The sequence below is a fragment of the Paramesorhizobium leguminum genome, assembly GCF_003217235.1.
Taxonomy (GTDB): Bacteria; Pseudomonadota; Alphaproteobacteria; order Rhizobiales; family Rhizobiaceae; genus Paramesorhizobium; species Paramesorhizobium leguminum.
Genome location: NZ_QJTF01000003.1, coordinates 1 through 57,671 on the forward strand (window position 1 = coordinate 1; position 57,671 = coordinate 57,671).

Annotated in this window: 53 protein-coding genes and 1 tRNA gene (1 of these 54 running past the window's edge); 27 read left to right on the forward strand and 27 right to left on the reverse strand. The window is 60.0% G+C overall.

The genetic code is table 11. The annotated features are described in order from the left end of the window. Nucleotides 1–150 precede the first annotated feature (150 nt). From C7477_RS03000 to C7477_RS03010, 3 genes are all read right to left on the reverse strand, one after another. Nucleotides 151–462, reverse strand: a complete 312-nt coding sequence (locus C7477_RS03000; RefSeq protein ID WP_110748870.1) for a TFIIB-type zinc ribbon-containing protein — start codon at nt 460–462, stop codon at nt 151–153. A 104-nt stretch (nt 463–566) separates the two neighbouring features. Further along, entirely contained in the window at nt 567–1,022 is a 456-nt protein-coding gene (locus tag C7477_RS03005) for an RbsD/FucU family protein (RefSeq protein ID WP_110748872.1), read from the reverse strand. Between the two features lie 117 nt (nt 1,023–1,139). Beyond that, entirely contained in the window at nt 1,140–1,643 is a 504-nt protein-coding gene (locus C7477_RS03010; RefSeq protein WP_110748874.1) for a YciE/YciF ferroxidase family protein, read from the reverse strand. Between the two features lie 225 nt (nt 1,644–1,868). Here C7477_RS03010 and C7477_RS03015 point away from each other — a divergent pair, with 225 nt between their 5' ends. Continuing rightward, a complete protein-coding gene (locus C7477_RS03015) occupies nt 1,869–2,663 on the forward strand; it encodes a GGDEF domain-containing protein (RefSeq protein ID WP_110748876.1) in 795 nt (264 codons plus the stop codon). Between the two features lie 156 nt (nt 2,664–2,819). Here the strand turns inward: C7477_RS03015 and C7477_RS03020 are convergent, their stop codons facing one another. The 9 genes from C7477_RS03020 to ade form a co-directional block, all read right to left on the reverse strand. Then, on the reverse strand, nt 2,820–3,350 hold the full coding sequence (locus C7477_RS03020) for a GNAT family N-acetyltransferase (protein WP_110748878.1): 531 nt from the start codon (nt 3,348–3,350) through the stop codon (nt 2,820–2,822). 1 nt (nt 3,351) lies between these two features. Further along, nucleotides 3,352–4,206 carry a 3-mercaptopyruvate sulfurtransferase gene (gene sseA, locus C7477_RS03025; RefSeq protein ID WP_181418323.1) on the reverse strand — a complete coding sequence of 285 codons (855 nt, stop codon included), beginning with the start codon at nt 4,204–4,206 and terminating at the stop codon, nt 3,352–3,354. A gap of 113 nt (nt 4,207–4,319) precedes the next feature. Next, on the reverse strand, nt 4,320–5,063 hold the full coding sequence (locus C7477_RS03030; protein WP_110749340.1) for an alanyl-tRNA editing protein: 744 nt from the start codon (nt 5,061–5,063) through the stop codon (nt 4,320–4,322). Continuing rightward, nucleotides 5,063–6,094, reverse strand: a complete 1,032-nt coding sequence (locus C7477_RS03035; protein ID WP_110749338.1) for a cysteine synthase A — start codon at nt 6,092–6,094, stop codon at nt 5,063–5,065. Before C7477_RS03035 ends, C7477_RS03030 begins: the two co-directional genes overlap by 1 nt. Before the next feature lie 149 nt (nt 6,095–6,243). Further along, nucleotides 6,244–7,719 (reverse strand): DEAD/DEAH box helicase, encoded by a 1,476-nt coding sequence (locus C7477_RS03040; protein ID WP_245411700.1) that lies wholly within the window; start codon nt 7,717–7,719, stop codon nt 6,244–6,246. A 300-nt stretch (nt 7,720–8,019) separates the two neighbouring features. Continuing rightward, the gene (locus tag C7477_RS03045; protein WP_110749344.1) at nt 8,020–8,304 is read right to left on the reverse strand and encodes a HigA family addiction module antitoxin; all 285 of its coding nucleotides are present in this window, start codon (nt 8,302–8,304) and stop codon (nt 8,020–8,022) included. A 12-nt stretch (nt 8,305–8,316) separates the two neighbouring features. Continuing rightward, on the reverse strand, nt 8,317–8,595 hold the full coding sequence (locus C7477_RS03050; protein WP_110749346.1) for a type II toxin-antitoxin system RelE/ParE family toxin: 279 nt from the start codon (nt 8,593–8,595) through the stop codon (nt 8,317–8,319). Between the two features lie 61 nt (nt 8,596–8,656). After that, on the reverse strand, nt 8,657–9,913 hold the full coding sequence (ilvA, locus tag C7477_RS03055) for a threonine ammonia-lyase IlvA (RefSeq protein WP_110748882.1): 1,257 nt from the start codon (nt 9,911–9,913) through the stop codon (nt 8,657–8,659). Further along, nucleotides 9,910–11,649, reverse strand: coding sequence for an adenine deaminase (ade, locus tag C7477_RS03060; RefSeq protein WP_110749348.1), 1,740 nt, complete (start codon nt 11,647–11,649; stop codon nt 9,910–9,912). The genes ilvA and ade overlap by 4 nt, the downstream gene beginning before the upstream one ends. 348 nt (nt 11,650–11,997) lie before the next feature. Here ade and C7477_RS03065 point away from each other — a divergent pair, with 348 nt between their 5' ends. The 4 genes from C7477_RS03065 to C7477_RS03080 all read left to right on the forward strand — a co-directional run bounded on the left by C7477_RS03065 (nt 11,998) and on the right by C7477_RS03080 (nt 15,451). Then, a complete protein-coding gene (locus tag C7477_RS03065; RefSeq protein ID WP_110749350.1) occupies nt 11,998–12,975 on the forward strand; it encodes a tripartite tricarboxylate transporter substrate-binding protein in 978 nt (325 codons plus the stop codon). A gap of 232 nt (nt 12,976–13,207) precedes the next feature. Continuing rightward, on the forward strand, nt 13,208–13,669 hold the full coding sequence (locus tag C7477_RS03070) for a tripartite tricarboxylate transporter TctB family protein (protein ID WP_110748884.1): 462 nt from the start codon (nt 13,208–13,210) through the stop codon (nt 13,667–13,669). Nucleotides 13,670–13,763: 94 nt separating this feature from the next. Next, entirely contained in the window at nt 13,764–15,266 is a 1,503-nt protein-coding gene (locus C7477_RS03075; RefSeq protein ID WP_110748886.1) for a tripartite tricarboxylate transporter permease, read from the forward strand. Nucleotides 15,267–15,366: 100 nt separating this feature from the next. Then, nucleotides 15,367–15,451: transfer RNA gene (locus C7477_RS03080), tRNA-Leu, on the forward strand. Between the two features lie 352 nt (nt 15,452–15,803). On the opposite strand, the gene C7477_RS03085 is transcribed toward C7477_RS03080, so the two are convergent. Together C7477_RS03085 and wrbA are read right to left on the reverse strand one after the other, a co-directional pair. Next, a complete protein-coding gene (locus C7477_RS03085; protein ID WP_110748888.1) occupies nt 15,804–16,334 on the reverse strand; it encodes a DoxX family protein in 531 nt (176 codons plus the stop codon). Between the two features lie 171 nt (nt 16,335–16,505). Further along, nucleotides 16,506–17,105, reverse strand: coding sequence for an NAD(P)H:quinone oxidoreductase (gene wrbA / locus C7477_RS03090; protein ID WP_110748891.1), 600 nt, complete (start codon nt 17,103–17,105; stop codon nt 16,506–16,508). Between the two features lie 192 nt (nt 17,106–17,297). Here wrbA and C7477_RS03095 point away from each other — a divergent pair, with 192 nt between their 5' ends. From C7477_RS03095 to C7477_RS03130, 8 genes are all read left to right on the forward strand, one after another. After that, nucleotides 17,298–18,050 carry a competence/damage-inducible protein A gene (locus C7477_RS03095; RefSeq protein ID WP_245411711.1) on the forward strand — a complete coding sequence of 251 codons (753 nt, stop codon included), beginning with the start codon at nt 17,298–17,300 and terminating at the stop codon, nt 18,048–18,050. A 138-nt stretch (nt 18,051–18,188) separates the two neighbouring features. Further along, nucleotides 18,189–19,034 carry a universal stress protein gene (locus tag C7477_RS03100; RefSeq protein WP_110748893.1) on the forward strand — a complete coding sequence of 282 codons (846 nt, stop codon included), beginning with the start codon at nt 18,189–18,191 and terminating at the stop codon, nt 19,032–19,034. Between the two features lie 87 nt (nt 19,035–19,121). Further along, nucleotides 19,122–19,619 carry a xanthine phosphoribosyltransferase gene (gene gpt, locus C7477_RS03105; RefSeq protein ID WP_110748895.1) on the forward strand — a complete coding sequence of 166 codons (498 nt, stop codon included), beginning with the start codon at nt 19,122–19,124 and terminating at the stop codon, nt 19,617–19,619. A gap of 231 nt (nt 19,620–19,850) precedes the next feature. After that, nucleotides 19,851–20,336 (forward strand): NUDIX hydrolase, encoded by a 486-nt coding sequence (locus C7477_RS03110; protein ID WP_110749354.1) that lies wholly within the window; start codon nt 19,851–19,853, stop codon nt 20,334–20,336. 554 nt (nt 20,337–20,890) lie between these two features. Then, nucleotides 20,891–24,715 carry a vitamin B12-dependent ribonucleotide reductase gene (locus C7477_RS03115; protein ID WP_110748897.1) on the forward strand — a complete coding sequence of 1,275 codons (3,825 nt, stop codon included), beginning with the start codon at nt 20,891–20,893 and terminating at the stop codon, nt 24,713–24,715. Between the two features lie 147 nt (nt 24,716–24,862). After that, on the forward strand, nt 24,863–25,153 hold the full coding sequence (locus C7477_RS03120; RefSeq protein WP_245411701.1) for a hypothetical protein: 291 nt from the start codon (nt 24,863–24,865) through the stop codon (nt 25,151–25,153). Nucleotides 25,154–25,155: 2 nt separating this feature from the next. Then, a complete protein-coding gene (locus tag C7477_RS03125; protein ID WP_110748899.1) occupies nt 25,156–25,731 on the forward strand; it encodes a type II toxin-antitoxin system VapC family toxin in 576 nt (191 codons plus the stop codon). Between the two features lie 76 nt (nt 25,732–25,807). Then, nucleotides 25,808–26,554: a sulfite exporter TauE/SafE family protein gene (locus C7477_RS03130; RefSeq protein ID WP_210206131.1), complete on the forward strand. Its 747-nt coding sequence runs from the start codon at nt 25,808–25,810 to the stop codon at nt 26,552–26,554. A 127-nt stretch (nt 26,555–26,681) separates the two neighbouring features. Here C7477_RS03130 and C7477_RS03135 read toward each other — a convergent pair whose 3' ends face one another. Genes C7477_RS03135 through C7477_RS03145 form a run of 3 tightly spaced genes read right to left on the reverse strand, consistent with a single transcriptional unit; the run spans nt 26,682 to nt 30,010 of the window. Further along, the gene (locus tag C7477_RS03135; protein ID WP_110748901.1) at nt 26,682–27,797 is read right to left on the reverse strand and encodes a TRAP transporter substrate-binding protein; all 1,116 of its coding nucleotides are present in this window, start codon (nt 27,795–27,797) and stop codon (nt 26,682–26,684) included. Nucleotides 27,798–27,855: 58 nt separating this feature from the next. Then, nucleotides 27,856–29,442 carry a TRAP transporter large permease gene (locus C7477_RS03140; RefSeq protein WP_181418340.1) on the reverse strand — a complete coding sequence of 529 codons (1,587 nt, stop codon included), beginning with the start codon at nt 29,440–29,442 and terminating at the stop codon, nt 27,856–27,858. A gap of 19 nt (nt 29,443–29,461) precedes the next feature. Further along, a complete protein-coding gene (locus tag C7477_RS03145) occupies nt 29,462–30,010 on the reverse strand; it encodes a TRAP transporter small permease subunit (protein ID WP_110748903.1) in 549 nt (182 codons plus the stop codon). Nucleotides 30,011–30,248: 238 nt separating this feature from the next. Here C7477_RS03145 and C7477_RS03150 point away from each other — a divergent pair, with 238 nt between their 5' ends. The 3 genes from C7477_RS03150 to C7477_RS18875 all read left to right on the forward strand — a co-directional run bounded on the left by C7477_RS03150 (nt 30,249) and on the right by C7477_RS18875 (nt 33,751). Next, the gene (locus C7477_RS03150) at nt 30,249–32,603 is read left to right on the forward strand and encodes a heavy metal translocating P-type ATPase (protein ID WP_110748905.1); all 2,355 of its coding nucleotides are present in this window, start codon (nt 30,249–30,251) and stop codon (nt 32,601–32,603) included. 8 nt (nt 32,604–32,611) lie between these two features. Continuing rightward, on the forward strand, nt 32,612–33,499 hold the full coding sequence (locus C7477_RS03155) for an aminoglycoside phosphotransferase family protein (RefSeq protein ID WP_425373506.1): 888 nt from the start codon (nt 32,612–32,614) through the stop codon (nt 33,497–33,499). 81 nt (nt 33,500–33,580) lie between these two features. After that, entirely contained in the window at nt 33,581–33,751 is a 171-nt protein-coding gene (locus C7477_RS18875; protein ID WP_181418324.1) for a hypothetical protein, read from the forward strand. Between the two features lie 234 nt (nt 33,752–33,985). Here the strand turns inward: C7477_RS18875 and C7477_RS03160 are convergent, their stop codons facing one another. Then, on the reverse strand, nt 33,986–34,885 hold the full coding sequence (locus C7477_RS03160; RefSeq protein ID WP_110748907.1) for a dihydrodipicolinate synthase family protein: 900 nt from the start codon (nt 34,883–34,885) through the stop codon (nt 33,986–33,988). Nucleotides 34,886–35,044: 159 nt separating this feature from the next. On the opposite strand from C7477_RS03160, the gene C7477_RS03165 reads away from it, so the two are divergent. The 10 genes from C7477_RS03165 (at nt 35,045) to C7477_RS03210 (ending at nt 48,450) form a co-directional block, all read left to right on the forward strand. Next, nucleotides 35,045–36,817 carry an SLC13 family permease gene (locus C7477_RS03165; protein ID WP_110748909.1) on the forward strand — a complete coding sequence of 591 codons (1,773 nt, stop codon included), beginning with the start codon at nt 35,045–35,047 and terminating at the stop codon, nt 36,815–36,817. Between the two features lie 205 nt (nt 36,818–37,022). Then, a complete protein-coding gene (locus C7477_RS03170) occupies nt 37,023–37,664 on the forward strand; it encodes an outer membrane protein (protein ID WP_110748911.1) in 642 nt (213 codons plus the stop codon). Nucleotides 37,665–37,937: 273 nt separating this feature from the next. After that, a complete protein-coding gene (locus tag C7477_RS03175; RefSeq protein ID WP_110748913.1) occupies nt 37,938–39,035 on the forward strand; it encodes a hypothetical protein in 1,098 nt (365 codons plus the stop codon). Nucleotides 39,036–39,757: 722 nt separating this feature from the next. Beyond that, entirely contained in the window at nt 39,758–40,813 is a 1,056-nt protein-coding gene (locus C7477_RS03180; protein ID WP_110748915.1) for a dipeptidase, read from the forward strand. Between the two features lie 51 nt (nt 40,814–40,864). Then, complete coding sequence (locus tag C7477_RS03185) at nt 40,865–42,472, forward strand: ABC transporter substrate-binding protein (RefSeq protein ID WP_110749365.1); 1,608 nt, start codon at nt 40,865–40,867, stop codon at nt 42,470–42,472. Nucleotides 42,473–42,801: 329 nt separating this feature from the next. Continuing rightward, entirely contained in the window at nt 42,802–43,812 is a 1,011-nt protein-coding gene (locus tag C7477_RS03190) for an ABC transporter permease (protein WP_245411712.1), read from the forward strand. After that, nucleotides 43,809–44,735: a nickel transporter permease gene (gene nikC, locus C7477_RS03195; protein ID WP_110748919.1), complete on the forward strand. Its 927-nt coding sequence runs from the start codon at nt 43,809–43,811 to the stop codon at nt 44,733–44,735. Before C7477_RS03190 ends, nikC begins: the two co-directional genes overlap by 4 nt. After that, a complete protein-coding gene (locus C7477_RS03200) occupies nt 44,732–45,565 on the forward strand; it encodes an ABC transporter ATP-binding protein (RefSeq protein ID WP_110748921.1) in 834 nt (277 codons plus the stop codon). The genes nikC and C7477_RS03200 overlap by 4 nt, the downstream gene beginning before the upstream one ends. Beyond that, on the forward strand, nt 45,562–46,311 hold the full coding sequence (locus C7477_RS03205) for an ABC transporter ATP-binding protein (RefSeq protein WP_110748924.1): 750 nt from the start codon (nt 45,562–45,564) through the stop codon (nt 46,309–46,311). The genes C7477_RS03200 and C7477_RS03205 overlap by 4 nt, the downstream gene beginning before the upstream one ends. 396 nt (nt 46,312–46,707) lie before the next feature. Beyond that, nucleotides 46,708–48,450 carry a Na/Pi cotransporter family protein gene (locus C7477_RS03210; RefSeq protein WP_110748926.1) on the forward strand — a complete coding sequence of 581 codons (1,743 nt, stop codon included), beginning with the start codon at nt 46,708–46,710 and terminating at the stop codon, nt 48,448–48,450. Between the two features lie 266 nt (nt 48,451–48,716). Here C7477_RS03210 and C7477_RS03220 read toward each other — a convergent pair whose 3' ends face one another. Continuing rightward, the gene (locus tag C7477_RS03220) at nt 48,717–50,441 is read right to left on the reverse strand and encodes an ABC transporter ATP-binding protein (protein WP_110748928.1); all 1,725 of its coding nucleotides are present in this window, start codon (nt 50,439–50,441) and stop codon (nt 48,717–48,719) included. 42 nt (nt 50,442–50,483) lie between these two features. After that, entirely contained in the window at nt 50,484–51,584 is a 1,101-nt protein-coding gene (locus C7477_RS03225) for a siderophore-interacting protein (RefSeq protein ID WP_110748930.1), read from the reverse strand. Between the two features lie 409 nt (nt 51,585–51,993). Between C7477_RS03225 and C7477_RS18880 the strand changes: the two genes are divergently transcribed. Beyond that, nucleotides 51,994–52,200: a hypothetical protein gene (locus tag C7477_RS18880; RefSeq protein ID WP_181418325.1), complete on the forward strand. Its 207-nt coding sequence runs from the start codon at nt 51,994–51,996 to the stop codon at nt 52,198–52,200. An 11-nt stretch (nt 52,201–52,211) separates the two neighbouring features. Here the strand turns inward: C7477_RS18880 and C7477_RS03230 are convergent, their stop codons facing one another. From C7477_RS03230 to glpX, 7 genes are all read right to left on the reverse strand, one after another. After that, on the reverse strand, nt 52,212–52,442 hold the full coding sequence (locus tag C7477_RS03230; protein ID WP_110748932.1) for a hypothetical protein: 231 nt from the start codon (nt 52,440–52,442) through the stop codon (nt 52,212–52,214). A gap of 31 nt (nt 52,443–52,473) precedes the next feature. After that, on the reverse strand, nt 52,474–53,688 hold the full coding sequence (gene cbiE / locus C7477_RS03235) for a precorrin-6y C5,15-methyltransferase (decarboxylating) subunit CbiE (RefSeq protein WP_110748934.1): 1,215 nt from the start codon (nt 53,686–53,688) through the stop codon (nt 52,474–52,476). A gap of 39 nt (nt 53,689–53,727) precedes the next feature. Then, nucleotides 53,728–54,750, reverse strand: coding sequence for a nicotinate-nucleotide--dimethylbenzimidazole phosphoribosyltransferase (gene cobT, locus C7477_RS03240; RefSeq protein ID WP_110748936.1), 1,023 nt, complete (start codon nt 54,748–54,750; stop codon nt 53,728–53,730). 247 nt (nt 54,751–54,997) lie between these two features. Then, nucleotides 54,998–56,791: a single-stranded-DNA-specific exonuclease RecJ gene (gene recJ, locus C7477_RS03245; protein WP_181418341.1), complete on the reverse strand. Its 1,794-nt coding sequence runs from the start codon at nt 56,789–56,791 to the stop codon at nt 54,998–55,000. 89 nt (nt 56,792–56,880) lie between these two features. Continuing rightward, the gene (locus C7477_RS03250; RefSeq protein ID WP_110748938.1) at nt 56,881–57,288 is read right to left on the reverse strand and encodes a type II toxin-antitoxin system VapC family toxin; all 408 of its coding nucleotides are present in this window, start codon (nt 57,286–57,288) and stop codon (nt 56,881–56,883) included. Beyond that, the gene (locus C7477_RS03255; protein WP_110748940.1) at nt 57,285–57,518 is read right to left on the reverse strand and encodes an AbrB/MazE/SpoVT family DNA-binding domain-containing protein; all 234 of its coding nucleotides are present in this window, start codon (nt 57,516–57,518) and stop codon (nt 57,285–57,287) included. The genes C7477_RS03250 and C7477_RS03255 overlap by 4 nt, the downstream gene beginning before the upstream one ends. An 83-nt stretch (nt 57,519–57,601) precedes the next feature. Beyond that, nucleotides 57,602–57,671, reverse strand: the end of a protein-coding gene (glpX, locus tag C7477_RS03260; protein ID WP_110748942.1) for a class II fructose-bisphosphatase. Its footprint extends 917 nt past the window's final position; 70 of the gene's 987 nt are visible here — the last part of the coding sequence; the start codon falls outside the window, past its right edge; it ends in the stop codon at nt 57,602–57,604.

Genomic DNA, 57,671 nt, shown 5'->3' on the forward strand with positions numbered 1-57,671 from the left:
AAATGAAACTCAAAGGGCTGAGCCCTGTACAATACAGGACCCAGCCCTTAAATCGTCCCAGCCTTTAAACTGTCCAACTTTACGGGGTCAGTTCAGTTCCGGGCTTTTTGCTTTTTCGTCGACCGCTCATATTCGACCTTCATAGGCCCGTCAGTCGAACAGTTCCTCAAGCCATGATTTGCGCCGGCGGTGGCCTTTGTGGCCGCCATATCCTTCATCGTAATGGCCGCGCGGCGGATAAGGTTGTGCTTGCGGCGCGGGCTGCGGGGCGTATGCTTGCGGCTGGGCCGGACGGGCTTCTTCGCCAACGCTGCGCTCAAGGATCTTGTCGAGTTCGCCGCGATCCAGCCAGATGCCCCGGCATTTGGGACAATAGTCGATCTCGATGCCCTGGCGCTCACTCATAATCAGATCGACCCTGTCGATTGGACAAAGCAACCCGTGTCCTGCAACCTCTGCCATTACCATCTCCTTGTGTTTGTCTAGTTCAAGCCGGTCCCGCATGGCTTATCCAAAATGGGCTTATCCAAAAAGTCTGCGGCTTTTTGCTGACGCGGGGCAACATTTCACCCCGCTTGCGGCGGAATCACGCCCTTGGTGAACAGGAAGCAGCCGTAGAATCGCGTCTCGCCGGTGGTGATCACGCAATAGGCTTTCTTCGCTGCCTCATAGAAGGCGAAGCGCTCGATGCCGTACATTGGGGTCCCCTCGCCCTCGACGCGGTCAATTTCCGCCTGCACTTCCCGCTGCACGAGAGGAACCTCTTCCGGCGCGCCCATCACTTCCATGCGTCCGGCGGCGGGCTGCAACGGCGTGTCCAGCGGCAGAACCGACAAGATGGCTCTGATGGCGCGGGCGGCGGAAACATTATCGATGGAAAGAAGCTTGCCGAGGCGTGTCTGTCGCGCGATAGCGTCGGATGGAAAGTTCGTATCCGTGACGACGAGCGTATCCCCATGCCCCATGGAACGCAGCGCATGAAGCACATCCGCATTCAGCGCCGGGTCGATATTCTTCAACATCAAAAATGCCTCCTGGAGGGTCTATCCCTCCGGGAGCTTATATATCAAGCCAAGGGTTGCCAATGGGAAGGAGGCAACAGCCCATCGAGGGGGGGCTCGCCTCCATTCCTGGACTTCTCAAGCGGCCTGACGGTTGACTTTGCTTTCCGCCAGCGCGGTGAGCTTCTTGTCGGTCGCCTTTTCTTCCGCCAGGTTTGCTTCGAAAAGCGCGGCGCAATCCGCGCGCCCCAGTTCGTTCGCCCAGGCGATCAGCGTTCCGTAGCGTGTAATTTCATAGTGCTCGACAGCCTGCGCGGCAGCGATCAGCGCGGCGTCCATCACGTTCGCATCGTCGACCTCGCCGGTAATCTCATCGGTTTCCGCGATAATGCCGTCGATCGCGGGGCAATTGACACCCCTCGCCTCCACGCCATAGAGCGCGAATGCTTCTTCCAGGCGTTGCACATGATTCCTCGTTTGGCCCAAATGTTGTTCGAAACTCAGTTTCAAATCAGGACTGGTGGTCTTCTCCATCATTTGGGGAAGCGCCTTGGTGATCTGTTTTTCGGCGTAGTAGATATCGCGCATGGTATGCACGAAGAGGTCGTCCATCGAATGGATATCTTTCGAGAAAAAGCCCATGATCGGTTCCTTCCGTGGCCTGTGAACACGCCCTGCCAGAGAGCTGAGGGTGGAACGCCGGCCCGGCGGTTTGGTTCCCTTTCAAACCCTTGGGAACTATGCTGCAATATGGTGGCCAGGATGGTTGGAATGTATCTTGAACAAACTGTTTATTCCCCGTTCATGGAGGGTTCACCCACGCTCCCATATATGAACCGCGAGTGAGCTTCTGGGGGACGGACGAGCATGAAATCCGCTTTGCTGAAGGCGTTTTTGACGACTTTAGCTGTCATAGTTTTCTGTGAACTGGTCTGCTCCGCCGGGCTATGGTGGATGGGAAGCGAAATCACGCTTTTCCCGCTCATCATGACGGCTGTCCTTCCCGCCCTGACCGTCTTTCCGATTGCACTTTTCAGCTTTGTGCAGAATCACCGGCTGAAGGTGACGCTGCGCGAGTTGAAGCTGGCACACCAGCAATTGCAGGCCAAATCACGGATCGACGACATGACGGGGCTGCTCAATCGCGGTTCCTTTTTCGAGGCCATGAAGATCAGCCGCTCGCGGGTCGAAACAGGGGCGGCTCTTGCTATCGACGCCGACAGATTCAAAAGCATCAACGATACTTACGGTCATGCGATCGGCGACCGCGCCTTGAAGATCATCGCGTTCGCGTTGCAAAACGTGACCCGGAAGGGCGATATCGTCGGTAGAATCGGGGGGGAGGAATTCTGCATTTTCCTGCCCGGCGCATCGCGCGAAACCGCATTGCGCCTGGCCGAGCGGGTGCGCGCAGAAGTGGAAAACACACCGCTCTATACCGCGGCGAATCAGGTTCACCCCCTGACGATCAGCATCGGATGCGCCGTAGCATTCAAGCATGAATCGAACTCGCAGGTGTTGAGCCGGGCCGACAAATGCCTCTACCGCGCCAAGCAGCGCGGCCGCAATTGCGTCGTCTATGATGATGGCGATGAACCCACCGCCTACCACCTTCATCCTCGGCAGACGGAGGGGAATGAGAGGGATGCGCTCGGGAGTTAGTGATCAGAATCAGCTTGAGACAGCCTCTCCTCGCCGTCATTCTCGATCTTGTCCCGAGAACCTGCCATAAGCAAAAGAAAAAGCAATTGCGGTTCTAACAGATCAGCGGCAGTAGATTCTCGGGACAAGCCCCGAGAATGACGCCGGATTTATGCTCTAATCCCACGCCTCCACCTCTTCCTCCGACCAGCCGACGGGCTTGAAGCCCATTTTCTGATAGAGCTGAAGCGCGCGCGGATTATCGAGCGAATTGGTATGGATCGTCACTTTCTTCGGCCCGTGCCACCAAGCCTGCGCGATCATCTCGGCAAGAAAGAAGCTTCCGAGCCCCCGCCCTTGGAAATCCGGCACCAGCCCGAAATAGACGATTTCCACCTCTTCCGGCAGACGCGCGAGATCCATCTCGGCAAAGCCGGCCGGACAGCCATCGGCGTGGAGCACATGAATTTCAGTGGCTCTGGCATTGATTACGGCGGCAACCTGCCGGTCGCTCTGCTTGCGCCGCAGCATCCAGTGGTGCGGCTTCCCGACCTGCTCATAGAGATAACGGTAATAATGCACCGGCATGTTGCTCGCGCGCATGATTGCCAGTTTGGCGCCGATCGGCGTCGGCATGGAAACCGCGCTGCGTTCGGTCATCTCCAGATGGGTGATCCGTGCGGTCAGCGTTTTTGGCTCGTCCGCCATTCTATTTCGCCTCACCCGTTTCAACGGGCGTATCGGCGCGGCTACCCCACTCGCTCCACGATCCATCATAGAGCAGATTGTCCTTGTGGCCGAGCGATTCCAGCGCCAGCGTAATCACCGCAGCCGTCACGCCAGAACCGCAGCTCGTCACCACGGGCTTGGTGAGATCAATGCCCGCCTTGTCGAATATTTCCTCCAATTCCTCGAGATTTTTCAATTCGCCATCTTTCACGAGGCTGGCGACTGGCACGTTTCTCGCACCCGGCATATGGCCGGAACGCATTCCCGCGCGCGGCTCCGGCTCATCGCCGCTGAACCGGCCCGGAGCGCGAGCATCGGCGATCTGCACCGAGCCGGTCTCCACGATTTCCCGCATTTTCTCGAAACTCGCCACGCGGCTCATATCGCTGTGGGCAATGAACGCCGAAGGTGCGATCTTCGTTACTTTCGCCGTAACGGGCCGCCCTTCCCGCTTCCAGCGGTCGAACCCTCCATCGAGCACAAGCACATTTTTCGCCCCCATGGTGCGCAACAGCCACCAGACGCGCGGCGCGGTATACATTCCCGGACCATCGTAGACGATAATCGTATCCTCCACGGTCAATCCCATGGCGCTCATCTCGCGCTCAAAATCCGCCTCCGACGGGATGGTATGCGGGAGGCCGGAAGAGCGATCGGCAATTTTGTCCTGATCGTAAAATATCGCGCCCGGAATATGCGCGGCATCAAACTCGCCGCGCGGGTCGCGATTTTGCGCCGGCAGATACCAGGAGGCGTCAAGGATGGACAGGCCGGGCTCGTCCAGATGCTTTTCCAGCCAGTCGGCGGAAACGACGAAGGGGCTTTTCTTGGTCAATTTACTCTCCTTGAGCATGGTCCCGAAAAGTTGCAGAGTTCCAGGTAAGACCATGCGGCTAAAGTATGAGCATGATCCCGAAAAGTTGCAGACTTCCAGGTAAGATCATGCGGCTAAACCAACGGCAGAGAGCCGAAACGGATGCGGAACCGCCGGTTCTCCTTGCCCTTCTTCTCGATCTTGCCGATATGGATTTCGCCGACCTCCTGCGTCCCGGCCACATGCGTTCCACCGCAAGGCTGCGAATCGATCGTGCCGTCCTCCCCGATGACCACCAGCCGGATCTGGCCATTGCCGATGGGCGGACGAACATTCTTCGACTTTATCAGCCCCGGATTGGCTGACAATTCTTCATCCGTGATCCAGCGGGTCGAGACAGGTGCATTCGCCCGCACCATCTCCATCAGCCGTTCCGTCACGTTCTCGCGGGTATAGGACGGGTCGGGCAGGTCGAAATCGATCCGGCTTTCCTCCTCGCCCACTGCCGCGCCGGTGATCGGAAACGGGCAAACCACCGACAACAGATGACAGGCCGTGTGCATCCGCATCAGGCGAAAGCGGCGCGGCCAATCCACATGCAACGTCAGCTTCTCGCCGATTTCAGGGACGGCCTGTCCTTCCGCTGGAATATGGATGATCTCATTCTTCGTCTCACCCGTCACCGTCGCCGCGATCTCTATGCGCGAGCCGTCGGAGCGCTCGAAATAGCCGATATCGCCCGGCTGGCCGCCCGATGTGGCGTAGAAATTCGTGGCATCGAGAACAATACCGCCATGCTCGTTGATGGCGAGCACCACGCCCTCCGCCGTCGCTAAATAGGCATCGTCGCGGAAAAGCGCTTTCGTCTCGTAAGCCATCATTGAGCCTCGTAAGGGACGGAAATGTCAACCTTGGTTTCCAGCCAGCCCGGAACCGGCAAATCCCTGGCGCGCAGGAATTCCGGATTGAACATCTTCGACTGGTAGCGGTTGCCATAGTCGCACAGCACGGTGACGATTGTATGCCCGGGTCCCAGATCCCGCGCCAGCCGGATTGCGCCGGCAATATTGATGCCGGACGAACCGCCAAGGCAAAGCCCCTCCTCCGTTACCAGATCGAAAACGATGTCCAAGGCTTCGCTGTCCGGTATCCGGTAGGCGAAATCCGGCGTAAAGCCTTCCAGATTTGCCGTGATGCGCCCCTGCCCTATTCCCTCGGTGATCGAGCTTCCCTCGGATTTCAATTCGCCATCCGTGTACCATGAATAAAGCGCGGCGCCGTAAGGATCGGCAAGGCCGATCCTGATCTTGTCGCTCCTGGCCTTCAGCCCCATGCCGATGCCCGCCAGTGTGCCGCCCGAGCCGACGGCGCAAATGAACCCGTCCACCTTGCCATCCGTATCGCGCCATATTTCTTCCGCCGTTGTCTCGATATGCGCCTGCCGGTTCACCTGATTGTCGAACTGGTTGGCCCATATCGCGCCCGCGGGCTCGCTCTTCGCCAGTTCCTCAGCAAGACGGCCGGACAGGCGCACATAATTGTTCGGGTTCTTGTAGGGAACCGCCGGCACTTCGATCAGCTCCGCGCCAAGCAGACGCAGCGCTTCCTTCTTTTCCTGGGATTGGGTCTCGGGAATGACAATAACCGTGCGGTATCCAAGCGCCTTGGCGACCATGGTGAGCCCGATGCCGGTATTGCCCGCCGTCCCCTCGACAATGACACCGCCGGGCTTCAACAGCCCGTTGCGCTCCGCATCGCGAATAATATAGAGCGCGGCGCGGTCCTTGACCGATTGGCCAGGATTGAGAAACTCCGCCTTGCCGTAGATGTCGCAGCCGGTGATTTCGGACGCCTTTTTCAACTTTATCAGCGGCGTATTACCAATCGCGTCGATCACCGAACCCAGCATTCCGAACATCCTTTTTCACTTTCGATGCGAAACTATTGGCTGGCTTGATACCGTTCAAGCAAATGTTTTCCGGGAATACGCCAGGCAAAAGAAAAGCCCCGCCGCGATTTCGCGCAGCGGGGCTCGATAGTCATAGCTTTAGAAAAACCTCAGGCAGCTCTGCTGCCGCCGCCACGGCTCTTGCGGCGGAATGGCTTCTTGTTCTGCGGGGCGCTCTGGTTGTCGCGCCCGGCGCCGTCATTGGTCCAGATAGCCTCGCTGCGGCCCTCGCGGCGTTCGCCGCCAGACCGCTGCCCAAACTTCTGACCCGCTTTCTGGCCCGGCCTCTGGCCGGATTTCGACCTGTTGCGGTGATCGGAGCGATCGGACGAGCTTTCGGCGCGTTCCGTGCTCGGCCCGACCGGCACAGGGCCCATCGCGGCCGGTGCATCCTTCATCGGCAGCTTCATGCGGATCACCCGCTCCACTGCCTTGAGCTTGGCGTTCTCGGCGCCCGGATCGTAAAGCGTTATCGCCGCTCCGCTCGCGCCATTGCGCCCGGTACGGCCGATACGGTGCACATAGCTTTCCGGCTCATCCGGCAGGTCGTAATTGACGACATGGCTGATGCCGACAACGTCGATGCCACGTGCAGCGATATCCGTCGCCACCAGAATGCGCACTGAACCGTCCTTGAAGCCGTTGAGCGCGCGCTGGCGCGCGTTCTGCGACTTGTTGCCATGGATCGCGGCGACAACGAAACCGTCGCGCTCCAGATTGCGGGTCACGGCATCGGCGCCATGCTTGGTGCGGGTAAAGACGATGACCGAGGCCATCGACGGGTCCGTCAGCATTCCCGACAGGACGCGTTTCTTTTCCTTCGTCACGACAGGATGCACAACTTGCGTGATTTCGGCAGCGGCCGTGCCCTGCGGCGCCACTTCGACACGCACGGGGTCACGCAGCAGGCTTGTCGCGAGCGAAGCTATTTCCTGCGGCATGGTGGCCGAGAACAACGCCGTCTGACGGTCCTTGCGCGTCGCCTTGGCGATGCGCTTCACATCATTGATGAAGCCCATGTCGAGCATCCGGTCGGCCTCATCGAGCACCAGCCAGCGGGTGTCCGAGAGATCAACGCAGTTTTCACGCACCAGATCCGTCAGCCGGCCAGGCGTGGCGATGAGAACATCGACGCCCGGCTGCATCTTCTTGATCTGCGACAGACGCGATACGCCGCCCAGAATGAGCGCGGTGGAGACATGCGAGCCTTTCGACAGGGTGCGGATCGTCTCTTCGATCTGCACCGCGAGCTCGCGCGTCGGGGCCAAGATCAATGCTCGCGCAGTCTTGCCCTTGCGCTTGTCGCCAAGGCCGATGATCTTGGACAGGATCGGCAGGCTGAACGCCGCCGTCTTGCCGGATCCGGTCTGCGCGATGCCGAGAATGTCCCGGCCCTCGATCTGTGCGGGGATCGACTGCTGCTGGATCGGCTTCGGCTCGGTCATGCCGGCATTTTCCGTGGCTTTCAGAAGCACGCCGGTAATGCCCAATGCGGCAAAGCCGCTCGTTTCAATATTTTCCAATTCAATCTCTCTCAAGCGGACGCCGGTGTTTCCGGTCCGCGAAACGTCACACGGCAGGCGCAACCTGCCGGCAATTCAATTTCTGTAAACGACGAAGCGCTGGAACATGATGTTCCCACGCGACTTGCGCTGCCGTATTCTTGTCAGCCCACGGCTTATTCCGCGAGGACAAGTTAGACGCAACGTAGTCCGTGCCGCGCATGGTCCCGAAAAGTTGAAGGCTTCTCGGATAGGATCATGCGCATCAATATGGGAAAGCCGGAATGATCCGGCCCAAGCGCCTGCCCGTCATATGGAGGCATTCGCCTGAAATTGCAACTGATTTTATTGTGCGGTGCGAAATGCGCGCGCTCCCGTGGCCCTTCATGCCACTGATTTAAGCGGCTTCACATCTGGCAGCTTACGCTCAAGCGCCATGGAGAGCTCATAGTTCGTCTGCAACGCCATCCATGCCCTTGCCGTCCCTGCTCCTGCGCGCTCCAGCCGGATCGCAAGATCAGAGCTAATCCCTGATTTCCCATTGATAACACGAGAAAGCGTCGTGCGGGCGATACCGAGACGCTGCGCCGCTTCAGTTACTTCAAGTCCGAGCGGTATCAAAACATCCTCGCGCAGCATTTCACCGGGATGCGGATGGTTCTTCATCATGACCATTCTCCTTCAATGATAATCTGTGTAGTCGACCAATTCGACATCGGCCCCGACAAATCGGAACGTTACGCGCCAGTTGGCATTCACCCAAACAGACCAATGCCCTTTCATGTCGCCCTTTAGGGCTTGCAGCTTATATCCGGGGTAATCCATGTCAGCCGGTGCCTTCGCAACATCAAGAAAAGCGAGAATACGCTGTAATTTTGGCACATGGGCGGCTTGAACACCGCGTGATGAGCCTTTGTTGAACAGGGTCTCAAGCCCTTTGTGGCGAAAGCTTATAATCATTACTAGAATTGTAGCGTGTAGCGCCATACGCATCAAGCTATCAAAGCTGGTCAAGTCCCTCTCAAATAATGAAATCCGCCAGCACTTCATGGTCGGTGATATCCTGATACGACCAGCCCGCCTCCTCAAAACGCTTATTCAGGACGGCGAAATTTCTGGCGTCCCTGGTTTCGATGCCGATCAGCACCGAGCCGAAATTGCGCGCCGATTTCTTCAAGTATTCAAACCGCGCGATGTCGTCTTCCGGGCCAAGCAGATCGAGGAACGAGCGCAGCGCGCCCGGCCTTTGAGGAAAGCGGAAGATGAAATACTTCTTCAGGCCCTCATAGCGAAGCGCCCTCTCCTTCACATCAGGCAGCCGCTCGAAATCAAAATTGCCGCCTGAGACTACCAGGACGATGCGCTTTCCCTTCAACTCGCTCTTCTTGAAGTCCTTGAGCGCGTCGATCGCCAGCGCGCCCGCAGGTTCCAACACAACGCCCTCGATATTGAGCATTTCTGTGATGGTGCCGCACAGCCGATTTTCCGGAATCAAAACCACAGACTCCGCATCGAAACCTTTGAGAAGCTTGAAGTTTTCCTTGCCAATCTCGGCAACGGCGGCGCCATCGACGAAATTGTCGACCTTGTCAAGCTTCACCCGCTTTCCCGCTTCAAGGCTGCGCTTGAGGCTCGGCGCGCCCTTCGGCTCGACAAAGCGGAAGCGTGTTTTCCAACCGAGTTCGCTCAGATAACGGGTCACACCAGCCGAAAGGCCGCCGCCGCCGACCGGCAGGATCATCAAGTCCGGCTTTTGGCCGTCGGGAAGCCCCATGGCGATCTCATGCGCCACCGTTGCTTGTCCTGTGATGATCTCCGCATGATCGAAAGGCGGAACCATCATCCCGCCCTTCTCCTCCGCATAGGCCCCCGCCGCGGCATAACACTCATCGAAAATATCGCCGATCAGCTTTATCTCGATGAACTCCCCGCCGAACGCCCGCGTCTTGTCGATTTTCTGTTGAGGCGTCGTCACCGGCATGAACACCACGCCGCGTCGCCCGAAATGCCTGATGACAAAGGCGAAGCCCTGCGCATGATTGCCCGCCGAGGCGCAGACGAAAACCGTATCGGGCGCGCAGATCTTGATGGCGGCGGAAATGAAATTGAACGCGCCGCGGATCTTGTAGGAGCGCACGGGCGAAAGATCCTCGCGCTTGAGCCATATCTCCGCGCCATATTTGCGCGAGAGGTAATCGTTGATCTGCAACGGCGTCTCGGGAAAAAGCGCGCGCATCCGCTCCGTGGCGCGTTCGACGCTCCTGGCAAAACTGGTCATAGGAAAAGGTCTACTTTCTCGAAGGTGCGGACATCGATAATCCCGATATCCGATATGCGCAATTCGGGGATCACCACCAGCGCCAGCAACGAATGCTGCATATAGGCATTGTTGAGCGTGCAGCCCATCGCCCGCATCGCGTTGACAAGCTTGTCGGCCTTGGCGGCCACCCGCTCGGCCCGTTCATCCGACATGAGACCGGCGATCGGCATCTCGACCATCGCCAGTTCGCGGCCCTTCGAGAACAGCACAACCCCGCCGCCCACCTCTCCAAGCCGGTTGGCGGCCTTGGCCATGTCATCCTTGTTGGTGCCGACGACGATCATATGGTGGCTGTCATGCGCCACCGTCGAGGCGAGCGCGCAATCGAGCGTATAGCCGAAACCGGATACAAACCCGTTGGTGACGCCGCCCGTCCCTTTGTGGCGTTCGACCAGCGCGATCTGGCAGATATCGTTGCGCCGGTCCATTTTCACGATGCCGTCGCTCACGGACAACTCCGCCTCCAGCGCCCGCGTCGGTGCCTGGTTCTCGATAACCCCGATAACGCGCGCTGTGACAAGTTTTCCGGGCTTCGGCGCTGCGATATCAAAGTCTTTCGCTGAAAGCCTGCGGCCAAGCCTCACCGTGTTCTTGGCGCTTGCCGGATAATCGTAAGCCGGGATGTCGGCCAGCAGTTTGCCCTTCTCGGCCAGAAGCGCGCCGCGCCCATAGACCCGGTCGATAACCAGCGCCGGCAGGTCGGAGACGATGAGAAAATCAGCCAGCCGTCCCGGCGTAATCGAGCCGATCTCGCGCTCCATGCGGAAATGCTGCGCGGTGTTGAGCGTCGCCATCTGGATCGCCGTCACCGGCTTCAGCCCCTGCGCTATCGCGTGACGCACCACCCGGTCCATATGCCCCTCATTGACCAGCGTGCCGGAATGGCTGTCGTCGGTGCAAAGGATGAAATTGCGCGGGTCGAGCCCCTGCTCCGTCACTGCCTTGATCTGGCTCGCCACATCGTACCAGGCGGAGCCAAGCCGCAGCATGGCCCGCATGCCCTGGCGAACGCGGGCAATCGCATCCTCGACACGCGTACCCTCATGATCGTCCTCCGGACCGCCGGCGACATAGCCGTGAAAGGCGCGATCAAGCGTCGGCGAGGCATAATGCCCGCCCACGGTCTTGCCGGCCATCGCGGTGGCATCGATCACGCCGCGCATGGTGGCGTCATTGCCGGCGACACCGGGGAAATTCATCACCTCGCCAAGCCCGATGATGTTGGGCCATGTCATCGCCTCGGCGACTTCCGCCGCCCCGATGGAAGCCCCGGCATTCTCCAGCCCCGGCGCGGAAGGAACGCAGCTCGGCATCTGCACCTTGACGTTGATCGGCATCGCCAACGCCTCGTCATGCATCAGCCGTACGCCCTCCAGCCCCAGCACATTGGCGATCTCGTGCGGATCGATGAACATCGACGTGGTGCCGTGTGGAATGACGGCGCGGGTGAACTCCGTCACCGTCACCATGCCGCTTTCCACATGCATATGCGCGTCGCAAAGCCCCGGCACGAGGTAGCGACCCTCGGCATCGACCACCTTGGTCGAGGAGCCGATGCAATGCGCCGCGTCATGGCCGACATAGGCGAAGCGGCCAGCCACGATAGCGATATCGATGCCTGCGATGATTTCGCCGGAATAGACGCTCACCAGCCGCCCGTTGCGCACGACAAGATCGGCATGCTTTCGCCCCATCGCGACATCGACGAGCAGCGACGCGAGCTCGACCCAGGGTTTCGGCGCTTTGGTCTTCCCGGCGGATGTTTCGAGGGTAGCGGGCACAATGACGACTCCTGTTTTTACCGACCTTGCCAATTCTGAGCCTGTTTTTCCAGTTCCGTTTCGGAAAGCGCACTCAGGGACATGGCAGGGTAACCTTAGACTATGGTGGCAGAATGGAATTCCGGCGGCGTTTCCGCTTGACACATCCGCATCGCTCCCGTTCGATATCGCCGATGGCTTGGCTGCCGGCGGGAGGAGAATCGCCGGACAGCCGGCAGCGTTTGCCGGCCAACCGCTTGGCCGATGATCTGGGAGGATCGCATGAAGAAAATCTTTGCAGCCCTGGCGGCCACCACGGCTTTTATTGTCACCGCGTCCAGCGCGGGCGCTCAAGGTTATCCGGAGCGCAACATCACCATGGTCGTGCCATTCTCGGCCGGCGGCCCAACCGATACGGTCACGCGCCTTGTCGCCGAGGCGATGTCGAAGGATCTGGGACGGCAGATCATCGTCGAGAATGTCGGCGGCGCCGGAGGTACGCTCGGTGCTGCCCGCGTCGCCAAGGCCGACCCGGATGGCTACACCCTGCTTCTCCATCACATCGGCATGGCGACCAGCGCCACGCTCTATCGCAAGCTGCCCTACGACACGTTGAACGCCTTCGACTATGTCGGCCTCGTCACCGATGTTCCGATGACCATCGTGGCAAAAAAGGATTTCGAGCCGCAGGATTTGAACGGCCTCATCGACTATGTGAAGGCCAACCCCGACAAGGTGACGCTGGCCAACGCCGGCATCGGCGCAGCCTCGCATCTCTGCGGCATGATGTTCATGAATGCCATCAAGACCCAGCTCACCACCGTTCCCTACAAGGGCACGGGGCCGGCGATGACAGATCTCCTAGGCGGCCAGGTCGACATGATGTGCGACCAGACGACCAATACCACGAAGCAGATCCAGGCCGGCACCATCAAGGCCTATGCCGTCACCTCGCCGCAGAAACTGGCGGCGCTGCCCAACGTTCCGACCGCATCGGAGGCGGGCCTGCCCGATTTCGTCGTCGGCATCTGGCATGGCATCTACGCGCCGAAGGGTACGCCTTCGGACGTGACGGCAAAGCTCTCCGCCTCGCTGCAGAAGGCGCTGAAGGATCAAAACGTCGTCGCCCGCTTCGCCGAACTCGGCACCATCCCGGCAACGGACGCCGAAGCGACGCCGGAGGGACTGAAGGCCAAGCTTGAGACCGAGGTTGCTCGCTGGAAGCCGGTGATTGATAGTGCGGGACAGTACGCGGATTAGCGCCAGCGGCTGTTTTAAAGCGTGCGCGAGATACCCCCCTCTGCCCTGCCGGGCATCTCCCCCTCAAGGGGGGAGATTACGCTTTCATAGACGTGCGGTACCAATCGCCGACGTCGCAGGATGAGGGCGGAGCGTCGTGTCAGCCAATCTCCCCCCTTGAGGGGGAGATGCCCGGCAGGGCAGAGGGGGGTGCTGCCTGGCGCGGGCGTCTGCCATTTGTAAAAGAGAAAACATGAAAACCATTTCCATCAACGCCCGTGACGGCCTATGCGCCGCGATCTTCATCGCGATCGGCGCATTCTTTGCCATGCAGTCGCTCGGCATGGAGCTCGGCACCGCTTTTCGCATGGGTCCCGGCTATTTCCCACTGGTCCTGTCGAGCGTTCTCGTCCTGCTCGGCCTGATCATCCTCGTGCAGGCAGCGCAATATAAGGCGGAGCCTATCGGCCCCATAGCCTGGCGCGGTATGCTCTTCATTCTCCCCGCGCCGATTATCTTCGGCCTGACGGTCCGCGGCCTCGGCTTCGTGCCGGCGGTGTTTCTCACCGCCATGATCGCCGCCTTCGCTTCCAGCCGGATGAAGCCGGGCATCGCCCTTCTCCTCGCCGCCGGGCTGGCGATTTTCGCCGTCATCGTGTTCAGCTATGCGCTCGGCCTGCCGTTCCGGCGCTTCGGCCCGTGGATTAGCGGTTAGGTATGACGCCGAAAAGTGGGAACCGGTTTTCAGGAAACGTCATGCCTCACGTAGGGAATCGATCACGACATTCGTGATCGAAGGAGCATAGCCAATGGATCTCTTCAACAATCTCGCTCTCGGCTTCGCCACCGCCGCCTCGCCGTGGAACCTGCTCTTCTGCTTCACCGGCGTCATGCTGGGAACGCTGATCGGGGTCCTGCCCGGCATTGGCGCGACGGCCACCATCGCCATGCTGCTGCCGATCACCTTCCAGCTTGAGCCGGTATCCGCGCTCATCATGCTGGCCGGCATCTATTACGGCGCCCAATATGGCGGCTCGACCACGGCGATCCTCATCAACATGCCGGGCGAATCCTCCTCCGCCGTCACCGCCATCGACGGCTACCAGATGGCGCGCAACGGGCGCGCCGGCGTGGCGCTCGCCACCGCCGCCATAGGCTCCTTCTTCGCTGGAACGGTATCCACCTTCCTCGTCGCCATATTTGCCCCGCCGCTGACAGCCATCGCGCTGCAATTCGGGGCGGCGGAATATTTCTCGCTGATGGTCGTGGGACTCATTTCGTCCATCGCGCTTGCCCACGGCTCCGTCGTCAAGGCGCTGGCGATGGTGGTGCTCGGCCTGCTGCTGGGCCTCGTCGGCACCGACATCAACACCGGAACGCCGCGCTTTATCCTTGGCATCCGCGACCTCTCCGACGGGCTGAATTTCGTCGCCATGGCGGTCGGTGTCTTCGGCATCGCCGAAATTCTGCGCAACCTGGAAAACGAGCACGAGCGCTCGGTCATGATCAAAAAGGTGACCGGCCTCATGCCGACGCGAGAGGATTTCAAGCGCATGGCCGCGCCGATTCTGCGCGGCACGGCCCTCGGTTCCGCCCTCGGCATCCTGCCCGGCGGCGGTGCGATCCTTGCCTCCTTCGCCTCCTATACGGTGGAAAAGCGCGTTGCGAAGGAGCCGCAGACCTTCGGCAAGGGCGCAATCGAGGGCGTTGCGGGACCGGAAGCGGCCAACAATGCCGGCGCGCAGACATCCTTCATCCCGATGCTGACGCTCGGCATCCCCGCCAATCCGGTGATGGCACTGATGATCGGCGCGATGATCATCCAGGGCATCGTCCCCGGCCCTAACGTGGCGACCGAGCAGCCGGCGCTGTTCTGGGGCATCATCGCCTCGATGTGGATCGGCAATCTGATGCTGATCGTTCTCAATCTGCCGATGATCGGCCTTTGGGTGAAGCTGCTGACGATCCCCTATTATCTCCTGTTCCCGATCATCCTCGCCTTCTGCTCGATCGGCGTCTACAGCGTCAATTCCAATGTCTCCGACCTCTATTCCGTCGCCTTCTTCGGCCTCATCGGCTATGTGCTGGTAAAGCTGCACTGCGAGCCGGCGCCGCTGCTGCTGGGCTTCGTGCTGGGGCCGCTGCTGGAGGAAAACCTGCGCCGCGCCATGATCATTTCGCGCGGCGATCCGACCGTCTTCCTCACCCGCCCGATCAGCGCCACGCTCCTTGCCATCGCGCTCGCAGTGCTCGTCATCGTGCTTCTCCCAAGCATCAACCGCAAGCGCGAGGAGATCTTCGTGGAGGATTGAGCGGGGATTTCCCATGCAGGCGTGACCCTTTGCAAAACGCAGTTCAGGATCGCAAAACATCCCTTGACGGGACCCTGCAACTACTTGAAAAGAAAGATACGCGGACGTGGCGAAACTGGTAGACGCAAGGGACTTAAAATCCCTCGGGCTTGCCCGTGCGGGTTCGACCCCCGCCGTCCGCACCAAAAATTCCCTTATTTTACGCCAGAGCGCTTCCTCTTTTGATGGAATCGCTTGGTGTCCTTTTGTGCCGTTGCCGTGAATGGATAGGTTGAGGCATGGATTCCTGTGACAAGCACAGGAATGACGGAAGAGCGGGTTTTTCGCCTGAAACTTCATCGTCTTGCAGGCAGAAATGTTTGGGCTTGTGGCAAAAGCCATATTGCCGTCATTCCTGTGCTTGTCACAGGAATCCATGCCTCAACGGTGAAGTTGCCGCATCCGACAAAAAGTATCGTTCCATCCAAAAGTGAAATGCGCCAGAGCGAAACATCCCTCCCCGACTACCGATACTGGTGCCTGACTATCTGGGCCTGATCATCTGGAAAGCCACTTCAACGCATCGGGCAAGTGCGGTTCCAATAGCCGGTCGAGGGAATAACGTCCGCCGCCGGTAAGGACGTAGGTGAGGCAAATGAAGGCCCAAAGCGCCGGATATTCCCACCCGCCGCCGGGATTGGCCCACGTGAACCCCATCACATTGTGATGCCCCACAAACAGGGCGATCACCAGATAGAGAGCTGTGCCCACAGCGGCGATACGCGTGAAAAGACCGAACGTGAAGCCGACAAAGGCGCCAAATTCGCACAACCCGGCAAGAAGAACCATCTGCACCGGATCGGAGGTAACGGTTGTGAAATAATGCAGGACGTCCTGATAGGCTTTTTCGCCCAGAAGACCGAATTTCTCGGCAAAATGGTGGATGAAATCCAGCCCGATATAAACCCGTATCAACAGAAGCTGTAACTCCCTGTTGCCAAGGAAATTAAAACCACCGGCGCTGCCATTTTGCCGGCTATTGATCGCGCTTGCGCTCAAGTTTCTTTTGTTACCAGGTGATTTCGCCATGGCGATCACTCCATAGAGTATAAATTAATACTGGATCGAATTAATACTATATACAACTAAGAAGTAATGAATATTTACTATGGCCGTCATGATAATTATTCGGAAACGAAGCAATTCCCACCGGCATCCCCGCCCCGTCGAAGGCTGACGAGGCGGGTAACGCGGCAATCCTCAGCCCTTAAGCTTGGCCGCGATCCCGGCAAAACGCTTGCCCTGGAACTTTGCGCCATCCAGTTCCTGTTCCGATGGCATCCGGGAGCCGTCGCCATTCGTGGTGGTGGTCATGCCGTAGGGCGAGCCGCCGCGCACGATGTCGTTGCCCATCTGGTCCTGATAGGCGTAGGATAAGGGCACGATGATCATGCCATGATGCTGCAGCGCCAGTTGCGCGGAAACCAGCGCCATTTCCGCCCCGCCATGCTGTGTCGCCGTCGAGGCCATTACGGTTGCCGGCTTGTCGATGAGCTTGCCCTCGGCCCAGAGTGGCCCGGTCTGGTCCAGGAAATTCTTCATCTGCGCGGCCATCATGCCATAGCGTGTCGACAGGCCGAAGATAATGCCGTCATAATCGGCCAGCTCCAGCGGATCGGCCACCGGCGCTATCTGGTCGAGTTTGTAATGCGCCTTCTTCGCCACCTCTTCCGGCACCAGTTCCGGCACGCGCTTCACCGTCACGTCCGCGCCCGCCTCGCGCGCACCCTCGGCGGCAGCCCGCGCCATCGCTTCCATATGGCCCCAGGACGAATAATAAAGCACCAGAATCTTAGCCATTTTTAATCTCCTAATCCGTGTTTGGTCAGCCTGTTCGCAGAGCAGCTATTTATTTGATCGAATCCACAAAGAATGGAACCGCCCCTGTTGGTGACGGACTGTTTACGAAAACTTGCCGTCTGCCCCGAACGGGGTTTAACTGCGCAAAGACACCCTACGGAGAAAGCGCAAATGGCAGACGGACAATTGGAAATGCTGGTGGAAAAACCTGTAACCGCGGCCATGCTGGCCATCGGCGATGAGCTTCTGTCGGGCCGCACCAAGGATAGGAACATCGGCTACCTCGCCGATGTCATGACCGCCATCGGCATCGACCTGGAGGAAGTCCGCATCGTTCCCGATAAGGAGGACCGCATCGTCGAGGCGCTGAATGCGCTGCGCGGCGCCTATGATTACGTCTTCACTTCCGGCGGCATCGGCCCGACCCATGACGACATCACCGCCGACGCGGTGGCGAAAGCTTTCGGCGTGCCCTGCGAACATGATGAAAAGGCGTTGCAGCTTCTGGCCGCCAACTATGCCGGACGCGGCATCGAATTCACCGAATCGCGCAAGCGCATGGCGCGGATGCCGCGCGGCGCTGTTCATATCGACAACCCCGTGTCAGTTGCTCCGGGTTTCATCATCGGGAATGTCTACGTGATGGCCGGCGTTCCCTCAATCTTTCAGGCCATGCTCGACAATGTTGTCCCAACGCTGCGCACCGGCAAAAAGCTCCTGTCGCGTACCGTGACATGTCCCTTTGGCGAAGGGGTGATCGGCGAGCCGCTGCGCGTTATTCAGCAAGCCCACCCCGACACCATCATCGGCTCCTATCCCCGCTACGAGGAAGGCAGATTCACCACCGAACTCGTCGTGCGGGCGCGCAATGGGGAGAAACTCGCCGCGGCTGTCGCTGACGTGGAGAAAATGGTCGAGGTGTTGAAAGCACAGCAGGCCGCTTGAAATCTGTGAGAGGCAGGCTGTTTCAGGGTAACTCTGATAAACTCTAAACGATCCGATCGAAAAGAGTGCAACGCTAAAAGCTTTTGTGCGTTGTTGATTTACGGAACGAACCGCAGACCCGGGACAGGAGGCCTTGACATGGGATACCGGACTCTCATCGCTTATGTGCGCAACGCTGTTGAACTGGAGCGGATTGTCAATGCGGCGGTTCTGGTTGCGGCCAAGACTGACCGGGCGCATATCATCGGCATCTATGCCATCCCCTCCCCGGTCGTCTATGCCGACCCCAACGGTTTCGTTGATGCCACGATGATCGAGGCGCATGAAGCGCGCCACGAAGAAAATGCCAAGAAGCTCAAGGGTTTGTTCGATGCCGAGATGCGGCAATACGATCTGCCGCATGAATTCCGCATCGTACGCTCGAACAGCGGCATAGGCTCCGACGCCATATTGCAGAGCGCGTTCCGCGCCGATCTCGTCATTGCCGGCCAGCCTGATCCGGACGATCCGGAGCTGTCTAGCGATCCGGCCGAGACGCTGATTTTCGATAGCGGACGCCCGGTTTTGCTTGTTCCCTATGCCTTTTCCGCGCCACCGGAGATTTCGCGCATTGCTGTCGCCTTCAATGGCAAGCGCGAGGCCGCCCGCGCCGCCTTCGACGCCCTGCCCTTGCTCGTCGCCGTCAAATCGGTTGAGATCATATGGGTAGACCCGCCGGAAACTGGCGGACAAAAGGCCAACACAATGGCCGGAACCGCGCTTGCCGAGGCGCTCGATCGCCATGGCGTCAATATCACCGTCAAACAATTGAATTCTCAGGGCCTTTCAACCCAGGAGACGATCCGCCAATATGTGATGACGAACGGCATCGACCTCCTCGTCATGGGCGCATACAGCCATTCGCGACTGCGCGAACTCGTCTTCGGCGGCGTGACGCGCTCCATACTTGCCGATATGCCGACCCTGACGCTGCTTTCGCGTTGAATTAGCGGGGAGTTCGGACAGCGACGCTTGCAACTGCTCATTTTTTCCGCTTAACAGCAGCGCATTCTTCCAATTTGGAGCGCGCCGATGTCCCTGCCCGAAAAAGCTTTTCCCGTCTCCTGGGACCAGTTCCATCGCGATGCGCGCGCGCTCGCCTGGCGCATCGCCGGCATTCAGCGCGAATGGCGCGCGATGGTCGCCATCACGCGCGGCGGCCTCGTACCTGCCGCCATCATCTGCCGGGAACTCGGCATTCGCCTCATCGAGACCGTCTGCGTCGCCTCCTATCATGACTATACCGAGCAGGGAAAACTGCACATCCTGAAAGGCATCGGCGATGGCTTGCTTGAAAACGGCGGCGAAGGTGTTCTCGTGGTGGACGACCTGACCGATACCGGCAAGACCGCCGCCATCGTGCGCGAGATGATGCCGAAGGCGCATTTCGCCACCGTTTACGCCAAGCCGCTCGGCCGCCCGCTGATCGACACATTCGTCACCGAAGTCAGTCAGGATACCTGGATTTATTTCCCCTGGGATATGGGGTTTACCTATCAGGAACCGATCGCGAAATCGCATCGCGGCTAAAGCATGATCCCGAAAAGTTGCAGACTTCCAGGTAAGATCATGCGGCTTAACCACCAGCATGATCCCGAAAAGTTGCAGACTTTTCGTAATTGGTCATGCGGCTGAAACAAACTCATGCGTTTGCCGTAAATAGTGGATTTTACGGCGCATTCTTAAGCATTTTTCCATTTCATACGTTGCTATCATAGCGAATCAACCCATCTTGGGACGATGAATGGAAAGTTGCTGCCCGTGAAATCGGACTTTGCCCAGACCATTGCAACGGACAAACGGATCAAGGCGCCATCAGGCCGCTTGCTTCAGGTGGCGGCGCTTGTCTGGCGCGATAATCACGGCAAGTTGGAAGTGCTCCTGATCACCAGCCGGGGCACGGGCCGCTGGATCATTCCAAAGGGCTGGCCTCAGGTCGGCAAGACCCTGCCGCAAGCGGCCCTGCGCGAAGCCTATGAGGAAGCGGGCGTGCGCGGCGCGGTCGCCGTCCGCCCGGTCGGCAGCTATTGCTACGAGAAAACCGACCTTCCGCCAGAGGCCGACTGCGCGTTCACGGTGGATGTATTTCCAGTCCATTTTTCGCATCAGGAAAAACATTATCCTGAACGCGGCGAGCGGCAGGGCGAATGGATGTCGCCCAAGGAGGCAGCCAAGCGCGTTGATGAGCCGGAATTGAAGGCCATCCTGCGCCGCTTTGCAATGGCAACCAATATGGCTGCCCAATAAAAATTCACAGCCTTTTCTCCCCGCTATCCACACCCGCCACACACAACATATTGCGTTCATAAATTTGAAACAGACCAGCCCTTGACGCGTAGGGTCGAGTCACATTTTATGGTTTCCAAGCGTTGCGTTTGTGGCGTGGCCGGCGGTGGAAGGCCGGTTTTTCACCCGACATCAGAACCTTTTCGGCGGAAAATGCGTGGATACCCACGTATTTTGCGATGGGTTCTTCATGTCGGTTCTTGGCTGCCGGCGATTGCAAGGATCGCTGCTTTCAAAAAACAGGGAACGGTGGGTTAACACAACATTTAGTGTTTGCGTCTAAGATCGACACCAGATAATGTGATATCCCCAGTTGCGGGATGAAAACAATCAGGTGGCGGCAAACGGGCGGCGCGAGTCGTTTCAGCAAGCCCTCAAGGGCTGGCGGAAGCGCGCGGTAAGGGAGAACCGGCTTCGCGGGTGCGGCGCCGGATGCGGCGGACCATGCGGCTAACGGCGTCAAGGATGAAAAGACGCGGAAAAGTCGCTATATATAGATGAGATGGATCGGACCAATGAAGATCGAGCGTCGTTTTACCAAGGACAATCAGTCGGCCTATGCGGACATCGCGTTCCGCAAGGCGACGAGTGAGATCAGGAATCCCGACGGTTCCGTTGTGTTCCGCCTGGAAGGCATCGATGTGCCCGCCCAGTTCAGCCAGGTCGCGACCGATGTGCTGGCGCAGAAATATTTCCGCAAGGCCGGCGTTCCCGCAAAGCTGAAGAAGGTTGAGGAAAATTCCGTTCCGTCCTGGCTGTGGCGGTCCGTGGCCGATGAAGAGGCGCTGGCAGCGCTTCCCAAGGATGAGCGCTATGGCTCGGAAATGGATGCGCGCCAGGTTTTCGACCGTCTGGCCGGCACCTGGACCTATTGGGGCTGGAAGGGCGGCTATTTTGATTCCGAAGCCGACGCCCTCGCCTTCCGCGATGAGCTCGCCTATATGCTCGCCACCCAGCGCGTCGCGCCCAACTCGCCGCAATGGTTCAACACAGGCCTGCATTGGGCCTATGGCATCGACGGTCCCGGCCAGGGCCATTATTATGTCGATTGGCAGAGCGGCAAGCTGACCAAGTCCAAATCGGCTTACGAGCATCCGCAGCCGCATGCCTGCTTCATCCAGTCCGTCGCCGACGATCTCGTCAACGACGGCGGCATCATGGACCTCTGGGTGCGCGAGGCGCGCCTGTTCAAATACGGCTCCGGCACCGGCTCCAACTTCTCGCACCTGCGCGGCGAAGGCGAAAAGCTCTCGGGCGGCGGCAAGTCCTCCGGCCTCATGTCGTTCTTGAAGATCGGCGACCGCGCCGCGGGCGCCATCAAGTCGGGCGGCACCACGCGACGCGCCGCCAAGATGGTGGTGGTCGACATCGACCATCCGGATATCGAGGAATATATCGACTGGAAGGTGAAGGAGGAGCAGAAGGTCGCCGCCCTCGTCACCGGTTCCAAGATCGTCAAGCAGCACCTGACCGCGATCCTGAAAGCCTGCGTCAACTGCGAGGCGGGCTCTGATGAGTCTTGGGGCGATTGCTACGAACCCGCGAAGAACCCGGCGCTGAAGCGCGAGATCAAGGCCGCCAAACGGAACCAGGTTCCGGAAAACTACATCAAGCGCGTCATCCAGTTCGCCAAGCAGGGCTATACCGACATCCAGTTCAAGACCTATGACACGGATTGGGATTCGGAAGCCTATCTCACCGTTTCGGGCCAGAACTCGAACAATTCCGTCTCGCTCAAGGATGAATTCCTGCGTGCCGTGGAGAATGACGGCAATTGGAACCTGACCGCCCGCAAGGACGGCAAGGTGATGAAGACGCTGAAGGCCCGCGACCTCTGGGAGAAGATCGGCTATGCCGCCTGGGCCTCCGCCGATCCGGGCCTGCACTTCAACACGACGATGAACGATTGGCACACCTGCCCCGCCGCAGGTCCCATCCGCGCGTCGAACCCGTGCTCGGAATATATGTTCCTCGACGACACGGCCTGCAATCTCGCCTCGATCAACCTGCTCCCCTATCGCGGACAGGACGGCAAGTTCGACATCGCTGCCTATGAGCATACGGCGCGCCTGTGGACCATCGTTCTGGAAATCTCAGTGATGATGGCGCAGTTCCCGTCGAAGGAAATCGCGGAGCTTTCCTTCAAATACCGCACGCTGGGTCTGGGCTACGCCAATATCGGCGGCCTGCTGATGACCTCGGGCATCCCCTATGATTCCGACGAGGCTCGCGCAATCTGCGGCGCGCTCACCGCTGTCATGACCGGCGTTTCCTATGCCACATCAGCCGAAATGGCGGGCGAGCTTGGCGCCTTCCCCGGTTATGAGCCCAATGCCGCCAACATGCTGCGCGTCATCCGCAATCACCGCCGCGCCGCCCATGGCGAAGCGCAAGGCTATGAAGGCCTCGCCGTCAATCCCGTGCCGCTTGAAGCGCAGGATTGCCCGGATCAGGACCTGATCATCCACGCCCGTGCCGCCTGGGACAAGGCGCTGGAGCTGGGTGAAAAGAACGGCTACCGCAATGCGCAGGTCTCCGTCATCGCGCCGACCGGCACGATCGGCCTCGTCATGGATTGCGACACCACCGGCATCGAGCCCGATTTCGCGCTGGTGAAATTCAAGAAGCTCGCCGGCGGCGGCTATTTCAAGATCATCAACCGCGCCGTGCCTGAGGCGCTGCGTACCCTTGGGTACTCCGAAAGCCAGATCGCCGAGATCGAGGCCTATGCCGTCGGCCATGGCAATCTGAACCAGGCCCCGGCCGTCAACCCCGGCTCGCTCAAGGCCAAGGGCTTCACCGACGAGAAGATCGAAGCGCTGAACGCCGCGCTGAAATCCGCCTTCGACATCAAGTTCGTCTTCAATCAGTGGACGCTCGGCGCTGACTGGCTGAAGGAACAATTCGGCTTCACGCAAGCCCAGCTCGACGATTTCTCCTTCGAGCTGCTGCCGGCGCTTGGCTTCACCAAGAAGGACATCGAAGCCGCCAACATCCATGTCTGCGGCGCGATGACCCTCGAAGGCGCGCCCTTCCTGAAGGAAGAGCACTACCCGGTCTTCGATTGCGCCAATCCGTGCGGCAAGATCGGCAAGCGCTATCTCTCTGTCGACAGCCATATCCGCATGATGGCGGCGGCCCAGCCCTTCATATCCGGCGCGATCTCCAAGACGATCAACATGCCGAACGAGGCGACCGTCGAGGATTGCAAGAACGCCTACATGCTGTCCTGGAAACTGGCGCTCAAGGCAAACGCGCTCTATCGCGACGGCTCCAAGCTTTCGCAGCCGCTCAATTCCTCGCTCATCGCCGATGACGAGGAAGACGAGGACGATGCGCTGGAGGCGCTGATCGAGGCTCCCGCCAGCGCCCGTGCCGTGCAGATCACCGAAAAGATCGTCGAGAAGATTGTCGAAAAGGTGGTGCGCGAGCGCGAGAAGCTTCCCAATCGCCGTCAGGGCTATACCCAGAAGGCCGTGGTCGGCGGCCACAAGGTATATCTCCGTACCGGCGAGTTCGGCGACGGGCGCTTGGGCGAAATCTTCATCGACATGCACAAGGAAGGCGCCGCCTTCCGCGCGATGATGAACAATTTCGCCATCGCCATCTCGCTCGGCCTGCAATATGGCGTGCCGCTGGAAGAATATGTGGAGGCGTTCACCTTCACCAAGTTCGAGCCGGCCGGCATCGTCCAGGGCAATGACGCGATCAAGAACGCCACGTCGATCCTCGACTATGTGTTCCGCGAACTCGCCGTTTCCTATCTCGGCCGCAACGACCTTGCTCATGTCGATACGACCGATTTCTCCAACACGGCGCTCGGCAAGGGCATTCAGGAAGGCAAGACCAATCTGCTCTCGACCGGCTGGACCCGGGGCTACAAGCCGGCGCTGGTCGGCGAGCCGAAGGGATCGGCAGCCTCTGCTGCGAAGAGCGCCCCCGCGAAAGCCACCCCAGCCAAGGCCTCCAATGTGACAGCGCTGAAATCCGCCTCCACATCGAGCGTGGTTTCATCCGCCGGTCGCCCTCCCGTCATCGGCCTGGTGACCGACGGCGCCACCGCCTTCAAGCGCGACTATGAAGAACGCCCTGCGGGCTTCGCCGAAGATGCACCGGAGGATGCCACGGCCCTCTTCTCCGACCAGGCCGCAGCCGAGGCGGCAAGCGCCAAGACGGAAGCCCAGAGCCAAACCAAGAAGATCGAGGCTGACCGACGGATAAAATCCATGATGCAGGGCTATACCGGCGACAGCTGCTCGGAGTGCCAGAACTTCACCATGGTGCGCAACGGCACCTGCCTGAAATGCGACACCTGCGGCGCGACGAGCGGGTGCTCGTAAAACCATCGCGTAAAATACGGAAAATCATAAAAATCCGGGCAAGCGCCCGGATTTTTAGTATTCGAAACTTGCTGCGTTGCATTTGAAGTGAACCGGCAATGATGTTATGTTGCACAAAATACAACTTTTGTCCAACGAGGCGATGTCATGGCGACCACCAGAAAAGCGGCTCAACGTACCGAACATACGATGAAAAAGCGGGTCGATGCTGTGGTTAAGGTGGCGCGGCAAACCGGACTGATTGGCGAAAAAAGCGCGCGCATCGCGGGGCGAGTCAGCCCGATCCTCGTCGAGGAAGCGAAGAAGCGCACGGGCCTGCAATCAGATACGGACCTGATCGAGTTTGCCCTCGCAAATGTTGCCATTGAAGATAATTTCGCTGAAGAATTCAAAAAGCTCGAAGGGACGGTCGATCCAACGCTCGATCTCGAATTCTGATCTTGGCTGAGTTTGATTTCGATAAGGCGGTCAAATGGGCCAAGCTTGACCGGCCTGTTTCTCTGTCGCGGAGAAAAAGCGGTGAATTGCCCTTTCTGTCATCTGCTGGTCCGGGCGCAGACTTTCTACTTGATACGACCGTTTATATCGACCGTCTTCAGGGAAAGCTGCCACCAGTTGTAAAAGAGCTGCTCGAAATCAGGCTTTCGAATCACAGCACCATTGCAATTGCGGAGATGATGCATTCTGTCGGTAGGTTGGATCCGCTCGATCCCAGAACGCCACGCGCCATCGAGCCCATCGGGGCGGCCATCAAACTGATGCATCCGCATCGGCTATTTGCACCGGATGCCGACATTATCGGACGCGCGGCAATTCTCGGCGGCATCCTTTCGCGTCTACAGGTCTATCAGAAGGACGACCGGCTGCGGGCGATCAATGATTGCGTCCTGTTTTTGCAGGCATGGAAGCTTGGCTTTACCGTTCTCACACGCAACACTAGGGACTTTGATTTTTTACTTCAGCTTTTCCCGACTGGGCGGGTGCTGTTTTATCGTCAGGAAGGGCCGACATCATAGCGTCTGACAGGCTTCAGCTTTAAAGTTTGCAATCCTCTGCCGTTTTTGCAATCCAGTGCCCCAGGGAGGAGGCATCATGGATTTCATTATTCTCGTGCTCGCCGGGCTTGGCGCGGGCGCGCTTAATGCTGTTGCGGGCGGCGGTACGTTTCTTTCGTTTCCGGCATTGGTCTATGTCGGCGTGCCCCACATTCCGGCGAATGCCACCGCTACCCTCGCCGCCCTGCCCGGCTATATCGGCAGCACGTGGGGGTACCGCAACGATATTCGTAAGGAGGGCCCGGTCGGCCTCTATGCCATGGTCGCCATGGCCGTGCTTGGCGGACTGCTGGGCGCATTGCTGCTGCTGGTGACCCCAAAGGAGGTTTTTCTCCGCCTCGTGCCCTGGCTTCTCCTGTTCGCGACGGTGGCTTTCGCGATGGGGCCGATATTGGTTCGGCGTCTGGCCAGGCAGGGAAACGAGCTTCCGCTTCCCGTTTCGCTGGCGCTGGTCCTCGCGGTGTCCACCTATGGCGGCTATTTCAATGGCGGGCTGGGCATCATGCTGCTGGCGGCGTTCGGCCTTGTCGGTTTCACCGATTTGCATGAGATGAATGGCCTGAAAAACCTGCTTTCGAGCATCCTGTCGCTGGTTTCCGTCATCACCTATACGATAGCCGGATTGATCGACTGGGGGTCGGTGATCGTTCTGGGCGTGGCCTGCGCGCTTGGGGGCTATCTCGGCGCATACCTGGCGCGCCGCATCACCAACATGCTGGCGCTTCGCGTCTTCATCACGCTGGTCGGCCTCGGCATGGCCGCCGCTTTCTTCTTCGCGTACTGATACCTGCGATTTGCCCCTCACCCTTACCCTCTCCCCGAGAGGGAGGCATAGACGTTGCCACCTCGTCCTTCTCCCCGTTCTTTACGGGGAGAATGTGCCGGCAGGCGGATGAGGGGGCATTCCAGTTTTACTTGCCCGCCGCCTGCATGGCGTAGACATAGCTGTCGAACGTATATTCGGCGACGCGGAACCATTCATAGCTCTCGTCGCGGAACTTCTTCCAGCCCGGATAGATCTTGGCCCATGCCGGGTATTTCTCGTTGTACTCGCCATAAAGCTCGAAGGTCGCCTTGTAGGCGGCGTCGAGCACGTCGCGCGGGAGCATCTTCAACTGCGCGCCCTTGGAGACGAGCGAGCGAATCGCATCCTTGTTCTTCACATCATAGAGCGTCTGCATGTTGATGTTCGCGGCCTTGCAGGCGGTGTCGAGCGCCGCCTTGTATTCAGCCGGAAGCGCCTCGTACTGAGCCGTGTTGACGAAGAAGTGGATGGTGAGACCGCCTTCCCACCAGGCCGGATAGTAGTAATACGGCGCGATCTGGTAGAAGCCGAGTTTCTCGTCATCATAAGGCCCGACCCATTCGGCCGCGTCGATGGTGCCGCGCTCCAGCGCCGGATAGATATCGCCGCCCGGAAGCTGCTGCGGAACCGCGCCGAGCTTGGCCATCACCTGCCCCGCCACGCCGGCGATGCGCATCTTCAGGCCCTTAAGGTCATCGATGCTCTTGATCTCCTTGCGATACCAGCCGCCCATCTGCGTGCCGGTCGCGCCGCCGGGAATGCCGACAACGCCATAATCGGCGAGGAAGGCATTGTAGGCTTCGTTGCCGCCGCCATGATAAAGCCAGGCATTCTGCTGGCGGGCGTTGAGGCCGAACGGAATGGTCGAGCCGATGGCGAAGGTCGGATCCTTGCCGGTGAAATAATAGCCGCAGGTGTGGGCGATTTCGACCGTATTGGCCTTCACCGCGTCGATCGCCTGCGGCCCCGGCACGATTTCGCCGGCCTGGAACACCTGGATCTGGAACTTGCCCCCGGTCATCGCCTTCAGCGCATCGGCCATGACCACGGCGCCGCCGTAGATCGTGTCGAGATTGTTCGGGAAGCCTGATGTCAGCCGCCAGCGGATATCGGGCAGGGATTGGGCGAGCGCGGGGGTGGCAAGACCCGCGGTGGCTGTGGCAGCGGCCGCTCCAAGCGCGCCGTGCGACAGGAAACGTCTGCGATCTATATTATTGCTCATGGTTCTCCTCCTTTTGAGCGATTGATGGCCCCTCTCCGTTGAGAGGGGGATAATTGGGTCATGGCTGCTTCGGAGCGCCGAAGGACGGCGCGGGCGAGCCGAACGAGGGAGCTGGCGGAGCTTCGGGGGGCTTCTCCGGTGCGGCGGGCGTTCCGAAGTCCGGGGCATTGCCGCCCGGCGCCGAGAACGGATTGGCGAACGGGTCCGCGGCGCCGCCGTCATTGCCCGGCATCGGCACATTGATATGGACGTCAGACGGGTCGATCTGCTTTGCATTCGACTTATAATGCATCACCACGCCGGGGAAAGCGATGACGGTGGCCACCATGGCAAGCTGGATGAACAGGTAGGGGATGGCTCCCATATAGATCTGCGTCGACGTCACCGGCTGGATCGTCGCGCCGGTCACCCGGTCCTTGTAGGCTCGCGTGGGCGCGACCGAGCGCAGGAAAAACAGCGAGAAGCCGAAGGGTGGATGCATGAACGAGGTCTGCATGTTGATTGCCAGCATGACGCCGAACCAGACCAGATCGATGCCGAGGGCATCCGCAACGGGCGCCAGCAGCGGGATGATGATGAAGGCCAGCTCGAAATAATCGAGGAAGAAGGCGAGGAAGAAGACCAGCAGATTGGCGACGATCAGGAAGCCGACCTCGCCGCCGGGGATCGAGGTCATCAGATGCTCGACCCAGACATGGCCGTTCACGCCGTAGAAGGTCAGCGAGAAGATGCGGGCGCCGAGCAGGATGAACAGTACGAAGGATGACAGCTTCGCGGTCGAATAGAGCGCCTGTTTGAGCAGATCGAGGCTGAGCTTGCGATTGACGATGGCGAGCGCCAGCGCACCCACGGCCCCCATCGCGCCGCCTTCGGTGGGTGTGGCGATGCCGAGGAAGATCGTGCCGAGCACCAGAAAGATCAGCACCAGCGGCGGCACCAGAGAGGTGACGACCTTGAGCAGGAGCTTGCCGCCGCGCAGCGTCCGCGCCTCCAGCGGCAGGGCGGGCACCTTGGCGGGGCTGATGATCGCGGTGATGATAATGTAGAGGGTGTAAGCGGCGACCAGCAAGAGGCCGGGGACGAGCGCGCCCTTGTACATGTCGCCGACGGAACGTCCCAACTGGTCAGCGAGCACGATCAGCACGAGGCTGGGCGGAATGATTTGCGCCAGCGTTCCCGAAGCGGCAATCGTGCCGGCGGCGACGCGGCGATCATAGCCGTAGCGCAGCATGATCGGCAGCGAGATGAGGCCCATCGAGATGACCGAGGCGGCGACGACGCCGGTGGTGGCGGCGAGGATCGCGCCGACGAAGATCACCGCGAAGGCAATGCCGCCACGCACCGGGCCGAACAATTGGCCGATCGTATCCAGCAGATCCTCCGCCATGCCGCTCTTCTCAAGAATCAGCCCCATGAAGGTGAAGAACGGGATGGCGAGCAGCGTCTCGTTCGACATCTGCCCGAAGATGCGGTCTGGAATGGCCTGGAACAGCGTTGCCGGAAGCAGCCCCATTTCGATGCCGATGAAGCCGAAGACGAAGCCGACGAAGGCCAGCGAGAACGCGACCGGATAGCCGAGCAGCAGGATGACGATCAGCGCCAGGAACATGATCGGCGCAAGATTTTCCGCAAGAAATGCCATTATGTTTTCCCTCCCCTTCCGTTCAGAGCGCCGCAGCCGCGGCGTCGGCGTCCGCCACCGGGTCAGGCATGTCGCCGCGCAGTATGGCGATGCGCTTGATCAGTTCGGAAACGCCCTGCAGGGCAAGCAGCGCGAAGCCGATGGGAATGAGGATCCAGGCCGGCCACTGGAGAAGACCGCCTGTATTGTTGGAAACCTCGCCGGAAGCGAATTTCTGCAGGAAGACCGGCCAGGAGAGATAAACGGTGATGAGGCAGAAAGGCATGAGGAAAAAGATCGTGCCGAGAATATCGATCCAGAGCTGTGCCTTGCGCGGCAGCTTGCCATAGACGAGATCGACCTTCACATGCTCGTTACCCAGAAGCGTATAGGCCGCCGCGATGAGGAAGACCGCGGAGAACAGATACCATTGCGCTTCGAGCCAGGCATTGGAACTCAGTGAAAACGCCTTCCGCGTCACGGCATTGATGGCGCTGATCAAAATGGCCGCCAGCAGCAGCCATGAGATCGCCTTGCCGATAAATGTATTGGCGGAATCGATGGCGCGCGACAGCGCCAGCAAAGATGTCATGCTATCCTCCCTCAATGCGGAACCGCGCGCTCCTCGACGCACCAGCGGTCCACCCCATCCCGATATCAAGGTTATCAGCGCTTCGACAAGCCTCAAGCGAAGATTCAACGAAAATTTCAGATTATGCCGGAAACTATGGACCGGGAGCGCGTTGAGGCTTGAACCGCCCGCCCTCTTGACCTTCCCACGATGGGAAGCCCTACCTTGGCCTCAATCAGGATAACGGAAGGGTAGAATCATGGCTGATTGCTGCAAACATCATGGGCATGACCATCATCAAAAGGCGACCGTCGAAGAGGCGCTCGCGCGCGATCCCGTCTGCGGAATGAGCGTCGATCCCAACGCGGGAAAACCTTCGACGGAATATGAGGGAACGCTGTTCCACTTCTGCTCCGCCGGCTGCAAGACGAAATTCGAGGCCGATCCGGAACGCTATTTGAGCGACAAGCCAAGGGCAGAGGAACCGGCCAAGCCGGGCACACTCTACACCTGCCCGATGCACCCGGAAATCGTCCGCGACAAGCCCGGCTCCTGCCCGCTTTGCGGCATGGCGTTGGAGCCCATGGGCGTTCCCACCGGCGACGAGGGGCCAAATCCTGAACTCATCGATTTCACCCATCGTCTTTGGGTTAGCGCCGTCTGCGCAATCCCGCTGCTGATCCTCACCATGGGGCCAATGTTCGGCCTTCCCGTTCGCGAGTGGATCGGCGAGCGCACCGCCGCGTGGGCCGAACTCATCCTCGCCACCCCGGTGGTGCTCTGGGCCGCCCTGCCCTTCTTCAAGCGCGGCTGGGATTCCATCGTCAATCGAAGCCCGAATATGTGGACGCTGATCTCCATCGGCGTGGGGACCGCTTATATCTATAGCGTCGTGGCGACGCTTTTCCCCGACATATTCCCCCACTCCTTCCGTGGACACGGCGGCTCGGTACCTGTTTATTTCGAGGCGGCGGCGGTTATCGTGGCGCTCGTCTTCCTGGGACAGGTGCTGGAGCTAAAAGCGCGCGAGCGCACCGGATCGGCCATCCGCGCCCTACTCGACCTCGCCCCCAAAACCGCCCGCCGCATAAGCAAGGACGGAACGGAAACCGATATCCCGCTTGATGAGGTGCATACAGGAGACAAGCTCCGCATCCGTCCGGGTGATTCCGTTCCGGTCGATGGCGTCGTGCTCGAAGGCCGCTCCTCCATCGATGAATCCATGATCACAGGCGAGCCGGTTCCAGTCGAGAAGACGGAAGGCGACAAGGTAACGGGGGGTACGCTCAACAAGAACGGCTCCCTCATCATGCGGGCCGAAAAGGTCGGCGCGGAAACCATGCTGTCGCAGATCGTCGAGATGGTGGCGAAGGCGCAGCGCTCCCGCGCGCCCATTCAGGGCCTGGCCGATGCCGTCTCCTTCTATTTCGTACCGGCGGTGGTTCTCGCCGCCCTCCTCGCCTTTGGCGCATGGTCGCTGTTCGGCCCTGAACCCAGCATGGTCCATGCCATCGTCTCCGCCGTCTCGGTCCTGATCATCGCCTGCCCCTGTGCGCTCGGTCTTGCGACGCCCATGTCGGTGATGACCGCCACCGGACGCGGCGCGCAAGCGGGTGTTCTGGTGAAGGATGCCGAAGCGCTGGAACGCTTCGCCAAGGTGGACACGATCATCGTCGACAAGACCGGTACGCTGACCGAAGGCAGGCCAAAGCTTACCGACGTCATCGCCCTGCCCGGTTTCAAGGAGGACGAGTTGCTTTCCCTCGCCGCCAGCCTCGAACGCGGCTCGGAACATCCGCTCGCCGAGGCGATTGTCGAGGGCGCCAATGCGCGCGGGCTGAAGCTTAAGGAGACAAGCGAATTCGACGCCGTCACCGGCAAGGGCGTCCGTGGTGAAATCGCGGGCAAAGCTGTGGCCCTTGGCAATGCGGCGATGATGGAGGCGCTGAGCCTCCCCCTCACCTCCCTCAAGGATCAAGCCGACAAGCTGCGCTCAAGCGGCAAGACGGCGATGTACGTCGCTGTCGACGGCAAGCTCGCCGGTCTTGTTGCAGTGGCCGACCCGATCAAGGCAAGCGCGGCGGACGCGATCCGGCAGCTGCACGCCTTGGGCCTCAAGATCATCATGGCGACCGGTGATGAGGAACGCACGGCAAAGGCCGTCGCGAAAAAGCTTGGGATCGATGAAGTGCGGGCCGGAATCCTTCCGGAAGGCAAGAAGACGCTTGTCGATGAATTGCAGGCCAAGGGCGCGAAGGTGGCCATGGCCGGCGACGGCGTCAACGACGCCCCGGCCCTCGCCGCCGCCTATGTCGGCATCGCCATGGGAACCGGCGCGGATGTCGCTATGGAAAGCGCAGGCATCACGCTCGTGAAAGGCGATTTAGGGGGTATCGTCCGCGCCCGCCATCTGGCGGAAGCGACCATCAGCAACATCAAGCAAAACCTGTTCTTCGCCTTCATCTACAACGTGCTGGGCGTGCCCATCGCAGCGGGCGTGCTTTACCCCATCTTCGGCATCGTGCTCTCGCCAATGCTCGCGGCGGCGGCCATGAGCCTGTCATCGGTCTCGGTGATTGGGAATGCACTGAGGCTGCGGACGGTGAGGTTGTGAGCATCATGCTGAATGCAGGCAAACCCATAGTGATCGATGTTCCCCTCGTCCGTGATCTCATAGCGAGGCAGTACCCCCAATGGGCGGATATGCCAATAGAATTGGTCGAGCCGGGCGGGTGGGATAACCGTACCTTCCGGCTCGGCGAGACCATGTCGGTTCGCCTGCCAAGTAGCGCCGCCTATGCTGCTCAAGTGGAGAAGGAGCATCGCTGGCTGCCCGCGCTTGCGCCACACCTGCCATTGCCTATCCCACAACCGCTGGCACAGGGAGCGCCTGATACTCGCTACCCTTGGCCATGGTCCGTTTATCGCTGGCTGGAAGGCAGACCCGCCAGCGATGGCGGGGTTTCCGACCTCATCGAGTTTGCCCACGCGCTTGCTGCATTTCTCGCGGCGCTTTACCGGATCGAGGTTACTCCCGACGCGCCGCGACCCGGCGTCCATAATTTCCATCGCGGCGGCGATCTTCGCATCTATGACGGTGAAACCCGTTCCGCGCTCGCAACCCTGCGGGAGCGCATCGACACGGGCGCCGCTGAAGAAATTTGGACAGCCGCTCTCGCCTCCTGCTGGCAAGGCGCACCCGTCTGGGTGCATGGCGACGTGGCGGCAGGCAATCTGCTTGTCGAACATGGCAAGCTTTGCGCAGTCATAGATTTTGGCAGTTCCGCCGTGGGTGATCCGGCTTGCGATCTCGTGGTCGCGTGGACGTTTTTCTCAGGCGAGAGCCGGAAGGCGTTCCGCACTGCGCTTCCACTCGACGAAGCCACTTGGAGGCGCGCAAGAGGCTGGGCGCTGTGGAAAGCACTGATCACCGTCAGCGGACACGACAAAAACCAGCGCGAAGCCGCGAAATCATGGCAGGTGATAGATGCGATATTGGATGAGCGTTAACCAAAATGGGGTTTATGTCAAATATTGGCATTGGCACTATTATGCAGATGAATCCTCCGTACTCCTTAAGGAAGGTAAGTCATGACCAGCAGCCTGGAGGTGAGCTTGCCCGATGGCGTGGCGCGCATACAAGACCGCCACTATGCCATTCGTTCCCTTCTGCGGGCAGAGGAAGAATTCCGGCGCGGCGAGATGTTACCCCTATCGGCATTGGATGCCGTCGATGCCGAATTGGAAGAAGAGCTACGTTAGCGGTTCTTGTTTTGATGGAATCGCCAAGCGCCCTCGCCCTTCGAGGCTTCGTTCCGCTTCGCTTCACTACGCACCTCAGGATGAGGGCTACTGCAGCGATGCAACCCTTCACCCTCATGGTGAGGTGCGGAGCGAAGCGGAGCCTCGAACCACGGGGGTGAAGGGCGCACAGTTGTTTCCGTGTAAATATGAAATGCTCTAGAAGCCCTTCACGTCCGAATGAAAACTTTCTCCTCAAACGGTTTCCCTCAGTATCCCCGCCAGGGCCGCCTGCACCCGTTCCCGCACCTCCGTCGATAATGGCAATATCGGGCGCGGCGGTTCGGCTTTGCTCAGGCCCAAAAGATCGGCGATGACATACATCACGCGGAAACTGCCAAACTCCTTGAATAATGCCCACAATGGCTCAAAAGCACCGTTGATACGCTGAGCTTCGACTGCATCGCCCGTTTGCGCCGCGCGTGTCAGCTTCAGCGCTGGTCCGGGCAGAAGCCCGGCCACGACGCTAAACCACGCATCGCAGCCTGCCAGCAGCGCGTCCGCCGCACCCCAATCGCCGCTATAGCCGATTGCGAAACCGTCCGGCGTGATCGCCCGCAGACGGGCCAATTCGTCCTTGAAGTTTCCGCCCGGCGGCAAGGGCATTTTCACGGCAACAATGTTCGGCACATGCGACAGTCGCGCAATCAACGCCTCGCTGAAGCTGAACTTGGTGGTGCCCGGATTGTTGTAAATGCACAATGGAAGCTCGGTGACGGACGCCACTGCCACAAAATGCTGGAAAACCTCCTCCTCGGTCAATGGCGTGTACGATACCGGCGCGAGCAACAGGCCATCCGCCCCGGCGCTCGCCGCATCCTGCGCCAGCCCTTGCGCCTCGTCCGTTCTCAGCGCCCCGACCCCAACGATAACAGGCGTCCTGCCCCCTACCCTGTTTACGGTCATCTCCACCGCGCGCCGCCGTTCGGCGCGAGTGAGAAAAGCGTACCCTCCGGTACTGCCGAGCAGCCCGATAGAGTCCACCCCCGCCTCATGAAGGCGGTCAAGGATGGCGCCAAGCTCGTCCGCCTGGACATGGCCCTCCGCATCGGTAGGCGTCAGCGGGAAGGCGGAAAGGCCGCGAAACAGGTTCAAGCTGATGTTCCCTATGTTCAATCAAGTTTCCGCGAAATTATCCGCTGGGGCCAATCACTGCAATACCTGCAACTTCGGCTATGCGATTGCGTCCGGGCCGGATATCATGCTGCTAAAGTAGCGGATCGCATGTTTAGAGTCTCAGAGAGGAGCGAAAACGTGACGACCCAGCAATTATTGGCGGTTGCGGTCATTTCCCTGATGATGGTGGCGTTCATCTGGGGGCGTTTCCGTTATGACATCGTCGCCATCTGTTCCCTGCTTGTCGCAATCGCGGTCGGCGTCGTGCCGTTCGATGACGCCTTCAAGGGGTTCAGCGATCAAATTGTCATCATCGTCGCGAGCGCGCTGATCGTCAGCGCCGGGGTCGCGCGATCGGGCTTGATGGAAACGCTGGTGCAGCGGTTCACCCCGCGATTGACGTCCGTAAGGGGGCAACTGGCTGTCCTCGTCATCAGCGTCACGGTGCTGTCCGCCTTCGTCAAGAATATCGGCGCGCTGGCGATCATGATCCCCATCGCCTTTCAATATGCCCGCCGCTCCAATGTCTCGCCCTCCATTTTCCTGATGCCCATGGCATATGGCGCGCTTCTGGGCGGCCTGATGACTCAGATCGGCACCTCGCCCAATATCGTCGTCTCGCGCATCCGCGCGGAAATGACCGGGCACAGTTTCACCATGTTCGATTTCACCCCCGTGGGCGTCACCCTTGCCATCGCCGGTGTCCTTTTTCTTGTTTGCTTCTATTGGCTGGTCCCGGCGCGCACCCGCGCCACCGCTTCAATGGATGAGGCGATCGAAATCAGCAATTATGTCTCCGAAGCGCGGGTAACGAAGAATTCCGCGGCGCTCGGCAAGACCGTCGCCGACCTCATGCGATCGGCGGAAGGCGACGCGAAAGTTACGTCCATCGTCCGCGGCGACAGGCATATGCCGCCCCTCCCCGACGCGGTGCTGCGCCGGAATGACATCCTCATTCTTGAAGGCGATCCCAAAGCGCTCGACCAGATCGTCACGCAAGGGCGGCTCACTCTTTCCTCCGAGCGCAAGCCCTCCGCCGACGAGCGCTCGGCGGAGATCGACGCCATCGAGGCCGTCATCGCCGATGGCTCGCCGCTCATCGGCCACTCCGCCCGGCAAATGGCGCTGTTCGAGCGCTATGACGTCAACCTTCTGGCGGTGAGCCGCCAGGGCGAGCGCATCAAGGAGCGGCTGGGCGAAATCATCTTCCGTTTTGGCGATGTCATCGTGCTGCAGGGCAAGGACACGAATTTGCCGAATATCCTGCGCGAATTCGGCTGCCTGCCGCTCGCCCGGCGACCGATCCTGCTTGGCAGCTTCCGGCGCGGGCTGGTGCCGCTGCTCATTCTCATCGTCGCCATGGGCGCCACGGCCCTGGGCATTCTACCGGTTGCAATCGCCTTCTTTAGCGCCGCCGTCGCCATGGTGCTTTTCCGCGCCCTTCCCCTGCGCGAGGTCTATGGCGAGGTCAACGGACCGATCCTTGTGATGCTCGCGGCTCTCATCCCCGTCAGCGACGCCTTGCGAACGACGGGTGCAAGCAATGTCATCGCAAACTGGCTGACGGTGTTCGGCCACGAACTCCCCCCTTACGGCGCGCTCGCGCTCATGCTCGTCACCGGCATGGCTGTCACCCCCTTCCTCAACAATGCCGCGACCGTTCTGGTCGTCGCGCCAATCGCCACCAGCTTCGCCACCGGCCTTGGCTATAAGCCGGACGCCTTCCTGATGGCGGTCGCCATCGGCGCCGGCTGCGATTTCGTGACGCCCATCGGCCACCAGTGCAACACGCTCGTCATGGCCCCCGGCGGCTATAAATTCAGCGACTACCCCCGGCTGGGCCTGCCCCTGTCGATCATCGTCGTGCTCGTCGCGGTGCCGGCGCTGATGTATTTCTGGCCGCTGCATTAAATATTTACGGCTTGTTAAGCAAGATTCGAATTCTACTAACGAAAACATATAATTAATATCGAATTTTACGCATTTCCGGCATATTTCATCTGGATCGAAAGAACAGTTTCCGGTGCGGGCGGATAGCTATAGAGGCCCGCGCCCACACCCCAAACGACCGGCGCTTTTCGAATGCCGGCGCATTCGCATATCGGAGTTCGACCCCATGTCCACGCGCAACCTTTCTCTCGTCGTCATCGCCGCTCTTGCCGCCCCCCTCGCCATGCCCGCCGCCTTGGCTGCCGACCTCGGCAACTACAACAACGAGTATGCCGAACCCGCCCCCCTGGAAACGGAACAGAACTGGTCCGGCAATTATGTCGGCGCCCAGATCGGCGCGTCCTCCTCGGAATTCCCCAACCCGTTCTCCAACCGTACAGGCGCTCTCGGCGGCGTTGTCGCGGGCAAGACCTTCCAGAACGGCAAATTCGTTTATGGCGGCGAGGTCGAGGCCAATTTCGCGGAAGCCGAACATCGCCTGGGACGCGGCGGCACGCTGCAGCAATCCTGGAGCGGCGTCGCCAAGGCGAAGGCCGGCGTGGCGATGGACAAGACGCTCGTCTATGGCGCGCTGGGCTATGGCGCGACCAAGTTCAAGCCGAAGGGCACGGTTACCTCAGGCAGCAACTGGGAAGGCGGCGTTCTTCTTGGCGCCGGCGTCGAGCAGCAAATCTCCGGCCCGCTCTCGGCCAAAGTCGAATATGATTACATGCGCTTCGGCGATGTGAAGACCGAAGTCGCAGGCAAGAGCCAGCGCGACAATCTGAGCAACCACGCCATCAAGGCGGGCGTCAACTACAGGTTCTGATAGCTTTGAATATATAAATGCCATGAACACCGGAGGCTTCGGCATCCGGTGTTCATGCGCATGAGCGCTCGAAATTTCCTTGACAAACTCAACTTATAAGTGCGCAATGATTTGCGATTGGTTTCCCCTGTTCGGGGGATGAAGCCAATATTATACGTTTTTATATTTCTGACTTTCGCAGCCGCGCAAGCGTGACGCACCGGTTCCTTCGAACGATCACCTCATGCCTGCGTCCTGTATTCCATTTTAAATAATTAAATTTAGGAAATTACGATGAACAACGAGGCCTTTCTTTGGGATACCTACGCCGATCAGGTCTACACCGGCCCCAGTTCGACGCAGACCGGTTACCCGGACGCATTCAACAAGGCAATCGGCACCAGCTTTCTGCTGGATGCCCCAAACCAGATTGTGACGTTGTCCGCAATTAACACAGAAAATCTCGATCACGGCGGACCGACATGGTGCCTTGAGTATGTGAGCATCCCGGCAGCCGAGCGTACCCTCATCGACATCAGGAACGGCACGCTGATATACTCAGGCGGATACAAGGATGGCGACGAATTTGCCCCTATATTCTATCTGGCAACCTCTCCCAGCCTCTCTTCCGCCACCTACACGCACATAAGAGTGTCGAACGAAGGCTGTTTCCAGATCAGGGACACGGTTACGGCATGGGCCAAGCCCGACTCCAGCATCGTCTTGGAAGCAACGAGCCACGGCGTGATCGACATGGAACTTGTCGAGGAGATCGAGGTAAACGTTAAAGAAATAAATATCCTGGATCAGGCGCGCCTCATCATAAAATGCTGGTGGATCGCATTGGTTCACGGACCTATCAACATAACAAAGAATGCTGGAATATTTTTAAGCTCACTATTGGCATCGGATTCCGGTACTGACGCTGTAGTCTTTGGCGATACAACAGTTACCCTCAGCGAAAACGCAAAAGGGTATATCGAAGGCGCGACGTTTTACTACGGGGATGATGTTCAATTTACTGTCCAGGACAACGCGGAATTCGTCTTCAACGTTGGCGTCATCGCTCCAAAAATCCCAGACTCCACTATCCGCTTCTCACTCGCCGGCGCCGCCCCCAAGGTGCAGATCAATAGCCTCCTCGGCTACCCCAATCAGCCGTTCGATTTCATCAACCAGACCTACCCGGAGGGCATGTTCAATTTCGTGACCGGCGCCCAGCCGAACAACGGTAAATTTCTTATCCAAACCAACGGCGATCACACCATTCCCTGGCTTGTCAGCACCAGGAAACTCATCGCGATCGATGGCGTTCCGCTTGACCCAAACAGCGATCAAGTCGATTGCCGGATCGTTACGGATGCATATCTTCAGATCAACCTGCGCAACTGATACTGGCCTTGACGATATAAACCATTAGGTGTATTTTTCCGCAAAACTAACGTTATGCGATAATATATTTTCCGCGATCTTCTAATTTAATTTTTGAGGATTTTTCATGCTGCGAGAATTTTTACCGCGAGCGGCGCTCAGCCTTTTCCTCGTCGTTTTCTTCATCGGCATTTTCGTCGCCCGCAGTGATCTTGGTACATGGGCACCCGGGCAGGCAGCCTCCGATCCCGCGCTGTCGGCTTTTGCTATACAGCCACCATCTTGATGGTTCGCAATGCCAAAAAAAAGCCGCCCTTTCGGGCGGCTTCAACTTTGGAGGAGGAAAGAAAAGAAAGAAGAGACCCGGCAATCCGGGGGCTTAGCGGGCTTGGGGAGCGCCGGGTCTCGAGCTGGGTGGGTTGCCAGCCCAAGTAAATTGCAACAAAATTAACGCGAGCGAAACCCCAATTAAATGGAGGGTATACATTTTTCTTAAAAAGAATTCGTTTTCTTTAAAGTATAGCAATGTCATGCCATTAAAGAATTGCAGTATATTAATTTTAACAACAATACGCATTTCACCGCATGTTTTTGTCGCAGGAGACAGGCGACGCCCTCCATTTTCTCGGCTAAATTCGATTCGAGGGGTGCCCTCCGCCATTTTACGGAAAGCAAGATCAGGAAAAGTGTGAGAACAAGTTTTCCGTCCAGACTTGCGAAGAACAAATATTGAGGATCATGCGATGCAAGCCGTTTTCGACGGTCATAATGATGTGTTGTTGCGCTTATGGAGCAATGCCCGCAAGGGTGCCGATCCTGTGCGAGAATTCATCGAGGGTACCGGCCGTGGCCATCTCGACCTGCCCCGCGCGAAAAAGGGTGGCGTCATGGGCGGCCTTTGCGCCATCTATATCCCCTCCGAAGGCGGCCTGAACCTCAGGAAGCCCGATGCGAACGGTCACTACCAGACGCCGCTTTCCGCCCCGTTGGAGCGCCCGCGCTCCCTCGACATCGCGCTTGAGTTGGCTAGCATCGCCCACAAAATAGATCGGGCGGGCGGCTGGAGCCTTTGCCGCAGCGGAGCGGACATCGATAAGGCCGTGGCGGATGGCCGTTTCGCCGCCGTGCTCCACATGGAAGGCTGCGAGGCGATCGACAAGGATTTGTCGGCGCTCGAAGTGTTTTATGCCGCCGGTCTGCGCTCACTCGGCCCGGTCTGGAGCCGGCATAATATTTTCGGCCATGGCGTGCCCTTCGCCTACCCCATGGACCCCGACGCCGGCCCCGGCCTGACCGATGCCGGCCGCGAACTCGTCAAGGCCTGCAACAGCCTCGGCATTCTCATCGATACCGCCCATATGACCGCAAAGGGCTTCTGGGACGTGGCGGAGCTGAGCGACCAGCCCCTCATCGCCAGCCATTCCAACGCCCATGTGCTGACGCCAGTCGCCCGCAACCTCACCGATCGCCAGCTCGATGCGATCCGCGAGCGCAAGGGCATCGCCGGGCTCAACTATGCCGTCACCATGCTGCGCGCCGACGGGCGGGAGAATGCCGATACGCCGCTTGAGGATATGGTGCGCCACATCGACCACATGGTTTCCCGCGCCGGCATCGATTGCGTGGCGCTGGGTTCCGACTTTGACGGCGCGCTGATCCCCCGCGACATCGGCGACGCCGCGGGCACGCAAAACCTGATTGTCGCGCTCCGCCGGGCCGGATATGGTGAGGAAGACCTCGCGAAGATATGCCGCGAGAACTGGTTGAGGGTGCTGCGCTCCGCCTGGCATGAAGCATGATCAAGACTGCCCGGCGGATTGACGCGCATCTACAAAAATGAGGGAACGAACATGATGATGAATTTCGGGCGATTTCGCATTCTCGCTGCCGGGGCTGCTATTGCCTTGGCTGTCACGGCAACAACGTCGGCCTCGGCGGCAACGCCGCAGGATACGCTCGTTCTGGCATGGGCATTCGACGATATCATGACGCTCGATCCCGGCGAATCCTTCGAAATCAGCACCGGCGAAATTCTCGGTAATTCCTATGACCGGCTCGTTCGCCTCGACTTGAGCGACACGTCCAAGGTGGTAGGCGACATCGCGGAAAGCTGGACCGTCTCCGACGACGGCCTGACCTATACGTTCAAGCTCAAGCCCGGCCTCAAATTCGCCTCCGGCAATCCTGTTACCGCCGAGGACGTTGCTTTTTCAATTCAGCGCGCGGTGAAGATCGACAAGAGCCCATCCTTCATCCTCACCCAGTTTGGCCTGACCGCGGCCAATGTCGATGAGAAGGCCAAGGCCGTCGATCCTTCCACCTTCGTGCTGACCGTCGACAAGCCTTATGCCCCGAGTTTCGTGCTCAATTGCCTCACCGCCGACGTCGCCTCCGTGATCGACAAGACGCTGGTGCTGCAGAATGTCGTCGGTAATGATTACGGCAATGCCTGGCTGAAGAACCATTATGCCGGCTCCGGCCCGCTGACCATCCGCGACTGGCGCGCCAACGAAATCCTCGTCATGGAGCGCAACGACAATTATCATGGTGACAAGGCGAAGCTGAACCGCGTCATCTACCGCCATGTGAAGGAAAGCGCGACGCAGCGCCTGTTGCTCGAAAAGGGCGATGTCGATATCGCGCGCAATCTCCAGCCCGGCGACCTCGACGCCATGGCGAAGGAAAAGGACATCTCCTTTACCAGCGCGCCGAAGGGCACGGTGTACTATTTCGGCCTGAACCAGAAGAATCCTGATCTCGCCAAGCCCGAAGTGCGCGAGGCGCTGAAATATCTCGTCGATTACAACGCCATCGGCAAGACGCTGATCAAGGGCATCGGCACGATCCACCAGCCGTTCCTGCCCAAGGGCGTTCTCGGCGAGATCGACGATACGCCCTACAAGCTCGACGTCAAGAAGGCCAAAGAACTGCTTGAGAAGGCCGGTCTCAAGGATGGCTTCTCCGTCACCATGGATACGCGCAACACCCAGCCGATCACCGGCATCGCGGAATCGATGCAACAGACCTTCGCCAAGGCGGGCGTCAAGCTTGAGATCGTCCCAGGGGACGGCAAGCAGACCCTCACCAAATACCGCGCCCGCAACCACGACATCTATATCGGCGACTGGGGCATGGATTACTGGGACCCGCACAGCAACGCCGATACGTTCACATCCAACCCCGATAACAGCGACGGCGCTTCGGCCAAGACGCTCGCCTGGCGCAATAGCTGGGATATTCCTGAACTGACGAAGGAAACCAAGGCCGCCGTGCTGGAACGCGACACCGCCAAGCGCGTCGAGATGTACCACGACCTGCAGAAGAAGGTGCTGGATACCGGTCCCTTCGTGATCCTCTTCCAGCAAACCGAGGTGGCGGGCGTCCGGGACAATATCGAGAACTACAAGCTCGGCCCGACGTTCTCGACCAACTATGTTTATACGGTGGGGAAGAAGTAAAGGCGACGTTGCCGGAGCGCCCCTCCCTCCCCCTTGCGGGGGTCCGAAGGACGGGCCGAGACCCGTGGCTCGGCCCCGGCAAGTGGCCCGAAGGGTCGGGTGGGGGTGGTGACGTTTACACCACGGTCTCCAGCAGAGGCGCAAATGTCACCACCCCCATCCGCCCGCTCCGCGGGCACCTTCCCCGCAAGGGGGAAGGAGGGGGCGAGCCGGTCCGACAGAGCAGAATGGCTGCCCCATGAAGGAAAACCGTTGCTTAAAAATGAAGGCCCCCCGCCGTGGTAGCGTTTGATGTACCCCGATCAACTGTCCGCCTCCGAGCCACCGGGCTGGCCACCACCATCGGCAAATTCCTCGTCATCGTCATCACCACCTATCTCGGCCTCCTCGCCGTGACCTTCTTCATCGGCCGCGTCATCCCCATCGACCCCGTGCTCGCCATCGTCGGCGACCGCGCGCCTGCCAGCACCATAGCCCGCGCCCGGCAGGAGCTGGGCCTCAACGAACCGCTCTGCTGGCAGTTCGTCATCTACGTCTCGAAGGTCCTCCACGGCGATTTCGGCACATCGGTGCTCACCGGCAATCCGGTCCTGACCGACATACGCCGCGTATTTCCCGCGACGATGGAACTCGCCACGCTCGGAACGCTCATCGGCTCAATGATAGGCGTCCCGCTCGGCGTTCTGGCTGCAGTAAAGCGCGGAACGTTCATCGACCAGACGGTGCGCGTCATCGGCCTGTTCGGCTATTCCGTGCCGATCTTCTGGCTCGGCCTGATGGCGCTGCTGGTCTTCTATGCCCGCCTCGGCTGGACAGCGGGGCCGGGACGCATCGATGTCGTATATGAATACACCTTCACCCCGATCACGGGCTTCTACATCATCGATGCCATCATCCAGCGCCAATGGGATGCGCTGCGGGATATCCTCAGCCATATCATCCTGCCCGCCTGCCTGCTCGGCTATTTTTCGCTCGCCTATATCAGCCGCATGACCCGCTCCTTCATGCTGAACGAGCTGGAACAGGAATATGTGGTCGCCGCCCGCGCCAAGGGCCTGTCGGAGAGCCGCATCATCTGGCGCCATGCGTTGCGCAATGCAGCCGTACCGCTGGTTACGGTGATCGCGCTTTCCTATGCCGGCATGCTCGAGGGCTCCGTCCTCACCGAAACCGTCTTCTCCTGGCCGGGTCTCGGCCAATACATCACCAACTCGCTGCAGAATGCCGACATGAATGCCGTACTCGGCGGTACTGTTGTCATCGGCTCCGTCTTCATCGCCTTGAACCTCATCTCCGATCTGCTCTATCGGACCCTCGATCCAAGGACGCGCGCCCGATGAGCGAAATCGCAGAAACAAACCAAAGTTTTCGTAACTGGCTCCTCTCCGAGCGCCCGCAATCGCGCATGCAGGCGCGGCTCGGGCGGTTCTACATGGTCTGGCGGCGCTTCACGGCCAACAGGCTCGCCGTGCTTGGCCTTCTCATCATCCTCGCCCTGCTCTTCGTCGCCGCCTTCGCCAATTTGCTGGCGCCCTATTCGCCTTTCAACGGCGATCTCGCGACCACGCGGCTTCTGCCGCCCGGCGGCGCGCATCTGCTCGGCACCGACGATCAAGGCCGCGATATCCTCTCGCGCCTCATCTACGGCTCGCGGCTGACGCTTTACGTGGTCCTGCTCGTCGCCATCATCGCCGCCCCCATCGGGCTGCTGGTCGGCACCGTCGCCGGCTATGCGGGCGGGTGGACCGACGCGATCCTGATGCGCATCACCGACATCTTCCTCGCCTTCCCGAAGCTCATCCTGGCCCTCGCCTTCGTCGCCGCGCTCGGACCGGGCATCGAAAACGCCGTCATCGCCATCGCCATCACCTCATGGCCGCCCTATGCCCGCATCGCGCGGGCGGAAACCCTGACGGTACGCAATTCCGACTATATCGCCGCCGTGCAACTGATGGGCGCCTCCCCTGCCCGCATCGTCATCCGCCACATCATGCCGCTCTGCCTCTCCTCGCTCATCGTGCGCGTGACGCTCGACATGGCCGGCATCATCCTCACCGCCGCCGGTCTCGGCTTCCTCGGGCTCGGCGCGCAGCCGCCATTGCCGGAATGGGGCGCGATGATAGCCTCCGGGCGCCGCTTCATCCTCGACCAATGGTGGGTCGCCGCCATGCCGGGCCTCGCGATCCTCATCGTCAGCCTCGGCTTCAACCTGCTCGGCGACGGCCTGCGCGATGCGCTCGATCCCAGAGGCAGCAACCAATGAGCACGCTTCTCGACGTCCAGGACCTGCGGGTCCACTTCCCCACCCGCACCGGCACCATCGAGGCGGTGCGCGGCGTTTCCTTCTCGCTCGGGCGCGAACGGCTCGGCATCGTCGGCGAATCCGGCTCCGGCAAATCGCAGACGGGTCGCGCCATCATGGGCCTGACGCCGCCGCATGCGGAGGTGGCGGCCAAGCGCCTCGCATTCGACGGCGTCGATCTTCTGAAGATTTCGCCGCGTGAACGCCGGACACTGCGCGGCAACCGCATCGCCATGGTGCTGCAGGACCCGAAATATTCGCTCAATCCGGTCATGACCATCGGTCGCCAGATCGTCGAGACGCTCCGCGCCCATGAAAACATCGGGCGGGCGCAAGCAAAACGGCGCGCGCTCGAAATGCTGGAGGCGGTACAAATCCGCGATCCCGAACGCGTCTTCGGCCTTTATCCGCACGAAGTCTCAGGCGGCATGGGCCAGCGCGCCATGATCGCCATGATGCTGATATCAGGGCCGGAACTGCTCATCGCCGACGAGCCGACCTCGGCGCTCGATGTCACGGTACAGCTTGAAGTGCTCGCCATTCTCGACAAGCTGGTCGCCGAACGCGGCATGGGCCTGATCTTCATATCCCACGATCTGCGCCTCGTCTCCTCCTTCTGCGACCGCGTCATCGTCATGTATGCGGGCCGCATCGTCGAGGAGATCGCGGCGAGCGATCTCGCCAATGCCAAGCATCCCTATACGCAAGGGCTGCTCGACTGCATGCCGAAGCTTGGGTTTGACCGTCATCCCCTGCCCACCTTGCAGCGTCAGGCGGAGTGGTTGCTATGACAGCCCTCTCCGTCAACAAGCTCGAAGTCGTCTTCGATTCTTTCCGCGCGCTGAAAAGCGTCAGCATCGATGTACGCCAAGCCGAATCCTTCGGCCTCGTCGGAGAATCCGGTTCCGGCAAATCGACGCTGCTGCGCGCCGTCGCCGGACTTGCCCCCATCGCATCGGGCGAAATCCGCATCGATAGAAACCCGGTCACCACCCCGCGCGGCAAGGCCTTCTACCGCACGGTCCAGATGGTATTCCAGGACCCCTACGGCTCACTCCATCCGCGCCAGACCGTGGACCGCCTGCTGCTCGAACCGCTCGCCATTCACGGCTTCGCCGACAGCGAAAAGCGCATCGTCCGGGCGCTCGACGAGGTGGGCCTCGGTTCCGGCTTCCGCTTCCGCTATCCGCACCAGCTCTCCGGCGGCCAGCGCCAGCGCATCGCCATCGCCCGCGCGCTGATCGTCGAACCCTCGATCCTGCTCCTCGACGAACCAACCTCGGCGCTCGACGCCTCGGTGCAAGCCGAAGTGCTCAATTTGCTCGAACATATCCGTCGCGACCGCAAGCTGACCTTCATCATGGTCAGCCACGACCTCGCCGTCATCACCCATATGTGCGAGCGGCTGGCGGTCATGCAGAACGGAGATATTGTGGAACAGCTCGATGCGGAGGATCTGGCGAGTGGCAACGTCCGCGAGGACTATACCCGCAACCTGATGCGGGCGAGCGAAGGCTTTCGACGCAAAACAGCGTAATATCAGGCATTTACGTCGAAACCTTTACTCGATTTTTCACCCATTTTAGTGCATTTTATATTTTCATGGAAACAACTGTGCGCCCTTCACCCCCGTGGTTCGAGGCTCGCTACGCTCGCACCTCACCATGAGGGTGAAGGGTTGCAACGCCGCAGTAGCCCTCATGGTGAGGTGTGAATGGAGCGAAGCGGAATGAGCCTCGAACCACGGGGGCGCTTGGTGATCCGTCAAAATATGAACCGCTGTAGCTTTCACATAAAGGACAGCGCGGCATTCCCCCGCGCTGTCATCCATCCGTCAATCAACGATATTACGATCATCCATCGAACGAGCAGTTATTCGCGTGTCGCCTCGAAACGGCACTCCAGGGGAAAACCAAAGCTGGGGACTGAGTAGATGGATGTAGATATTTTCAAGGATATCCTCGTGCCGGTTATCGGCGGGCTGGGCATCTTCATGCTCGGCCTCGAATTCATGTCGAACGGCATTCAGGCGCTTTCCGTCAACAAGATGCGCGCCTTTCTCGCCAAGGCGGCGGGAACGCCGATCAAGGGCGTACTGGCCGGTACAGCCATTACCGGCGTCATCCAGTCTTCGACCGCGATGACGGTGATGGTCGTCGGCCTCGTCAACGCCGGTGTCGTGGGCCTCCGGCCAGCCATCAGCGTCATCATGGGCGCCAATATCGGCACGACGCTTGGCAACGGGCTGATCGCGCTGCCGCTCGGGCCGCTGGGCTTGATCTTCGCGGGCGCGTTCTCCCTCCTCTACTGCTTCTCCAAAAGCGAGAAGGTCCGCAACATCGCGCTCGCCTGCATGGGCTTCGCGCTGATCTTCTACGGGCTCAACCTTATGACCGGCGGCCTGCGCCAGTTGCGCAACATGCCTGAAGTGATGGACCTGCTTTCGACGCTGCAGGCCGACAGCTATTTCAACCTGCTCAAATGCGTTCTTATCGCCGCCGGCGTGACCGCGATGATCCACTCATCGTCAGCGACGATCGGCATCGTCATGGGCCTCGGCGCCGCCGGCATCCTCGACTGGCAGACGGCCGTCGCCTTCTCGCTCGGCGCGGATCTCGGCACCACGATCACCTCATGGATCGCCTCGCTCAATTTGTCGAAGAACGCCAAGCGCGCCGCTTACGCGCATATCACCTTCAACATCATCGGCGTGTGCATCACCGTCCCGTTGTTCTTCGTCTCCATCGAAATTCTGAAATGGGGTATGCAGTGGTTCGGCGGCGACCCCGCTATTCCGGTCATGGTCGACGGCAAGGAAACCTTCCCGCTGGTTCCGGTCGCGGTCGGCCTCTATTCCACCTTCTTCAATGTCTTCAACACGGCGCTGCTGTTTCCCTTCGTCGGCGTGTTTGAGCGCGTGCTCTCGCGTATCGGCCGCACCGATGCCGAGGACATCGAGGATTACTCGACGCCCAAATTCCTCAACAGCAAGCTCGCCAGCGATTTCGCGCTCGCCGTTCCCGCCGTGCAGAAGGAAACCGCCCGTCATCTGCAGGCGGGAGCGATGTTTCTCGACATCGCGCGCGGCGCCAAGACCGCGCCGTCCGATCCGGGCGAGCACTATCTCGCAACCGACATTCTCAGCCGCGATATCCGCGCCTATACCGCTTCGCTGATGAAGGAAGACCTGCCCTACGAGCAGCTCGACCTCATCGCCAGCCTGATCGAGGAGGCGGATTTCACGGCTGCGCTGACGGAATCGATGCATCAGGTGGCGCGCCGCGTCAAACGCGAGAAGTTCAGCGATCCGGCCCGCGCTATCGTCGAAGCCGCGCTCGACAAGCTCGACGCCTCGCTACGCGAGATCATGCCCGACCACGGCATCACCGATCCCGCCATGCCCGCCGGCCATGTCAGCTACCCCGAGGTCGAGGAACTGCGCGCGCGCACCCTTGCACTCGGCCCCAATGCCGGCGCCGAAGAACGCGGCACGATCCTCGCGCTGCTTGGTTCAATCGAACGGGCGGAAATCCTCATCCACCGCATCGACGCCGAATGCCAATCCGTCAACCGCCAGAGCATTTTGGCGCGCGCGGCACAGAGGCATGATCGGTCGCGCTCGGTGAGCGAGAGCGACATGAGCCAGGGCGATTTAAGCCCGGTGCCGGCGGAATAAGCGCGGCGTGTGACTTATGATAAATGGCATCGCCTGATGGGCGGTGCCATTTTTACTTTTAATGCTCGCGCTAAAATACCCCCCTCTGCCCTGCCGGGCATCTCCCCCTCAAGGGGGGAGATTACGCCTTCATGAACGCTCGGAACCAATTGCAAACGTCGCAAAATGGAAGCGGAAGGATGTGTCAGCCAATCTCCCCCCTTGAGGGGGAGATGTCCGGCAGGACAGAGGGGGGTGAAGTGCCCCGCAGCGCCCGTAAACCACCCCTAACTCCCCGTAAGCTCAAACTGCGCATCATGCAGCCGACGATAAACCCCTCCGGCAGCAATCAAATCTCCATGCCGCCCCTGCTCCGCCACCCCAGTCTCATCCACCACGACAATACGATCCGCATTCCTGATCGTCGCCAGCCGATGCGCGATTACCAGCGTCGTCCGCCCCGCCGAAAGCTCCGCAAGCGATTGCTGGATCGCCCGCTCGGTTTCGGTATCGAGCGCCGAGGTCGCCTCGTCGAGAATGAGGATCGGCGGGTTCTTCAGGAACATGCGCGCAATCGCCAGGCGTTGCTTCTGGCCGCCCGAAAGCTTCACGCCGCGCTCGCCGATGATGGTATCGTATCCAGCAGGCAGGCTTGCAATCATCGCATCGAGCCGCGCGCGGTGCGCCGCCGTCTCAATCTCCCGGTCGCTCGCATCGAGACGGCCATAGGCGATGTTTTCGCGGATCGAGCCGCCGAACAGGAACACGTCCTGCTGCACGATGCCGATTTGCTCACGCAGGGAGGCGAGCGTCATCTTGCGGATGTCCACGCCGTCGATGCTGATCTCGCCCGCATCGATCTCATAGAAGCGCGGCAGAAGCGAGCAGAGCGTGGTCTTCCCGGCCCCTGACGGGCCGACAAAGGCCACTGTCTCGCCCGCGCGGATTTCCAGATCAATATCGCGCAGCACCTTTTTGTCGGCGCTGTAGCCGAAGGTGACATTGCGATAGCGGATATCGCCGGTGAGACCCGATACGGCAACCGCATCCGGCGCGTCGACGATGTCCGGCTCGGTATCGAGAAGCTCCGTATAGCGGCGGAACCCGGCGATGCCCTTGGGATAGGTCTCGATGACCGAATTGATCTTTTCGACCGGGCGGATGAATACGCCCACCAGCAGCAGGAAGCTGATGAACCCGCCATTGGTCAATTGCCCGTGCAGCACGAACCATGTCCCCGCCAGCATGACGATGAGCTGCGTCAGCCGCATCGACATGTAGGAGAGCGACGTGCTTGCCGCCATGATGCGATAGGCATCGAGCTTGGTCTCGCGGTAGCGGCTGTTCTCGCGCGCGAAGAGCTTGCGTTCGTACTCCTCGTTGGCAAAGGCCTGGACGACGCGCATGCCGCCGACATTTTCCTCGATGCGCACGTTGAAATCGCCGACGCGGCCATAGAGCGCCTGCCAGGTGCGCGTCATGCGGCCGCCATAGCGGCTCGTCAGCCACGCCACCAGCGGCACGACCGCCGCCGTAATCCATGCCAGATGCACGTTGATCGAGAACATCAGCGCGAAGGCGCCGAGAAAGGTCATGATGGCGATGAAGAGGTCTTCCGGCCCGTGATGCGCGACCTCGCCCACCTCCTCCAGATCCTTGGTGACGCGGGCGATCAGATGCCCCGTCTTGGTGTTGTCGTAGAAGCGGAAGGAGAGCTTCTGCAAATGGTCGAAAACCTTGCGCCGCATCTCCGTCTCGATGTTGATGCCGAGCATATGGCCCCAATAGGTCACCACCGCCATCAACCCGGTATTGACGAGATAGACAATCAGCAGCCCGGCGGAAGCGAGCAGGATCAGCGCCCAGTCCTGCCCCGGCAGGAGATGATCAACGAACATCTTGATCGCCATGGGAAAGCCGAGTTCCAGAAGACCGGAGAGGACGGCGCAGCCGAAATCGACAAGAAAAAGGCCCTTGTAGGGCCTGTAATAGGAGAAGAACCGCCGGAGCATGGGTCAGGAACCTGAATTTATCCGGCGGGGAATCGCCGGATATCAGTTGTCGTCTTTGTCACGCCTTGCATTATCGCCATCAAGGCCGCGGCGCCAGTAGGCAACGACAAGATGGTCCTGCCGGTCGAGCTTGCGTTCTTTACGTATATAAGCGCGGATAGCGCGGAAGGCCGCGAACTCGCAGCCAGCCCAGGCGTATACGCGTGTGCCGTCATCGGGAAATTCCACCGCGCGCACCGCATCGGCGAGCAGCGCGGTCGTCCCTGCTTCCTGTCCATTGCGGTGAAGCCAGACCACATCGATATCGGCATCGGAGCGCAAATCCTGCTCTTCCGCCGCGCTATCCACCTCAATGCGCACCACGGCTTTCACATGCGCGGGTAGGCTTTCCAGAATGCGGCCGATGGCCGGCAGCGCCGTTTCATCACCGGCGAAGAGATACCAGTCCGCATCGCCCAGAGCGCTGCCACCGGGACCGGTCATGCCCACCAGATCGCCCTCTCCGGCCTTCAGCGCGAAGGAAGAGCCCGGCGTCTCGTCACCCTCGTGGATGACGATGTCGATATCGACCTCGCCTCTCTCCACGTCGATATTGCGGATCGTATAGACCCGGTTGACGAGCTTGTTCTCGCCCTCCGGCCAGAGCGGACGCCCGTCCTCGCCGGTGACCGGCCATTGCGGCGCAGCCACGCCCTTTGGCGGAAAAAGCAGGCGCACATGCAGCCCGCCATGCGCGAAGCGCTCCATATTCTCGCCCTTGAGCGTCACGCGGCGCATATGCGGCGTGATATTGCGGGCGCAGACGACGCGCATCTCGCGGAAATAGGGCAACGGCGAGCCAGCCGCGCCATCGCCGCTCCAGACGATCCTCGGCGTCTCGCCCTCGGCGAATTCGAGGACATGCTCGGCAACGGCATATTTCATATAGGCAAGGCCCGTATCGTCATCCCCTTCGGTATGGAAGGTGAGACTCACATCATCGGCCTCCACCACGGCGCGGCCATAGGGCAGCGCAAACTCGCCCCGCCGCTCCGTCATGGTGATATCGGCGTGTTCGGAGAAATGGTCGAGAAGTTTACCCATAAGAATATGAGGCTGCGAAAGCGTGACGCGCGTGGTGGCGCTCAAACGGCTATGCTGCATGGCAAACTCCCCGAAAATCCGATGGGATAGGTATGCGGCAGAATTAGCTCAAGATAACATGACGACGCAAGTCATGTTTTTAAAATCGGATGAATTTTATCAGGATTGCCGCTCGCGGGGATTAATCAGCGAGAACCGAGATTTATTCGGTCATGGAGCGCTTGTCCTGATACTCTATCCATAACACGATCACCCAACCAAGGACGACAATGACGAGCGAAGATTACGAAGGCAAATAGCTGCGTACCAGTCATGGCCTCAGCGCCGGGAATGCTTAGCGTCTGAATGCCTACTCTGATATTTGGCCCAAAGCAAAGCGCCGTATCCGCCAGCTGCTACTAGAACTGGCAAAACGAAGAGATAAAAAATCTGAGCAGCCGTCATATTCTTTCTAACGACCGGAACGGCTATGGAAGTGTTTATCGTACCAAATCCAGCCAAAGCAGGCCACGGCGACCAGAATTGGGAAAACCCACCACATGAAAATTTGTTGTGTCATGGAGCATTACCGGCGCGGATGCTTGGGGTCAGCGCGCTTGTTCTGATACTCGGTCCAAAGCACAATCACCCAGCCAAGGCCAGCGATGACGAGTGGGAGAATTACGAAGGCAAATAGCTGCATACCAGTCATTCTACCAATCCTCCAAGGATGCGTCTTGCTCCCAAATGTAAGGCAAAAGCGCTGAAAAGCCAAATGCCGACCCCGATAATAATCGTCGATGATCGGACTGGCGTTGTTGCCACATTATAAAAAGCAGCAGCGATCGGGGCCAGAACACCGACGGTAAACGACGATGTGGCCGCCGTGTTGAATGCGTTCGCCAGCAGTTTTATCCGCTCGTTATGAATCAACGACATTTCCCCCTCCCACTATATTCCCCATCTCATCTTACCTCATCAGCTTCACCGCCGATAGCATCGTCACCGGCAGGGCCTGACGCCAGACGTCGAACTCGCCGAGCGGAGCGGCATGGCTCACGCTAAGCCGCGTCAACTCGCCGCCCACCTTTTTCTGCCATTCCACCAGCATCATTTCGCTTTGGATCGTCACGGCATTGGCGACGAACCGGCCGCCGGGCTTGAGGCTTCGCCAGCAGGCCTCCGCCACGCCCATGTCGGTGAAGCCCCCCCCGATGAAGATCGCATCCGGCGCCTCCAGCCCTTGGAGCGCAGCGGGCGCCTCGCCTTTGACCAGTTCGAGCCCGGGCACGCCGAGCGCCAAACGGTTGCGCTCGATGATCCCCTGCCTTCCCGCATGCGCCTCGATGGCGATGGCGCGGCAGGTCGGATGCGCGCGCATCCATTCGATGCCGATGGAACCGCAACCCGCGCCCACATCCCAGAGCAATTCACGCGGCATCGGCGCAAGCCGGGCGAGCGTTGCGGCCCGCACGTCGCGCTTGGTCAGCTGCCCATCATTCTCGAAGGCGGCATCGGGCAATCCAGCTACGGGGGAATAAAATATCGCCTCCACCCCTCCCCGGCATTCGACGGCGAGCACATTGAGATCAGCGGTGCGTTCATGCACCCAGCCGCTCGCGGTGCCTTCGATACGGCGCTCCCTGGGGCCGCCCAGATGTTCGAGGGCGGTTATCAGGCTTTCGCCGAAACCGCGCGCGGCGAGAAGCCCCGCCACCTCACCCGGCGTTCCGCCATCATTGCTTAGGATCAACAGCCGATTGCCGGGCTGGATATGGGCATGGATGATTTCCAGCGGCCTGCCATGGACGCTGAGCATTGTCGCGTCCTGCAAGGGCCAGGCCATTCGCGCCGCAGCAAGCGAAAACGACGAGGGAAACGGCAGGATATGCATTTCCTGCGGCGGGATATGCCGCGCCAGCGTTGCCCCCATGCCGTAGAACATGGGATCACCGCTCGCGAGCACTACGACCGGCTTGCCGTGATGGGATAGGATCATGTCTATGGCAGCGGAAAACGGCGTCGGCCACGCGATCCGCTTTCCCTTGATGTTCCCGTCGAGAAAATCGAGATGCCGCCTGCCACCGAAAATGACTTTGGCATCGGCAAGAGCGTCACACGCGGCGCGGCCCAAGCCTTCCACGCCGTCTTCTCCGATGCCGATGATCGTCAGCCATGGCGCCATGTCGCTTCCAGACCTTACAGTTGCTTCAAGGAGCTATCTTCAATTCGCCTTGCCGCTCACGCCTGCTTGCTCGAAGGTGGCCATGCCCGTGTGACAAAGGGCGGCGGCCTTGACGATGCCGGCGGCGAGTGCAGCGCCCGTGCCCTCGCCAAGCCTCATGTCGAGATCGAGCAACGGCTTCTTGCCGAGCTTTTCCAGCACCCGGCGATGGCCAGGCTCCGCCGACACGTGGGCGAACAGGCAATGGTCGATCGCCGCCGGATTGGCCGCATGCAGGATCGCGGCGGCGGAAGTCGCCACATATCCGTCGATGATGACAGGCACCTTCTCCATCCGCGCGGCGAGGATCGCTCCTGCCATGGCGGCGATTTCGCGCCCACCCAGCCTGCGCATCAGTTCCAGCGGATCTTTCAGATGGCTGCGATGCAGCCCCACCGCCGCGCGCACCGCCGCGACCTTGCGCTTTAGCACTTCGCCATTGGCGCCTGTGCCGGGACCGGCCCATTCCTCAGCCGTCCCGCCATAAAGGCCATGGCAGATCGCCGCCGCTATGGTGGTATTTCCGATGCCCATCTCGCCGATGCAGAGAAGATCAGTGCCGCCGGCAATCGCTTCCATGCCGAAAGCCATGGTTGCCGCGCAGGTCTTCTCGTCCATCGCCGCTTCCTCCGTGATGTCGCCAGTCGGAAAGTCCAGCGCCAGGTCGAATACTTTCAGACCAAGATCGTAGGCGATGCACATCTGGTTGATCGCCGCGCCGCCTGCGGCGAAGTTCTCCACCATCTGCGCGGTCACGCTTGAAGGATAGGGCGAAACGCCCTTGGCCGTGACGCCATGATTGCCGGCGAAGACGGCGACTAGCGGCCGCGTCACCTGCGGCTTTGCCCTACCCGTCCAAGCGGCAAGCCAGACGGCAATTTCCTCCAGCCGCCCGAGCGATCCGGCAGGCTTGGTCAGCACGGCATCGCGCTCCCGCACGGCCTGCGCGGCGCGTTCGTCCGGCCCCGGCAGATTGCGGATCAGTTCGCGGAAATCGTCGAAAGGCAGGCCGGTCGTCGTCATTCTGAGAATCCTGAAACTTGAAATCGTGCGCGTTCTATAAGCGCTTGGCCCGAAATTTCAAATGATGCTGCTGTTATTGTTTAAACAGAAATGGATCCCTTCACCCCCGTGGTTCGAGGCTCATTCCGCTTCGCTCCATTCACACCTCACCATGAGGGTGAAGGGTGCCGGCGCTTTAGTAGCCCTCATGGTGAGGTGTGACCCGAAGCTTGCGAAGGGGAGCCTCGAACCACGAGGGCGCCGGGCGCTACACAGCGAGCGCCGCGTCCAGAATACGGATCTGCGTCGACGACGATCCGTTCCAGTGGTTGATCGCCAGATTGCCCGCGACGTGGATCGTCTGGCCCGAGCGGTTCAGGAGAAAATCGCCAAGCGCGCTTCCGGCGGCGCGAAACGCGATGGCGTTGATGCGCTTGCCATCGGCGCCCGCAAGCGTCGCGCGGATATGATCCTTGCCGACGACATTCGCGCCCACGAGCCGGTGATGCGGCAAGGCAAGCACCGGCTGCGGATGGCCTGAGCCGTAGGGACCGGCCTTTTCCAGCGCGGCGTATAGCGTTAATGTTGCGCCCGAAGCGGAAAGCGCGCCGTCGATGGCAAGGCTATGGTCGCCGCGCAGCTTCGCCACCGCCGCGCTCGCGGCCTCTTCGAAATAGGCGCGAAGGCTACCCAGTTTCTCCCGCTCCACCGTGATGCCCGCCGCCATGGCGTGGCCGCCGCCTTTCACGAGCAGGCCCTTCTCCACTGCGCCGCGCACGATGCGGCCCAGATCGAAGCCGGTGATCGAGCGGCCGGAACCGGCGCCGGTGCCGTTCTGGTTGAAGGCGATGGCGAAGGCGGGACGCCGCGTCCGCTCCTTCAATCTCGCTGCGATCAACCCGACAATGCCCGGATGCCAGTCTTCGCTCGCCGTGACGACGATGGCAGGTCCCTCGCCGCCCCGCATTTCCATGGCGGCTTCAGCTTCCGCTTGCGCCAGCATCTGCAGTTCCATCGCCTGGCGTTCCTGGTTTAGCCGGTCGAGCTCCTGGGCGATGCGCTCAGCTTCGACCGGATCGTCCAGCGTCAGGAGACGACTTCCAAGCCCGGCATCGCCGATGCGTCCGCCGGCATTGATGCGCGGACCGATAAGAAAGCCCAGGTGGAAATTATTCAACGGTTCGCCAATGCGCGAGACCCGCGCCAGCGCCGCCAGCCCGGCATTCTGCTGCGCCCGCGCCACCAGAAGCCCCTTGACGACGAATGCCCGGTTGACGCCCTTGAGCGGCACCACGTCGCAGATGGTCGCCAGCGCCACCAGATCGAGAAGGCTCAGAAGATCAGGCGCGCTGATATCGCCGGCGATACGCCGTTCGCGTAAAGTCCGCAGCACCTGCACCAATGTGAGGAATACCACGCCCGCAGCACACAAATGCCCCTGCGCGGAAATATCGTCATCGCGATTGGGATTGACGATTGCGAAGGCCGCCTGCGGCAACGCACCGCCCACCTGATGGTGGTCGAGCACCACAACATCGCTACCCGCTTCCCGCGCTGCCTCGATAGCCGCCGCGCTGTTCGTCCCGCAATCCACCGTGACGATCAGCGATGCGCCTTGCGCTGCGAGTTCGCGCATGGCTTGCGGGTTCGGGCCGTAACCTTCGAAGATGCGGTCGGGAATATAGATAGCATTGGCGATATGGTAATGGGTCAGGAATCGCGACAGCAACGCGGAGGAACAGGCGCCATCGACATCGTAATCGCCAAAGATCGCCACGCGCTCGCGATTGGCTATTGCCGAGGCGATGCGTTCCGCCGCTCGCTCCATATCGGTCAGGAGCAGCGGGTCGGGCATCAGTGACTTGATCGTCGGCTCGATGAATAAAGGCGCATCGTCGAGCGAGACGCCCCGCCCCGCCAGCACCCGCGCCACCAGATCCGGCATCCCATGATTCTGCGCAATCGCCAGCGCGGTGTTGGCCTCGCGCAGTCCCAACCGATCGACCCATCTCGATTCGGTGGCGGACCGGCTGACGCCGAGGAAGAAACGGTCTTGGATCAGGGCGGCGGAACTTGTCATGCTCCGTTCAAACATGAGAGGCGGCATTCATGCAATGCCGCGTCGGGGAAATTCTCTGTTAGCTGCGAGGATCAGGACAAACTGGGAGCAATCAGCGTAACGGTCGGAAAATAATTTTTATAGCGGCGGACGTCACGGGTCAGCAGCGGGAGCTTCTGGACTGCGGCATGCGCGCCGATAAAAAAATCCGGTAGGACACCTGTCCGTACGCCGCCTGCCCTGCGATATTGAGTGAAAGCCTTCCCAGCCAGAAACAGCGCTTCGCGGGGAACAGGCTCTACTTCAACACCGACCACCTCAACAAAATCATCCAGATTTCTAGCAGACTCATAACGGGAAGCAAGCTCGGCATAGACCACATCGTTGATCAATAACGGCCCGGTTAGCTGCGCTATTTCAAATTGCTCACGTGACCATGCCAGCCAATGAGGATCCAACGTTGCTATATCCAAAAGAACGTTGGTATCGACGAGGATCACGACCCACCGCGCATCAGTTCCATGATTTCGTCGGTGGTCGGTCCCGGTCCGGCATGACCGAGAGCCTTCTCAATCCGGCTCGGTATCTTTTTACCGTCCGCCCGGACAAGCACAACCTGCCTGTCACTATTAAGACTAAATACCAGCTCGGTGCCCGGAGTGAGTCCAAGGAAGTCCCGAACGCCTTTCGGGAGGGTGATCTGGCCCTTTGCCGACACTTTCGTAGTCATATTTACACCTCAGGTAATGCCTTATGAAATAAGGTATTACCTTGCCGGTGAAAACTCAATGTCGGATCATTTGGGACCGAGTCCTAGAACTTCGCCATGTCCTGATGGCGCGCCTTGATTTCGCGCACGGTCTGGGAATAGGCGCGCATGACG

Coding starts and splice junctions, on each gene's coding strand:
- C7477_RS03000 (WP_110748870.1), bottom strand. CDS start 462: ATGGCAGAGGTTGCAGGACACGGGTTGCTTTGTCCAATCGACAGGGTC.
- C7477_RS03005 (WP_110748872.1), bottom strand. CDS start 1,022: ATGTTGAAGAATATCGACCCGGCGCTGAATGCGGATGTGCTTCATGCG.
- C7477_RS03010 (WP_110748874.1), bottom strand. CDS start 1,643: ATGGGCTTTTTCTCGAAAGATATCCATTCGATGGACGACCTCTTCGTG.
- C7477_RS03015 (WP_110748876.1), top strand. CDS start 1,869: ATGAAATCCGCTTTGCTGAAGGCGTTTTTGACGACTTTAGCTGTCATA.
- C7477_RS03020 (WP_110748878.1), bottom strand. CDS start 3,350: ATGGCGGACGAGCCAAAAACGCTGACCGCACGGATCACCCATCTGGAG.
- C7477_RS03030 (WP_110749340.1), bottom strand. CDS start 5,063: ATGGCTTACGAGACGAAAGCGCTTTTCCGCGACGATGCCTATTTAGCG.
- C7477_RS03035 (WP_110749338.1), bottom strand. CDS start 6,094: ATGCTGGGTTCGGTGATCGACGCGATTGGTAATACGCCGCTGATAAAG.
- C7477_RS03045 (WP_110749344.1), bottom strand. CDS start 8,304: ATGATGAAGAACCATCCGCATCCCGGTGAAATGCTGCGCGAGGATGTT.
- C7477_RS03050 (WP_110749346.1), bottom strand. CDS start 8,595: ATGATTATAAGCTTTCGCCACAAAGGGCTTGAGACCCTGTTCAACAAA.
- ilvA (WP_110748882.1), bottom strand. CDS start 9,913: ATGACCAGTTTTGCCAGGAGCGTCGAACGCGCCACGGAGCGGATGCGC.
- ade (WP_110749348.1), bottom strand. CDS start 11,649: ATGGGGCGAAAGCATGCCGATCTTGTCGTGCGCAACGGGCGGCTGGTG.
- C7477_RS03065 (WP_110749350.1), top strand. CDS start 11,998: ATGAAGAAAATCTTTGCAGCCCTGGCGGCCACCACGGCTTTTATTGTC.
- C7477_RS03070 (WP_110748884.1), top strand. CDS start 13,208: ATGAAAACCATTTCCATCAACGCCCGTGACGGCCTATGCGCCGCGATC.
- C7477_RS03075 (WP_110748886.1), top strand. CDS start 13,764: ATGGATCTCTTCAACAATCTCGCTCTCGGCTTCGCCACCGCCGCCTCG.
- C7477_RS03085 (WP_110748888.1), bottom strand. CDS start 16,334: ATGGCGAAATCACCTGGTAACAAAAGAAACTTGAGCGCAAGCGCGATC.
- wrbA (WP_110748891.1), bottom strand. CDS start 17,105: ATGGCTAAGATTCTGGTGCTTTATTATTCGTCCTGGGGCCATATGGAA.
- C7477_RS03095 (WP_245411711.1), top strand. CDS start 17,298: ATGCTGGTGGAAAAACCTGTAACCGCGGCCATGCTGGCCATCGGCGAT.
- C7477_RS03100 (WP_110748893.1), top strand. CDS start 18,189: ATGGGATACCGGACTCTCATCGCTTATGTGCGCAACGCTGTTGAACTG.
- gpt (WP_110748895.1), top strand. CDS start 19,122: ATGTCCCTGCCCGAAAAAGCTTTTCCCGTCTCCTGGGACCAGTTCCAT.
- C7477_RS03115 (WP_110748897.1), top strand. CDS start 20,891: ATGAAGATCGAGCGTCGTTTTACCAAGGACAATCAGTCGGCCTATGCG.
- C7477_RS03120 (WP_245411701.1), top strand. CDS start 24,863: ATGGCGACCACCAGAAAAGCGGCTCAACGTACCGAACATACGATGAAA.
- C7477_RS03130 (WP_210206131.1), top strand. CDS start 25,808: ATGGATTTCATTATTCTCGTGCTCGCCGGGCTTGGCGCGGGCGCGCTT.
- C7477_RS03135 (WP_110748901.1), bottom strand. CDS start 27,797: ATGAGCAATAATATAGATCGCAGACGTTTCCTGTCGCACGGCGCGCTT.
- C7477_RS03145 (WP_110748903.1), bottom strand. CDS start 30,010: ATGACATCTTTGCTGGCGCTGTCGCGCGCCATCGATTCCGCCAATACA.
- C7477_RS03150 (WP_110748905.1), top strand. CDS start 30,249: ATGGCTGATTGCTGCAAACATCATGGGCATGACCATCATCAAAAGGCG.
- C7477_RS18875 (WP_181418324.1), top strand. CDS start 33,581: ATGACCAGCAGCCTGGAGGTGAGCTTGCCCGATGGCGTGGCGCGCATA.
- C7477_RS03170 (WP_110748911.1), top strand. CDS start 37,023: ATGTCCACGCGCAACCTTTCTCTCGTCGTCATCGCCGCTCTTGCCGCC.
- C7477_RS03175 (WP_110748913.1), top strand. CDS start 37,938: ATGAACAACGAGGCCTTTCTTTGGGATACCTACGCCGATCAGGTCTAC.
- C7477_RS03180 (WP_110748915.1), top strand. CDS start 39,758: ATGCAAGCCGTTTTCGACGGTCATAATGATGTGTTGTTGCGCTTATGG.
- C7477_RS03185 (WP_110749365.1), top strand. CDS start 40,865: ATGATGATGAATTTCGGGCGATTTCGCATTCTCGCTGCCGGGGCTGCT.
- nikC (WP_110748919.1), top strand. CDS start 43,809: ATGAGCGAAATCGCAGAAACAAACCAAAGTTTTCGTAACTGGCTCCTC.
- C7477_RS03200 (WP_110748921.1), top strand. CDS start 44,732: ATGAGCACGCTTCTCGACGTCCAGGACCTGCGGGTCCACTTCCCCACC.
- C7477_RS03205 (WP_110748924.1), top strand. CDS start 45,562: ATGACAGCCCTCTCCGTCAACAAGCTCGAAGTCGTCTTCGATTCTTTC.
- C7477_RS03210 (WP_110748926.1), top strand. CDS start 46,708: ATGGATGTAGATATTTTCAAGGATATCCTCGTGCCGGTTATCGGCGGG.
- C7477_RS03220 (WP_110748928.1), bottom strand. CDS start 50,441: ATGCTCCGGCGGTTCTTCTCCTATTACAGGCCCTACAAGGGCCTTTTT.
- C7477_RS03225 (WP_110748930.1), bottom strand. CDS start 51,584: ATGCAGCATAGCCGTTTGAGCGCCACCACGCGCGTCACGCTTTCGCAG.
- C7477_RS18880 (WP_181418325.1), top strand. CDS start 51,994: ATGGAAGTGTTTATCGTACCAAATCCAGCCAAAGCAGGCCACGGCGAC.
- C7477_RS03230 (WP_110748932.1), bottom strand. CDS start 52,442: ATGTCGTTGATTCATAACGAGCGGATAAAACTGCTGGCGAACGCATTC.
- cbiE (WP_110748934.1), bottom strand. CDS start 53,688: ATGGCGCCATGGCTGACGATCATCGGCATCGGAGAAGACGGCGTGGAA.
- cobT (WP_110748936.1), bottom strand. CDS start 54,750: ATGACGACGACCGGCCTGCCTTTCGACGATTTCCGCGAACTGATCCGC.
- C7477_RS03255 (WP_110748940.1), bottom strand. CDS start 57,518: ATGACTACGAAAGTGTCGGCAAAGGGCCAGATCACCCTCCCGAAAGGC.